Annotated in this window: 53 protein-coding genes, 1 tRNA gene, 2 rRNA genes, 1 pseudogene and 1 riboswitch (2 of these 58 only partly in view); of the genes and pseudogenes, 15 read left to right on the top strand and 42 right to left on the bottom strand. The window is 71.3% G+C overall.

All coding sequences use genetic code 11. The annotated features are described in order from the left end of the window. Positions 1-110, bottom strand: partial view of a DEAD/DEAH box helicase gene (locus tag A6035_RS07525; protein ID WP_235026819.1) — the 5' end (the start) only. The gene continues 1,612 nt to the left of window position 1, outside the view; the window shows 110 of its 1,722 coding nt (coding positions 1-110); it begins with the start codon at positions 108-110; the stop codon falls past the left edge of the window. 109 nt (positions 111-219) lie between these two features. Continuing rightward, positions 220-465, bottom strand: a complete 246-nt coding sequence (locus A6035_RS07520) for a DUF3039 domain-containing protein (RefSeq protein WP_007628744.1) — start codon at positions 463-465, stop codon at positions 220-222. A 58-nt stretch (positions 466-523) separates the two neighbouring features. Between A6035_RS07520 and A6035_RS07515 the strand changes: the two genes are divergently transcribed. From A6035_RS07515 to A6035_RS07500, 4 genes are all read left to right on the top strand, one after another. Next, positions 524-1,117 carry a DUF3099 domain-containing protein gene (locus A6035_RS07515; protein WP_108847268.1) on the top strand — a complete coding sequence of 198 codons (594 nt, stop codon included), beginning with the start codon at positions 524-526 and terminating at the stop codon, positions 1,115-1,117. Then, positions 1,114-2,709, top strand: coding sequence for a DUF7782 domain-containing protein (locus A6035_RS07510; RefSeq protein WP_108847267.1), 1,596 nt, complete (start codon positions 1,114-1,116; stop codon positions 2,707-2,709). Before A6035_RS07515 ends, A6035_RS07510 begins: the two co-directional genes overlap by 4 nt. Then, positions 2,706-3,143, top strand: a complete 438-nt coding sequence (gene dtd / locus A6035_RS07505) for a D-aminoacyl-tRNA deacylase (protein WP_108847266.1) — start codon at positions 2,706-2,708, stop codon at positions 3,141-3,143. The genes A6035_RS07510 and dtd overlap by 4 nt, the downstream gene beginning before the upstream one ends. A 184-nt stretch (positions 3,144-3,327) precedes the next feature. Beyond that, positions 3,328-4,296 carry a sigma-70 family RNA polymerase sigma factor gene (locus A6035_RS07500; RefSeq protein ID WP_108847265.1) on the top strand — a complete coding sequence of 323 codons (969 nt, stop codon included), beginning with the start codon at positions 3,328-3,330 and terminating at the stop codon, positions 4,294-4,296. A 112-nt stretch (positions 4,297-4,408) separates the two neighbouring features. Here A6035_RS07500 and A6035_RS07495 read toward each other — a convergent pair whose 3' ends face one another. Further along, positions 4,409-7,177, bottom strand: coding sequence for a bifunctional acetate--CoA ligase family protein/GNAT family N-acetyltransferase (locus A6035_RS07495; protein ID WP_108847264.1), 2,769 nt, complete (start codon positions 7,175-7,177; stop codon positions 4,409-4,411). Positions 7,178-7,223: 46 nt separating this feature from the next. Then, entirely contained in the window at positions 7,224-8,456 is a 1,233-nt protein-coding gene (locus A6035_RS07490; RefSeq protein WP_108849140.1) for an acetoin utilization protein AcuC, read from the bottom strand. A 224-nt stretch (positions 8,457-8,680) separates the two neighbouring features. Here A6035_RS07490 and A6035_RS07485 point away from each other — a divergent pair, with 224 nt between their 5' ends. Then, positions 8,681-9,370, top strand: a complete 690-nt coding sequence (locus tag A6035_RS07485) for an iron-dependent transcriptional repressor DtxR (RefSeq protein ID WP_108847263.1) — start codon at positions 8,681-8,683, stop codon at positions 9,368-9,370. After that, complete coding sequence (gene galE / locus A6035_RS07480; protein ID WP_108847262.1) at positions 9,367-10,347, top strand: UDP-glucose 4-epimerase GalE; 981 nt, start codon at positions 9,367-9,369, stop codon at positions 10,345-10,347. Before A6035_RS07485 ends, galE begins: the two co-directional genes overlap by 4 nt. Before the next feature lie 8 nt (positions 10,348-10,355). Here the strand turns inward: galE and A6035_RS07475 are convergent, their stop codons facing one another. Then, a complete protein-coding gene (locus A6035_RS07475) occupies positions 10,356-11,594 on the bottom strand; it encodes a DUF4192 domain-containing protein (RefSeq protein WP_108849139.1) in 1,239 nt (412 codons plus the stop codon). A gap of 277 nt (positions 11,595-11,871) precedes the next feature. Here A6035_RS07475 and A6035_RS07470 point away from each other — a divergent pair, with 277 nt between their 5' ends. The 7 genes from A6035_RS07470 (at position 11,872) to A6035_RS07440 (ending at position 19,137) form a co-directional block, all read left to right on the top strand. Next, positions 11,872-12,822, top strand: coding sequence for a proteasome assembly chaperone family protein (locus A6035_RS07470; RefSeq protein WP_108847261.1), 951 nt, complete (start codon positions 11,872-11,874; stop codon positions 12,820-12,822). Positions 12,823-12,849: 27 nt separating this feature from the next. Then, positions 12,850-15,396 carry a DEAD/DEAH box helicase gene (locus A6035_RS07465; protein WP_108847260.1) on the top strand — a complete coding sequence of 849 codons (2,547 nt, stop codon included), beginning with the start codon at positions 12,850-12,852 and terminating at the stop codon, positions 15,394-15,396. 87 nt (positions 15,397-15,483) lie between these two features. Next, on the top strand, positions 15,484-15,942 hold the full coding sequence (locus A6035_RS07460; protein ID WP_108847259.1) for a DUF3817 domain-containing protein: 459 nt from the start codon (positions 15,484-15,486) through the stop codon (positions 15,940-15,942). Next, positions 15,939-16,565 carry a TetR/AcrR family transcriptional regulator gene (locus tag A6035_RS07455; RefSeq protein ID WP_108847258.1) on the top strand — a complete coding sequence of 209 codons (627 nt, stop codon included), beginning with the start codon at positions 15,939-15,941 and terminating at the stop codon, positions 16,563-16,565. The genes A6035_RS07460 and A6035_RS07455 overlap by 4 nt, the downstream gene beginning before the upstream one ends. Positions 16,566-16,645: 80 nt before the next feature. Continuing rightward, positions 16,646-17,461, top strand: coding sequence for an NUDIX hydrolase (locus A6035_RS07450; RefSeq protein WP_108847257.1), 816 nt, complete (start codon positions 16,646-16,648; stop codon positions 17,459-17,461). 88 nt (positions 17,462-17,549) lie between these two features. Continuing rightward, complete coding sequence (locus A6035_RS07445) at positions 17,550-18,551, top strand: TY-Chap domain-containing protein (RefSeq protein ID WP_108847256.1); 1,002 nt, start codon at positions 17,550-17,552, stop codon at positions 18,549-18,551. Positions 18,552-18,603: 52 nt separating this feature from the next. Next, entirely contained in the window at positions 18,604-19,137 is a 534-nt protein-coding gene (locus A6035_RS07440) for a hypothetical protein (protein ID WP_108847255.1), read from the top strand. Here the strand turns inward: A6035_RS07440 and A6035_RS07435 are convergent. Further along, positions 19,134-19,528 (bottom strand): annotated as a pseudogene (locus A6035_RS07435) (YchJ family protein). The gene A6035_RS07440 and the pseudogene A6035_RS07435 overlap by 4 nt on opposite strands. Positions 19,529-19,641: 113 nt before the next feature. On the opposite strand from A6035_RS07435, the gene A6035_RS07430 reads away from it, so the two are divergent. Next, positions 19,642-19,890 carry a hypothetical protein gene (locus A6035_RS07430; protein WP_200836397.1) on the top strand — a complete coding sequence of 83 codons (249 nt, stop codon included), beginning with the start codon at positions 19,642-19,644 and terminating at the stop codon, positions 19,888-19,890. 41 nt (positions 19,891-19,931) lie between these two features. After that, on the top strand, positions 19,932-21,476 hold the full coding sequence (locus tag A6035_RS07425; RefSeq protein WP_108847254.1) for a fatty acyl-CoA synthetase: 1,545 nt from the start codon (positions 19,932-19,934) through the stop codon (positions 21,474-21,476). A 16-nt stretch (positions 21,477-21,492) separates the two neighbouring features. On the opposite strand, the gene A6035_RS07420 is transcribed toward A6035_RS07425, so the two are convergent. The 36 genes from A6035_RS07420 to A6035_RS07245 form a co-directional block, all read right to left on the bottom strand. Further along, positions 21,493-22,341 (bottom strand): alpha/beta fold hydrolase, encoded by an 849-nt coding sequence (locus tag A6035_RS07420; protein ID WP_108847253.1) that lies wholly within the window; start codon positions 22,339-22,341, stop codon positions 21,493-21,495. Positions 22,342-22,366: 25 nt separating this feature from the next. After that, on the bottom strand, positions 22,367-23,191 hold the full coding sequence (locus A6035_RS07415; protein ID WP_108847252.1) for an 8-oxoguanine DNA glycosylase OGG fold protein: 825 nt from the start codon (positions 23,189-23,191) through the stop codon (positions 22,367-22,369). Positions 23,192-23,257: 66 nt separating this feature from the next. Beyond that, positions 23,258-26,134, bottom strand: a complete 2,877-nt coding sequence (gene gcvP / locus A6035_RS07410) for an aminomethyl-transferring glycine dehydrogenase (protein WP_108847251.1) — start codon at positions 26,132-26,134, stop codon at positions 23,258-23,260. 177 nt (positions 26,135-26,311) lie between these two features. Continuing rightward, positions 26,312-26,408, bottom strand: a riboswitch (glycine riboswitch). A 34-nt stretch (positions 26,409-26,442) separates the two neighbouring features. Next, a complete protein-coding gene (locus A6035_RS07405) occupies positions 26,443-27,084 on the bottom strand; it encodes a MerR family transcriptional regulator (protein ID WP_007629033.1) in 642 nt (213 codons plus the stop codon). Between the two features lie 237 nt (positions 27,085-27,321). Beyond that, positions 27,322-27,822 carry a bifunctional nuclease family protein gene (locus A6035_RS07400; protein WP_108849137.1) on the bottom strand — a complete coding sequence of 167 codons (501 nt, stop codon included), beginning with the start codon at positions 27,820-27,822 and terminating at the stop codon, positions 27,322-27,324. 79 nt (positions 27,823-27,901) lie between these two features. Continuing rightward, entirely contained in the window at positions 27,902-28,639 is a 738-nt protein-coding gene (ftsR, locus tag A6035_RS07395; protein ID WP_108847250.1) for a transcriptional regulator FtsR, read from the bottom strand. Further along, on the bottom strand, positions 28,636-29,055 hold the full coding sequence (gene odhI / locus A6035_RS07390) for an oxoglutarate dehydrogenase inhibitor Odhl (RefSeq protein ID WP_174521542.1): 420 nt from the start codon (positions 29,053-29,055) through the stop codon (positions 28,636-28,638). Before odhI ends, ftsR begins: the two co-directional genes overlap by 4 nt. A gap of 122 nt (positions 29,056-29,177) precedes the next feature. After that, positions 29,178-29,582, bottom strand: a complete 405-nt coding sequence (gene gcvH, locus A6035_RS07385) for a glycine cleavage system protein GcvH (RefSeq protein WP_007629037.1) — start codon at positions 29,580-29,582, stop codon at positions 29,178-29,180. 47 nt (positions 29,583-29,629) lie between these two features. Next, complete coding sequence (locus A6035_RS07380) at positions 29,630-30,394, bottom strand: CDP-alcohol phosphatidyltransferase family protein (protein ID WP_108847249.1); 765 nt, start codon at positions 30,392-30,394, stop codon at positions 29,630-29,632. Further along, on the bottom strand, positions 30,391-32,658 hold the full coding sequence (secA2, locus tag A6035_RS07375) for an accessory Sec system translocase SecA2 (RefSeq protein WP_235026726.1): 2,268 nt from the start codon (positions 32,656-32,658) through the stop codon (positions 30,391-30,393). The genes A6035_RS07380 and secA2 overlap by 4 nt, the downstream gene beginning before the upstream one ends. A 117-nt stretch (positions 32,659-32,775) precedes the next feature. Further along, positions 32,776-33,915 (bottom strand): hypothetical protein, encoded by a 1,140-nt coding sequence (locus A6035_RS07370; protein WP_108847247.1) that lies wholly within the window; start codon positions 33,913-33,915, stop codon positions 32,776-32,778. Between the two features lie 107 nt (positions 33,916-34,022). Beyond that, entirely contained in the window at positions 34,023-35,654 is a 1,632-nt protein-coding gene (locus tag A6035_RS07365) for a polyamine aminopropyltransferase (protein WP_108847246.1), read from the bottom strand. After that, positions 35,647-36,099 (bottom strand): DUF350 domain-containing protein, encoded by a 453-nt coding sequence (locus tag A6035_RS07360; protein WP_108847245.1) that lies wholly within the window; start codon positions 36,097-36,099, stop codon positions 35,647-35,649. Before A6035_RS07360 ends, A6035_RS07365 begins: the two co-directional genes overlap by 8 nt. 43 nt (positions 36,100-36,142) lie before the next feature. After that, complete coding sequence (locus tag A6035_RS07355) at positions 36,143-36,562, bottom strand: DUF4247 domain-containing protein (protein ID WP_108847244.1); 420 nt, start codon at positions 36,560-36,562, stop codon at positions 36,143-36,145. Then, entirely contained in the window at positions 36,559-37,131 is a 573-nt protein-coding gene (locus tag A6035_RS07350) for a DUF2617 family protein (RefSeq protein WP_159149468.1), read from the bottom strand. The genes A6035_RS07355 and A6035_RS07350 overlap by 4 nt, the downstream gene beginning before the upstream one ends. A gap of 2 nt (positions 37,132-37,133) precedes the next feature. Continuing rightward, entirely contained in the window at positions 37,134-37,760 is a 627-nt protein-coding gene (locus A6035_RS07345) for a DUF4178 domain-containing protein (RefSeq protein WP_108847242.1), read from the bottom strand. A gap of 176 nt (positions 37,761-37,936) precedes the next feature. Next, positions 37,937-38,010 (bottom strand) — tRNA-Pro (locus A6035_RS07340). Between the two features lie 73 nt (positions 38,011-38,083). Then, on the bottom strand, positions 38,084-39,550 hold the full coding sequence (der, locus tag A6035_RS07335) for a ribosome biogenesis GTPase Der (RefSeq protein WP_412523622.1): 1,467 nt from the start codon (positions 39,548-39,550) through the stop codon (positions 38,084-38,086). Continuing rightward, on the bottom strand, positions 39,547-40,299 hold the full coding sequence (cmk, locus tag A6035_RS07330) for a (d)CMP kinase (RefSeq protein ID WP_108847241.1): 753 nt from the start codon (positions 40,297-40,299) through the stop codon (positions 39,547-39,549). Before cmk ends, der begins: the two co-directional genes overlap by 4 nt. After that, positions 40,296-41,054, bottom strand: coding sequence for a pseudouridine synthase (locus A6035_RS07325; RefSeq protein WP_108847240.1), 759 nt, complete (start codon positions 41,052-41,054; stop codon positions 40,296-40,298). The genes cmk and A6035_RS07325 overlap by 4 nt, the downstream gene beginning before the upstream one ends. Positions 41,055-41,061: 7 nt before the next feature. Then, entirely contained in the window at positions 41,062-41,787 is a 726-nt protein-coding gene (gene scpB / locus A6035_RS07320) for an SMC-Scp complex subunit ScpB (RefSeq protein ID WP_108847239.1), read from the bottom strand. Next, positions 41,778-42,578 (bottom strand): segregation and condensation protein A, encoded by an 801-nt coding sequence (locus A6035_RS07315; protein ID WP_244192572.1) that lies wholly within the window; start codon positions 42,576-42,578, stop codon positions 41,778-41,780. The genes scpB and A6035_RS07315 overlap by 10 nt, the downstream gene beginning before the upstream one ends. A gap of 8 nt (positions 42,579-42,586) precedes the next feature. Further along, a complete protein-coding gene (locus tag A6035_RS07310) occupies positions 42,587-43,462 on the bottom strand; it encodes a ParA family protein (RefSeq protein ID WP_007629053.1) in 876 nt (291 codons plus the stop codon). Between the two features lie 92 nt (positions 43,463-43,554). Further along, positions 43,555-44,505 (bottom strand): tyrosine recombinase, encoded by a 951-nt coding sequence (locus A6035_RS07305; RefSeq protein ID WP_108847237.1) that lies wholly within the window; start codon positions 44,503-44,505, stop codon positions 43,555-43,557. Between the two features lie 17 nt (positions 44,506-44,522). Further along, on the bottom strand, positions 44,523-45,092 hold the full coding sequence (locus A6035_RS07300; protein WP_108847236.1) for an NUDIX domain-containing protein: 570 nt from the start codon (positions 45,090-45,092) through the stop codon (positions 44,523-44,525). A 6-nt stretch (positions 45,093-45,098) separates the two neighbouring features. Then, positions 45,099-46,928 carry a CTP synthase gene (locus A6035_RS07295; protein ID WP_108847235.1) on the bottom strand — a complete coding sequence of 610 codons (1,830 nt, stop codon included), beginning with the start codon at positions 46,926-46,928 and terminating at the stop codon, positions 45,099-45,101. A gap of 64 nt (positions 46,929-46,992) precedes the next feature. Next, a complete protein-coding gene (locus A6035_RS07290; RefSeq protein ID WP_108847234.1) occupies positions 46,993-47,910 on the bottom strand; it encodes a copper transporter in 918 nt (305 codons plus the stop codon). A 5-nt stretch (positions 47,911-47,915) separates the two neighbouring features. Then, a complete protein-coding gene (steA, locus tag A6035_RS07285; protein WP_108847233.1) occupies positions 47,916-49,088 on the bottom strand; it encodes a putative cytokinetic ring protein SteA in 1,173 nt (390 codons plus the stop codon). 59 nt (positions 49,089-49,147) lie between these two features. Beyond that, positions 49,148-50,908 carry a DNA repair protein RecN gene (recN, locus tag A6035_RS07280; RefSeq protein WP_108847232.1) on the bottom strand — a complete coding sequence of 587 codons (1,761 nt, stop codon included), beginning with the start codon at positions 50,906-50,908 and terminating at the stop codon, positions 49,148-49,150. 9 nt (positions 50,909-50,917) lie between these two features. Next, on the bottom strand, positions 50,918-51,847 hold the full coding sequence (locus A6035_RS07275; RefSeq protein WP_108847231.1) for an NAD kinase: 930 nt from the start codon (positions 51,845-51,847) through the stop codon (positions 50,918-50,920). Next, positions 51,844-52,665 carry a TlyA family RNA methyltransferase gene (locus A6035_RS07270; RefSeq protein WP_108847230.1) on the bottom strand — a complete coding sequence of 274 codons (822 nt, stop codon included), beginning with the start codon at positions 52,663-52,665 and terminating at the stop codon, positions 51,844-51,846. The genes A6035_RS07275 and A6035_RS07270 overlap by 4 nt, the downstream gene beginning before the upstream one ends. Then, positions 52,665-52,877 carry a hypothetical protein gene (locus A6035_RS07265; protein WP_108847229.1) on the bottom strand — a complete coding sequence of 71 codons (213 nt, stop codon included), beginning with the start codon at positions 52,875-52,877 and terminating at the stop codon, positions 52,665-52,667. Before A6035_RS07265 ends, A6035_RS07270 begins: the two co-directional genes overlap by 1 nt. A gap of 10 nt (positions 52,878-52,887) precedes the next feature. Continuing rightward, positions 52,888-53,886: an HAD-IIA family hydrolase gene (locus tag A6035_RS07260; RefSeq protein ID WP_108847228.1), complete on the bottom strand. Its 999-nt coding sequence runs from the start codon at positions 53,884-53,886 to the stop codon at positions 52,888-52,890. Between the two features lie 5 nt (positions 53,887-53,891). Further along, complete coding sequence (locus A6035_RS18495; protein WP_208635569.1) at positions 53,892-55,013, bottom strand: tetratricopeptide repeat protein; 1,122 nt, start codon at positions 55,011-55,013, stop codon at positions 53,892-53,894. Between the two features lie 109 nt (positions 55,014-55,122). Then, a 5S ribosomal RNA gene (gene rrf / locus A6035_RS07250) occupies positions 55,123-55,239 on the bottom strand. 106 nt (positions 55,240-55,345) lie between these two features. Then, a 23S ribosomal RNA gene (locus A6035_RS07245) occupies positions 55,346-57,671 on the bottom strand; it runs 773 nt beyond the window's last position.

Below are 57,671 nucleotides of genomic sequence, written 5' to 3'. Positions count from 1 at the left end.
ATGGCGTCGACGGTGCGGTCGGCGAGGAGCTCGGAGGCGACCCGCAGACCGAAGGTCGTCTTACCGGCGCCCGGCGTGGCCACGGCCAGGAAGTCCTTCGGCCGCGCCATGAGGTATTTTCGCAATGCGGTCCGCTGCCAGGCGCGCAGCGGCGCACCCCCGGCCGACGGAGTGGTCTGTTCTGCGGTCTTCTCGTCTGGGCCCGGGACCGCGCCGGGGTCACTCACCAGGCTTCAGGGTCTCGTAGACGCGCTTGCACTCCGGGCACACCGGCGAACCGGGCTTGGCGGAGCGGGTGACCGGGAAGACCTCACCACACAGGGCGATCACGTAGGTGCCCATGACCGCGCTCTCGGCGATCTTGCTCTTGTCCACGTAGTGGAAGAACTTGGGCGCGTCGTCCTGCGTCTCCTCGGTCGTCGTGACCTCGGGGCGCTCGAGTGTCTTGGTCCGGGTGGTGCTCACCCCCTCATGATGCCGCACCCGGGCGTCGCCGCGCCAACGCCGGAGTACCTTGGGCCGCATGGCACCCGACTTCCGCCGTCAGCGATCCGGCGAACGGGACGACACCTCGAGACCCGTGCTCATCACGGGCGCGCGGGAATCCTACCGGGACGAGCTCGCGGCCCGGAAGAAGCGCTACTTCGTGCTGATGAGCGTGCGGATCCCCGCGCTGCTCCTGGCCGCGGGGTCGCTCTCCCTCTGGAACAACCCGTGGATCGCGTTGGCGATCGTGGCGGGGTCCATCCCGATCCCGTGGATCGCGGTCATCGGGGCCAACGACCGGCCGCCCCTGCCCAAGGGACAGGCCCGGACGTACACGGCCGGGAGCCTTCCCTCGAACACCCCGTACGCGTTGCCGTCCAGCCTCACCGGCGCCGCGAACGGCACCCGCCCGGACGCCGAGACGGGGAGCGGCCGGGCGATCGGCCCGGCCGCGGGCCCCGGTGCGGCCGGCCACGGCGGCGACCCCCGCGACCGGACCGACGGCGGGCCCGGCTCGCCCCGGACCGACGGCGGCGACCCCCGCGGCCGGACCGACCGTGGGCCCGACTCCCCCGGCTCCGAGTCCCCCCGCAGCCACCCCACCCCTGACGAGAGCGACACCGACCAGTGACGAGTCCGACCCCGACCCTCGCCGATCTCGCACCCGCGCTCGCGGACGCCTTCCGCCGGCACGACTACACGGTCGCGGGCCTCGAGCGCGGGCTCGGGCCGGAGGCGGTCGCGGCGCTGGGCAGGTCGGACGCCGCGACGGTCCGCCGGCACGCGCGCTCGGCGGGTGCGGCCGGGCTCTTGCTGCGCCTGTTCGTGCTGGGTGATCCGCTGCCGACGTCCGCGGTGGCGGACGCGCTCCCCGGCGTCGAACCGCGCGCCGGCGTGGCCGCGGGCCTGTGGGAGCTGGTCGACGACGGTGCGGCACTACGCGCGGTCGTCGACCTGCGCCCGGTGGACACCGGCCACGGGACGCGGTGGGTGTTCGCGGACCCCGACGGGTCGATGGTGCGGACCGTCACCCGGCCGGACCATGTGCTGGGGGTCGGCCAGGCCACGCTCTCGCTGCTGCGGGTCACGCCCACCTCGCCGGCGGGGTCGGTCCTGGACGTGGGCACCGGGTGCGGCATCCAGATGGTCCACGCGTTGGGCACCGCCGAGTCCGCCACCGGGACCGACATCACGCCGCGGTGCCTCGACCTGGCCGCCGCGACCCTGGCGATCAACGACCTGAGGGCCGAGCTCCTGCGCGGCTCGTGGTTCGAGCCGGTGGCGGGCCGTCGGTTCGACCGGATCGTCGCCAATCCCCCGTTCGTGGTGGGACCGCCGGAGACCGGGCATCCGTACCGGGAGTCGGGGCTCGCACTCGACGGTGCGAGTCGAACGGTGGTCGCCGGCGCCCCCGAGCATCTGGGGGACGGCGGGACGGCCGTCATGTTGGCGTCCTGGGTGGAGCGCGAGGACACCGATTGGCGGAGCCGGGTGGCGTCGTGGGTGCCGTCCGAGGGCGTAGACGCCTGGATCCTCCGCCGCGACGTCTCCGAGCCGGGACTGTACGTGTGGACGTGGCTCACGGACGAGGGCATGGATCCGCGGGACGAGTCCACGTGGCGTGCGGCGGACCGCTGGCTGGACCACTTCGAGGCCGAGGACGTCGCCGGGGTCGGTTTCGGCTACGTGTACCTGCGCCGCGTCGAGGGCCCGTCGTCGGTGTTGTGCGAGGACCTCACCCATCCGTTCGGCGACGGCCTCGGGGACGAGGCGGAGGCGTACTTCGCCCGTACCGCGTGGTTGCGCGAGGCCGCCGGGCGCCACGGCGGCCAGGACCGTGCCCTGGACGCGACCGTGTTCACGGTCTCCCCCGACGTCCATCAGCACGTCTCGGAGTCCCTCGCGCCGACCGGCCCGGAGGAGGCGGGCGCGCCGGGCGCGTCGACCGTGGTGGTGGAGCGCGTGACCGGCGCCCGGTGGCGCCACGAGATCGACCCCCTCACCGCGGCGGTGCTGAGGGGCGCCCGGACGGGCGCGCTGCCGCTGGAGGACCTGGTGGTGCTCGCCGCGGCCGGCGCGGGTGAGGATCCGGACGAGTTGGCCGCGCCCGTCCGACGGGTGGTCGCGGATCTGTTCATGCACGGGTTCGTCGTGCCGGTCGGTGTGCCGGGGCTCCTGCCGCCGGGGGCCGGCGCCGCCGCGCCCGGGGGTCCGCGCGGGTGAGGGCGGTCATCTCGCGGGTCACCGAGGCGTCGGTGACGGTCGACGACGAGGTCGTCGGGGAACTGTCGGCGCCCGGGTTACTGGTGTTGCTGGGGGTCTCGATCGACGACGACGAGGCGGTCGTCGCGACGATGGTCCGCAAGATCTCGGAACTCCGGATCCTGCGGGAGGAGCGCAGTGTCTCGGAGGTGGGCGCCCCCGTGTTGGTCGTCAGTCAGTTCACGCTGATGGGCTCGACCGCCAAGGGGAGGCGACCGTCGTGGTCGAGGGCGGCTCCCGGGCACAGGGCCGAACCCGTGGTCGAGGCCGTGGTGGCCGGTCTGCGCGAGCGGGGGCTCGAGGTGTCCACGGGCGTGTTCGGCGCGATGATGCGGGTCCACTCCGTCAACGACGGCCCGTTCACGGTGATGGTGGAGACCCCGGGCTCGGCCTGAGGACGTCGGCGCGTCATGGTGACAGCCTTTACGGCACGGTCCGTGACCGAAATCATCGGTCGGGGAACATTACCGGCACCCCCGTCGTTGTAGGTGTACGTGACCGTGACCCGGGCACGCGCCTGATCCGTCCACCAGCAACCGAACGCCGGCCTCGTCACAAGGCCAGGCAGGAGGAGGAGACATGACGTCAGCCATCACCCGATCGGACCGTCGGACGGAGGCGGATCCGGAAGGCCAGAGCCCGAGCGCTGACCTGGTCCGTGTCTACCTCAACGGGATCGGGAAGACGGCTCTGTTGAACGCCGAGGACGAGGTGGAGCTGTCCAAGCGGATCGAGGCCGGTCTCTACGCCAAGCACCTGTTGGAGACCAAGAAGCGTCTCGGCCCGGTGAAGAAGGCGGATCTCAAGACGATCGTCGCCGAGGGCGAGGCCGCCCGCGCCCACCTCCTCGAGGCCAACCTGCGTCTGGTGGTCTCGCTGGCCAAGCGCTACACGGGCCGGGGGATGCCGCTGCTGGACCTCATCCAAGAGGGCAACCTGGGCCTGATCCGTGCGATGGAGAAGTTCGACTACGCCAAGGGCTTCAAGTTCTCGACCTACGCCACGTGGTGGATCCGCCAGGCCATCACGCGCGGCATGGCCGACCAGTCGCGCACGATCCGTCTCCCCGTCCACCTGGTCGAGCAGGTCAACAAGCTCGCGCGCATCAAGCGTGAACTGCACCAGCAGCTGGGCCGCGAGGCCACGCTCGAGGAACTGGCCGACGAGTCGGGGATCCCCGCGCACAAGATCGAGGAGCTCCTCGACCACTCGCGCGACCCGGTGAGCCTGGACATGCCGGTCGGCGCGGACGAGGAGGCCCCGCTCGGCGATTTCATCGAGGACGCCGAGGCCACCAGCGCCGAGAACACGGTGGTGTCCAACGTCATGCACTCGGACGTGCGCGCCGTGCTGGCCACTCTCGAGGAGCGTGAGCAGCAGGTCATCACCCTGCGGTTCGGGCTCGACGACGGGCAGCCCCGCACCCTCGACCAGATCGGCAAGCGCTTCGGCCTGTCCCGTGAGCGCGTCCGCCAGATCGAGCGTGAGGTCATGGCCAAGCTCCGTGAGGGCCGCCGCGCAGACAAGCTGCGGTCCTACGCGATCTGATCCCCTCCGACCCCGGTCACACACCGCCGGCCCCGCCCACCGAGGGCGGGGCCGGCGTTCGTCTGCGGCGGGGCCTCGTGATCGTCGCAGCGGGCACCGGTCCCCGCCGCCGTCAACGGAGCCGGCGGGGCCCCTCGTTCCCGCTGAAGCGGGGCGGCGGACCGAGCCGGACGGTGGCGTAGAGCACGGCGAGCCCGTCGGGGGCCGCCAGGCCGGGGTCGATCGCCAGGCGGCGCAGTTCGGGGACGTCCTCCACCAGACACGACACCCGCCCCATGAGCTCGACCAGGGCGTCGCGGTCGACCGGCGCGTCCCCCGCGTAGCCGTCGAGGATCGCCGCCGCCCGCGGCCTGCCGAGGAGCGTCGACGCCTCGGAGGGCGAGATGGGCAGGGTGCTGAACGCCCGGTCGGCGAGCAGGTCCGAGAGCATCCCGGACAGGCCGAACGAGATCAGCGAGCCGAAGATCGGATGGTCCGCGACGCGTATGGTCACCGCGACCCCCTTCGTGGCCATCTTCTGCACGTGCAGCGACCGCGAGCCGGTCGTGGACTGGAGCAACGCGAAGGCGTGTCGCACCGCGGCGGAGTCCGCCAGGTCCAGACGAACCCCCGACTGGTCGCTGCGGGTGCGCCAGCGGTCACTCATCGCCTTGACCGCGACCGGGTAGCCCAGCTCGTCGGCCGCCATCACGGCCTGATCGACGTCGGTGACGACGCGGTAGTCGACGATGTCGATCCCGTAACACTCGAGCAGGGCCCGGACCTGGCCCTGCGTGAGCTCGAACGACTCGGTCCCGGCGTGGACCTGGGACAGCGAGTCCACGAGCTCACGGGCCCGCGCGCGATCGATGTCCGGATACTCGGCGGGCTCCTCGGCGGGCCGGTCGAGCCACTCGGCGTACCGCCGGGCCCGCACGAGCGCCGACACCGCGCGCTCCGGATAGGGGTAGGACGGGATCGAACCGCGGGCGGCCACACCGGACTCGTCCGTGACGGTCAGCCCCTCGGGCAGCCCCTCGCCGGCGAGGAAGGTACTCACGACCGGCTTGGCGCTCTCCGCCGCCGCCGCGCGGATCGCCTCGGCATAGGAGTCCGGATCCGTGGCGACCGGCGGGACGAACACCGTGAGGACGGAGTCGACCTCGTCTCGCGCGAGCGCGTCCGCGATGGCCTCACGGAACTGCTCGGGCGACGCCTCGGCGCCCAGGTCCACGGCGTGGGAGACGGTGAACCCCTGCTGACGGGCGGAGTCCCCGCCGAGCCGGCCGACCGCCGAGGAGTTGCCCACGACGCCCAGCCGGCCGCCGGTGGGCAGCGGCTGGTACGCGAGCAGGGTGGCGGTGTCGAACATGTCGGTGATGGAGTCCACCTGGATGAGCCCGGAGTCGCGGAACAGTCCTCCGATCGCGTTCGCGGTGAGGCCCTCCACGCCCGACTCCAGGTCGTCCACGGCCCGGCGCACCACCACGACCGGCTTGTTGCGGGCCACGCGCCGCGCGATCCGCGAGAACTTGCGGGCGTTACCGAAGCTCTCCAGGTAGAGCAGGACCACCTCGGTCGAGGTGTCCGTGTCCCAGTACTGCAGCAGGTCGTTACCGGAGACGTCCGCGCGGTTGCCGGCGGAGACGAACGTGGACAGTCCGAGCCCGCGCCGCGCCGCGGCGGCGAGGATGGCGATGCCGAGCGCACCGGACTGGCAGAAGAACCCGGCCCGGCCCGGGCCGGGGACGACCTCGGCCAGCGTGGCGTTGAGCTGGACGTCGGCGGAGGTGTTGATCACGCCGAGCGCGTTGGGGCCGACGACGCGCATCCCGTGCGCCCTGGCCTCACTGACCAGTCGCCTCTCGGAGACGACTCCCGCGCTGCCCATGTCGGAGAACCCGGCGGAGATGACGACGAGCGTCGACACGCCCTTGGACAGGCAGTCGTCGAGGACCTCGGACATCGAGGCGGCGGGTACGGCGACGACGGCGAGGTCGACGGGGTCCGGAATGTGCCGGACGCTCGCGTACGCACGGACCGACTGCACCGAGGTGGCGTCCGAGTTGACGGGGTAGACGGGGCCGGCGAACCCGTTGCCGATGAGGTTGCGCATGACGGTGTGGCCGATCTTGCCCACCTGGTCGGACGCGCCGATCACGGCGACAGATCCCGGGTTCAGCACGCGCGCCAGGCTCCGGGCCTCCGCTGCGGCCTCCCGCGAGTTCCGGACGTTGGTCAGCGCCTCGGTCGGATCGATGGCGAACTCGAGGTGCAGCGTGGAGCCGTCGAAGGACCGCGAGATCTCGTACCCCGCCCGGCGGAACACCTGGATCATCGACCGGTTCTCGGAGAGCACCTCCGCCTCGAAGTGGTCGATCCCGCACTCGGCCGCCGCGCCGGCCAGGTGCTCGAGGAAGATCGACCCCAGCCCCCGGCCCTGGTGCTGGTCGGAGATCGTGAAGGCGACCTCGGCGAACGTGGAGTCCGGCAGCCGTTCGTAGATCGCCAAACCGATGATCTCCGCGCCCAACTCGGCGACGAACGCCATCCGGTCGCGGTAGTCGACGTGGGTCATCCGGCGCAGCTCCCGCTCGCTCAGGACGTCCCGGGACCCGAAGTAGCGCAGGTAGCGGGTGCGTTCGGACAGGCTGGTGTGAAAGCGGGAGATCTTCTCGGCGTCGTTGGGCAGGATCGGGCGGACCCGCACCGCCCGGCCGTCCGAGCCGAGGACGTCCGCGGCCCACTCGTGCGGGTAGCCCTCGGGGTACTCGTCGACCGAGGTGTCGGTCGAGGCGTGCTCGGGCGGATCGACCGCAGGGGCCGGATCGCCCGGACGCCCGGTGGGTTCCGGTGTCTCGCTCGCTGTGGGGCCGGTCGAGGGGTCGCCGGGTTGCGCCATGGGGTCCTCCAATGAGAGGTCGTGCCGGACGGGGCTCGAGGGGCGGTCAGTCCCGGGGGTCGTCGGGATCGAGCCCCAGCAGGGGGTAGACCGTGCGACGGGTGTCGAGGATCGACTGGTCCAGCCGGGCCAGCGAGCGGTCCATCTCGACCCCGCGGTCGGCGCCCGCCGGCTCCCAGCGCGTGAAGGCCGGCTCCTCGCCGTCGCCCATCACCCTCGGGACCCGATCGGGGACGGTGAGCCGGCCGGCCGCGGACCGCCACCCCTCCGGGATCGCCGTGCCCGGGTCGACCGGCACCCCGAGGACCGCCGCGATGAGGTGGGTCCACGAGCGCGGGACCACCCGCACCAGCTCGTAGCCACCGCCGCCGACCGCGATGAGGCGTCCCTCGCACAGTTCGTCGGCCAGGGCGATGACGTCGAGATAGGACCGGCGGTGACCGTCGACGGTCAACGACAGATCGGCGAGGGGGTCCTCGCGGTGCGAGTCGCACCCCGCCTGCAGGACGATGATCTGCGGCTCGAACGCGCGCAGAACGCCCGGGACCACGGCGTGGAAGCCGCGGAGCCAGAGGTCGTCGGTGACCGCGGGCAGGAACGCCAGGTTGACGGAGGTGCCCTCCGCGCGGCCCACGCCGGCCTCGGACGCCCAGCCCGTCGACGGCCACAGGGTCGCGGGGTGCTGGTGCAGTGAGACCGTGAGCACGCGGGGGTCCTCGTAGAAGGCGGTCTGGACGCCGTCGCCGTGGTGGACGTCGATGTCGACGTAGGCGATGCGGTCGAACCCGTTGTCCAGCAGCCAGCTGATCGCCACGGCGGCGTCGTTGTACACGCAGAATCCGGCGGCGGCCGCGGGCATCGCGTGATGCATGCCGCCCGCGACGGAGACAGCGCGCGTCGCGGCGCCGCCGGTCACCGCGCGGGCGGCCGCGAGAGTGCCACCGGCGACCGCCGCGCTCGCCTCATGCATCGCCGGGAACGTCGGGTTGTCGGCCGTACCCAGCCCGTGGCTCATCCCCACGTGCTCCCCCGGCGGCAGGTCACCGGCCGCCTTCACGGCGTCGATGTAGCGCGAGGTGTGCACCCGCAGCAGTTCGTCGTCCCGGGCCGTCCCGGGATCGATCAGCTCCACCCCCTGCAGCACGCCGAGTTCGGTGGCCAGCGACATGGTCAGATCGAGGCGCTTCGGACTCATGGGGTGATCGGCGGAGTGTCGGTACTCGAGCAGCGACGGGCTCCACACCACCTTCGCCTCGACGCCGTCCGCGATCCCGGCCATGGCCACCGCCCTCCTGTCGGACCGGGTCTCTCCCGGCCCCGCGCACCCCGCCAGATCCGTGGGGTACATCACCTCACGAATCTACGCGGCGACGACGGGGGCGGCCGATGAACGTCGGCTCCCCACCCCGGTCGGTGGCCCGGCGGTAGTCTCGGTGTGAGAACCCGGTCGGTGTCGTCACCCACCGGGAGGTCGATACGAATCCGGACGTGGAGGACTGCAGCGTGAAGGACCTGGTGGACACCACCGAGATGTACCTCCGCACCATCTACGAGCTCGAGGAGGAGGGCGTGATCCCGCTGCGGGCGCGGATCGCGGAGCGCCTCGAGCAGAGCGGGCCGACCGTGAGCCAGACGGTGGCCCGGATGGAGCGCGACGGGCTGGTGCTCGTCGCACCCGACCGGCACCTCCAGCTCACCGCCACCGGGCGTGAGCTCGCGGTGGACGTGATGCGCAAGCACCGCCTGGCCGAGCGGCTCCTGGTGGACGTGATCGGGCTCGAGCTCGAGAAGGTCCACGCCGAGGCGTGCCGGTGGGAGCACGTCATGAGCGACGACGTCGAACGGCGCCTCATCGAGGTGCTCGACGACCCCCGGACGTCGCCCTACGGCAATCCGATCCCGGGGCTGGACCGCATCGGCTACGCCGAGTCGGCTCTCGACCACGGCGACCACATCCGGCTCTCCGCGCTGCCCACCGACACACCGCACACCGTGCGCATCCGGGCGATCGGCGAGAACGTGCAGATCGACACGGACCTGATCTCGGAGTTCCGCGCGGCCGGCGTGGAACCGCTCAAGACGGTCACCGCGACCCGTCGCGGTCACCTCGTCGAACTCGACTCCGGGGACGGCCGCACGGTCGAGCTCGACGGCGACCACGCCCACGCCATCCAGGTCGAGATCCTGTCGTGAAGCTCCTGGTCACCGGCGGGGCCGGGTACGTCGGTGGCGTGTGCGCCACCGTCCTGATCGAGCGCGGGCACGAGGTGGTGATCCTCGACGACCTGTCCACCGGCAACCGGGACGGCGTCCCCGAGGGGGCGACCTTCCTCGAGGGCGACGTCGCCGCGCGCGCAGCCGAGGTCCTCGACTCGTCCTTCGACGGCGTGCTGCACTTCGCCGCGCGCTCGCTGGTCGGCGAGTCCGTCGAGAAGCCCGAGGAGTACTGGCAGGGCAACGTGGTCACGTCCCTGGCCCTGCTGGACGGCATGCGAGCGGCCGGGGTCGGGAACCTCGTGTTCTCCTCGACCGCGGCCACCTACGGCGAGCCCGAGCAGGTGCCCATCACCGAGGACATGCCCACCCGGCCGACCAACACCTACGGGGCCACCAAGCTGGCGATCGACCACGCCATCACCTCGTACGCGGTCGCACACGGACTCGCCGCGACCAGCCTGCGCTACTTCAACGTCGCCGGCGCCTACCACGGCGCGGGTGAGAACCGGGTCGTGGAGACCCACCTCATCCCGCTGGTGCTCCAGGTCGCACTGGGCCACCGGGACCACATCAAGGTCTTCGGCGACGACTGGCCCACCCCCGACGGCACCTGCATCCGCGACTACATCCACGTCGCGGATCTCGCGGACGCCCACCTGCTGGCCCTGCAGTCCAACGCGCCGGGGGTCCACCGTGTGCTCAATCTCGGCAGCGGCGAGGGCTTCTCCGTCCGCGAGGTGATCGACGTGTGCCGCGAGGTCACCGGGCACCCGATCCCGGATGTCGTCTCCCCCAGGCGCGCCGGTGACCCCGCGGTCCTCGTGGCCTCGAGCACCCGGGCGATCGCCGAGCTCGGTTGGAATCCCACCCGGACGGACCTGCGCACGGTGGTCGAGGACGCCTGGGCGTTCACCGGAGCGCTCGGCGACCGGGCCCACTCGGCCCCCCGCTGACGGGCGGCTCAGGCGGTCGCCGCCACCCTCCTGAGCCGCTCCGGCGACATCCCGTGGTGCAGTCCCTGCAGCAGTAGCCGGGCCAGGTTGTTCCCCGGATCGGCGTCGACGGCGGCCGACAACGCCGACCACGCGTGCACCCCGCTGCCCGCGAAGTACGACGCCGCACCCAACAGCAGCAACGCCACCGAGCGTTCGCGCGCCGGCCGACGACGCGCGACCGCCCACCACACCAGCCGCCGACCGTCGCGATCGCCCAGCCCCCGCATCGCGAGACGCCGGTAGATCTCGTCACGGACCGCGATCACCAGCAGGTCCCGCCCGATGTCGGCCAGCTCGTCGTCGTCGACCTCCTCCCCCACCCCGAGCCGACGCGCGGCGTCGTCATGGCGCTCCACCGCCTCCGCGACCGCGCGCGCCCGCTCCGCGCGTTGGTCGCGTCCCCGTGCGGGCGCGCCGCCCCGGCCGTGCGCATCCGCCTCTCCCGCACCGCCCACGTCGCCGTCACCCGGGTGGCCCTCGTCGCACGCGTCGGGGTCACGGACGAGATACAGGCGGTCGATCTCCTCCCTCGAGCCGGCCCGGACGCGGCCGTCGTACGCGTGCACCGCGGCGATCTGCGTCGTGTCCGGATCGATCTGCACGCCCCGGGCCATCCCGAACAGATCCACCCACGGCGCCCCCTCGGCGAACCCACCGACCCCGTAGGCCGCCTCCACCCCCGTGCCCGCCTCGCCCAGCCAGTACTCGAACGCCGACGCGGCGTCCTCCGCCCGCAGCCCCGCCAGATACCCGTCCGCGCAGTCCTCGTGGACCACCACCAGGTGCACCGAGTCGATGCCCTCCCGCGCGCAGAACCGCGCCAGCCCCCGCGCCGGATCGGGGTCGATCGCCGGACGGGCACGACCGATCGCGACGACTCCGGATCCGCACGCGTCGCCGGTGAGGTCGTCCAGCGGGTCGTCGTCGAACAGATCGTCGAGGTCGTCGAGGCCGTCGGGCTCGTCGAGGAGGTCGTCGTCCCCGGGGAACCCACGGCCGTCGTCCAGCAGGCCGTCGACGTCCATCCGCACCACCGGCCCCTGTCCACCGTCCGCGGTGCGACCGCACAGGATCACCACCGACCCCGGCCCCGGCGGGAAGCCGAGCATCGCAGGTATCGAGGCGATCAGCTCCTCCGGCGAGGTGATCACCACCGTCGCCCGCCCGTCCGTGCCGCCCTCGTCCTTCAGCTCGCCCGTCGTCATCGTTCGCCACCCGTTCGTCTCGCGCGTCCACGCCCCGTCGCGACGCGGTCCGCGGGTGCCGTGCACCGGACCCACCATCGGCCACCCCGGCGGCCGTCCCCCGCCCCGGAAGGCCGGACCGACGGCCGCCTGTGGAGGGAGCCGGGGCCTGTGGGGATCGGGCGGGAATCATCTCGAGCGTGGTGACGTTGTGACAGTGGTGAACCCCCCGTCCCGGATGGACGACCGGGCGAGCCCCGCCACCGACGGACGGGGTGTGGTGACGAGAGGAGTCGACATGGCCAGGCACAGCGATCTGTACCGACTGATCGAACCCGTTCCCGACCTGCGTTCCGAGGACGGCCGCGGGCCGGTCCTCGTGCACGGACTGGAGGGCTTCTCCGATGCCGGACAGGCGATCCAGGGCGTGTCCGAGCATCTCCGCGAGAGCCTGGACTCCCAGCTGATCGTCGAGTTCGACGTCGACGAGCTCGTGGACTACCGCTCGCGCCGCCCGCATCTCAAGTACTCGTTCGACCGCTTCGCGGACTACAACGAGCCGACCATCCAGATGCACGCGGTCAAGGCCTCCGACGGGACGTCCTTCCTGCTCCTGTCCGGACTCGAGCCGGATCTCAAGTGGGACGGCTTCACCGAGTCCGTGATCGACCTCGCCGGGTCCTTCGGGGTCCGGATGTCGATCGGACTGGGAGCGATGCCCCTCGGCGTCCCCCACACCCGGCCCACCAACTCGAGCGCCCACGCCAGCGACGTGGACCTCATCAAGGGGTTCTCCGCCTGGCCCGGCGAGTTCTCGGTGCCCGGCAACGTGACCTCCCTGCTCGAGCTGCGGATGGCCGAACACGGGATCCCCTCCGCGGGCTTCACCGTGCACGTGCCGCAGTACCTGTCGCAGACCGCCTACCCGGCGGCGGTGCTCCACCTGGTGGGCAGCATCGCGCGGATCGCGGACCTCGAGCTGCCGACCGCCGAACTGGAGAAGGCCGCCGAAGAGTTCACCGACCAGGTCAACGCGCAGATCGCGCAGAGCCCCGAGATCCTCACCGCCGTCGAGCTCATGGAGAAGCAGTACGACGAGTTCATGGAGACGCGACTCGGTTCCGACTCCCTCAACCCGGGCGGCAAGCCACTGCCGTCGGGCGACGAGATCGGTGCGGAGTTCGAGCGGTTCCTCGCCCAGCAGACGGGCGACGGCGGGCAGGGCGACGACCCGCAGCACAACGGGTGACGCCCGCCGGCGACTAGGCTCGGCCGGGTGCAGCTGCCCCAACTCCTCACCGATCTCGACGACGTCCCCGCCGACCTCCACGAGGAGGCGGTGTTCGACGCGTTCGTGGCCTGGGCCGCGGACCGGGGCCTGACGCTGTACCCGGCCCAGGAGGAGGCCGTCCTCGAGATGGCCGCCGGCAGCCACGTCGTGCTCGCCACCCCCACCGGGTCCGGCAAATCCCTGGTCGCCCTCGGCGCCCACTTCGCCGCGATGGCGCGCGGTCAGCGCAGTTACTACACCGCGCCCATCAAGGCGCTCGTCAGCGAGAAGTTCTTCGCGCTGTGCGAGGTGTTCGGTGCCGAGAACGTCGGCATGCTCACCGGCGACGCCGCCGTCAACGCCGACGCACCCATCGTCTGCGCGACCGCCGAGATCGTCGCCAACATCGCGCTGCGCGAGGGGGCGGGCGCCGAGATCGGCCAGGTGGTGATGGACGAGTTCCACTACTACTCGGAGCCCGACCGGGGCTGGGCGTGGCAGGTCCCGCTCATCGAACTGCCCGACACCCAGTTCCTGCTCATGTCCGCCACGCTCGGCGACGTGGACTGGCTGCAGGAGGACCTGCACCGGCGCACCGGTCGGCAGTGCGTGTACATCGGCGGCACCGAGCGCCCGGTCCCGCTCTCGTTCGAGTACGCCCTGTCCGGCGTTCACGAGTCGGTCGAGCTGCTGCTTCGCGACGGCAGGGCCCCCGTCTACATCGTCCACTTCACCCAGGCTGCTGCACTCGAGCAGGCCCAGGCGCTGACCTCGCTCGCCGTGGCCGACAAGGAGCGCAAGGCCGCCATCTCGGACGAGATCGGTGGTTTCCGGTTCACCACCAGCTTCGGCCGGACACTGCGCAAACTCCTGCTTCACGGTATCGGCGTCCACCACGCCGGGATGCTGCCCAAGTACCGGCGGTTGGTCGAGCGGCTGGCGCAGGACGGCCTGCTCACCGTCATCTGCGGGACCGACACCCTCGGCGTGGGCATCAACGTCCCCATCCGCACCGTCCTGTTCACCGGCCTGACCAAATTCGACGGCCGCCGACAGCGCGTGCTCAAGGCGCGCGAATTCCACCAGATCGCCGGGCGGGCCGGACGCGCCGGCTTCGACACCGAGGGATTCGTCGTGGTGCTCGCCCCCGAGCACGAGATCGAGAACGCCAAGGCCGCCGCGAAGGCCGCCGCGAACCCCAAGAAGAAGGCCAAGGCCGCCAAGAAGAAGCCCCCGGAGGGCTTCGTCAACTGGTCGCGGTCCACGTTCGACAAACTCGTCGGCGCCCGGCCCGAGCAGTTGACCAGCCGCTTCGAGGTGAGCAACTCGATGCTGCTCAACATCATCTCCCGGCCGGGCAGCTGTTACGGCCACATGCGGCACCTGTTGCTGTCCTCCCACGAGACCCGCGCGCGGGTGCGCCACCACGTCCTGCGCGCCATCGAGCTGTTCCGAGGGCTGGAGGCCGCCGGGATCGTCGAGCGCCTGGCCGAACCGGACGACGACGGGCGGCACGTGAGGCTGACGGTCGACCTCCAACGGGACTTCGCGCTCAACCAACCGCTGGCGCCGTTCGCTATCGCGGCGATGGAGGTCCTCGACCCCGACTCCCCGACGCCCGAGCTGGACCTGGTCTCCGTCATCGAGGCCGTGCTCGACGACCCGCGTCCGATCCTCTACGCCCAGCAGCGTGAGGCACGCGGCGAGGCGATCGCCGCGCTCAAGGCCGAGGGTGTCGAGTACTCCGAGCGCATGGAGCTGGTCGAGGACATCTCCTGGCCCAAGCCGCTGGACGACCTCCTCGCCGACGCCTACGACGCGTACCGGGCCGGGCACCCGTGGGTGGCCGGGATCGAGCCGTCCCCCAAGTCGGTGATCCGCGAGATGGTCGAGCGCGGGATGACCTTCTCCGACCTGGTCTCGGCGTACGGACTCGGCCGGTCCGAGGGCGCCGTCCTGCGCTACCTCACCGACGCCTACCGCGCGCTGCGCCAGACGGTCCCCGCCGACCGCCGGTCCGAGGAATTCGACGACCTCGTGGAGTGGCTGGGCGAACTGGTCCGGCAGGTCGACTCGAGCCTGCTCGACGAATGGGAACTGCTCACCGATCCCGACGTGTCCTCCGAGCGGGTCGCCGAGCTGGCCTTCGGCGAGACCGCGGGCGCCGCCCGCCCGGTCACGGCGAACTCGCGGGCGTTCCGGGTGATGGTGCGCAACGCGATGTTCCGCCGCGTCGAGCTGCTCGCCCGCGACGACATCGAACGGCTCGCCGAGCTGGACGCCGACGTGCCCGAGCACCCCGACTGGGACTCGGAGATCGACGCCTACTGGGATGAGTACGACGAGATCGGGACCGGACCCGCCGCGCGGGGCCCGGCGCTGTTCACCGTGAGCGAGTCGGGTTCCACGGTGGTGCCGGGGACGTGGCGGGTGCGCCAGGTGCTCGACGACCCCGAGGGCGATCACGGCTGGGCGATCGAGGGTGTGGTGGATCTCGCCGCCAGTGACGAGGCCGGCGAGGTCCGCTTCGCCTCGCTCGCACTCCACGGGTGAGTCGCCACCGACCGGTGGGCCGCCCACCGCGCCGGGGACCGTACGATGTCCGACGAACCCCCACCACCCGATGACTGGAGGCCTGCTGTGACCCCCCGCGTTCTCTACAAGCGACTCGCTCTGGCGGAGGTGGTCACCTGGACTCTCCTGATACTGGGGATGATCGGCAAATACGGCTTCGGGCAGGACTGGGCCACCTCGGTGGGCGGCGGCATCCACGGCTTCGTGTTCCTGTGCTACGTCGTGGCGACCCTGGCGGTGTGGACGGACAAGCGCTGGTCCGCCGGCACCGGAATCCTCGGTCTGGTCTCGGCGGTGATCCCGTACGCGACGGTCCCGTTCGAGCGGTCGGTCGAGCGCCGTGGCCTCCTCGAGGGCCCGTGGCGGCTCGGTCCGGGCGGCGAGAGGCCCGGCGGCCCGGCGGACCGCGTCCTCTCGTTCGCGCTGCGCTCCCCCGTCGTGGCACTGCTCGTCACCCTGATCGTGGTGGCGATCGTGTTCTCGCTGCTGGTCACCGCCGGCCCGCCCACCGAGTGGTTCTCGTGAGCCAGACCCGCGAGCCGGGCCGCCGCGAACTCAACAAGGCCGACAAACAGCGGCGCATCCACGCCGCCGCCCTCGAACTCTTCTCCCGGCACGGCTACTCGACCGTCACGACCCAGCAGGTGGCCGACCGCGCCGAGGTCGGGACGGGGACGCTCTTCCGCTACGCCCAGTCCAAGGGCGAACTCCTGTGCATGGTCGCCAACGAGGAATTCCGCGCGATGGTCGAGTCCGTTCCCGAGACCGGGGACCCGGTCGAGGACCTGGTCGTCCTGTGCGAGCCCCTGCTGGTGGCGCTCGACAGGCAGCCCGAGAACATCGCCGCCTACCACCGGGAGACGTTGTTCGGAGAGGCCGGCCCCCACCGGGCCGAAGCGCAACGCATCCTCGGCGAGCTGCGCGAGCTCATCGCCGCCGTGCTCGCGGGGTACGCGGGCGGCACCGTGCAACCCGCGGACATGGTCGGCGCCGCCCAGACCGTGTTCGACGTCCTCTACATGACCATCGTGCGGTGCGGCGTCGAGCGCTCTTCCGCCAGCGAGGGGCGCAGGGAACTCGAGGTGCACGTCCGGCGGGTCCTGTACGGCGTCCTCCCGGCGACGCGCGGGGCCGTGGACACGGTCTGACGACGACGCGACCCGGCAGCGGCAGTCCGCACGCCCACCCCGGTGGGCCACGTGGCGGCCCCGCGCGCGAGACTGACCTCATGACCGAGGTTGACCAGACCACCGCCCGCCCCGTCAAGGACGCCTCCACCGTGATGGTGATCCGCGACTCCGATTCCGGCCCGGAGGTATTCGTCGCGCGCCGCGTGAAGGGCATGGCCTTCGCCGGCGGGATGACCGTGTTCCCCGGGGGTGGCGTCGACGCCGCCGACGACGACCCCGACCTCGCCTGGACCGGCCCCGCCCCCGCGTGGTGGGCCGAGCGCCTCGGCTGCGACGAATCCCGCGCGCGGCGACTGGTCTGCGCCGCCGCCCGCGAGACCTTCGAGGAGTGCGGCGTCCTCCTCGCCGACCACCGGCACGGCGCGCCCGTCTCCGACGCGGGGCGCTACCACGCGGCGCGTACCGGACTCGAGGCCCACGAGTTGTCGTTCAGTGCCTTCCTGGCCCGCGAGGAGCTGTCCCTCGCCGCGGATCGTCTGCGCCCCTTCGACCACTGGATCACCCCGTCGGTCGAGCCCCGCCGCTACGACACCCGGTTCTTCCTCGCCGCGTTGCCCGTGGGGCAGGAACCCGACGACCAGACCACCGAGGTCGACCTCACCATGTGGGCGCGTCCGGTCGACCTGCTGGCCGACTTCCGGGCGGGTCACTCCATGCTCCTCCCTCCCACCTGGACCCAGCTGCGCCACCTGTCGGAGTTCCCGGACGTCGCCGCGGCCCTGACGGCGGAACGCACGATCTCACCGATCGAGCCTGAGATCATCGAGCACCGCGGCGGCATCCGGGTGGGCTTCGACGGGTCCGACGAGTACTGGGCGGACCACCAGGCGGGGCACGCGCGCGAGGACGCCTGACCGGGCACCGACGATCCGCGGCCCCCTGCGGGCCGGACACCACCCGAACCGCTGACGGGCGCGCTGCCTCGATGGTTGACTGCCAAGCATGCCGGCATTCGAGTTCGACGTGGACGCGTCGATCGCTGCCGGGTGGGACCGGTTCGCCTCCCGCCTGGCAGATCTCCTGCGCGATCTGATCCCCGGCGCCACCTTCGACCTGGCGGTGCCCGTCCTCGGCGCGCCCTCGCCCCTCACGCCGTTCATCCGCTTCACCGCGGTGGGGCAGCGGCGACTCGAGGCCGAGGTCTCAGGGGGCGGATCGGACGACGCCCCCGCCCCGCTGCGACCGGCGCAACTCGCACAACTGGCCGCGCTCGGCTGGCGAGCCGGGGACGCCGGAGCGACGGCGGCGCCGGCCCCCGGCCCCCAGGTCGCCCTGCCGACGGATCGGGCCACCGAACTCGCCCACCTCGTCGCCGGCACGCTCGAGCAGGTCTTCGGCATCCGACATCCGGTCTTCCTCCACGACGTGGCCGGAGTCGACGAACCGGACGCCCCGGGTACGGCGTTCGGCCCGGATCCCGCGGACGCGGCCGCGGCCCACCCCGGCGGTCCCACGGAACCGGACGCGAGCGGCGACGCGGACGACTTCCGCCCGCGACCCATCACCGACCCCGACCAGGCGACCAGGGCGGTGGGAGCGGCGCTCGCCGAGGTCTACCGCAGACGCATGCACCCCGACGAGCACGACGTGTTCACCGTTCCCGCGGGCTGTGTCCTGCTCTTCGTGCGCGCACACCGCTCCCTCCCCCTCATCGTGTTCCGCAGTCCGCTGGTGACCGGGGTGCAGGACGCCGCGGCGGCCGAGACCGAGGTGGCGATCCTCAACCGGGACTCACTGTGGTGCCGCTACGTGTTCGACGGCTCGACCATCACGGCCGAGTCGGAGTTCGTCGACAGGGTCTTCGTCCCCGTCAACTTCAAGATCCACCTGGCCGAGATCACCGCCGAACTCGACGACGTCTACCCCGATCTCGCGCGACGCGTCGCCGGCGGCAACTCCCGCGACCTGCGCGCCTCCGACGATCCCGGCGCCGGTGAGACGTAGGATCGGCACCGCCGGGAAGGGCCCGGTACCCGATCCCGCAACAGGAGTGCCGATGCGTCGCGCCGCCCTCGTCGCCGTGGTCACCGCCGCGACCATGCTGACCAGTGCCTGTTCGCTCTTCGGAGACGACGAACGACGCGGGGTGCCCGCCCCAGCCGCCGCACCGAGCGGGCCGCTGCCCACCTCCCAGCAGTTCGACCGGCCGTTCCCGGTGTCGGCCGAGAACTGGGACGCCACCGTCACCGTGTCGAACCTGCGATTCGTGCAGTCCTACTCGTACCCGGACCCAGTCCTCGTGGTGGACGTGCGCGCGGTCCAGTCCGCCGGCCAACCCGAGATCGGCCCCGAGGACCTCACCGCCTATGACCCGTCGGGCAGGCCGTTCGAGCGGATCACCGACCCCTCCGGCACGGTGCCCGACCCGCTCGTCCCGTCGGTGTTGACGACCCCCGGGCGGGAGATCAACGGCATGGTGGCGTGGACCGTCCCCCGTGGTGCCCGGGTAGGCCGCATCGAGCTGACGAGCCCGTCCACGATCGGATCGATCACGGTGACGCGACAGCCCGCCGATCCGACGCCGTCCTAGTCACCCGCCGGGCGCGCCCCCGCCGGGTCCGCGGCGACGTACGTCCACCGCCCTCCCCTGCGCTCGAACAGGGAACGCTCACGCATCACACCCCGGTCGCCGAGCTCGACGTGCCGGGCCTCGAACTCGACCATCCCGTCGTCGTCACCCTCACCCCCGGCGACCACCTCCAGGACGGTGAGTCCGGTCCACTCCACCCCCGACGCCTCCACGACCGCGGACGCGTCCGCGGATGCCACGTGCGCCAGAGGTGGTCCGTCCGCTCGAGCGCGAACGCCGTGTAGCGCGAGCGCATCAGCTCCTCCGCCGTTCGCGCGGGCACCCCGTCCTCCACGAGCGGGCCGCAACACGCCCCGAGATCGACCCCACTGCCACACGGGCACGCACTCATCCGTCTGCTCCGTTCCCCGATGATCCGCCCAGGCTACCGACGCGCGGGGCCACCCCTGCCGACCCCCGCGACGCGGACCCCGCCGCCCCCGCCGGACTATCGTGAGCGGTGACATGTCTGGACTAGCCTCCCTCCGCTCCCTCGCGCGGCGCCGCGCCGACCCCGACCTCGCCGCCCTGCGGGTACGGTCCTGCCGCGACCTGTGCAACTGGAACCGCACGCCCGTCGAGCGCCGCGGCGAGCCCCTGTTCGCGTGCCGGGGCTGCGGCTCCCAGTGGGTCCCCAGCGAGCAGTGGACGCCGCGCGAGGCCGACGGCGCCATCCCGCCGGCCGTCCTGGAGCTGATCCGCTCGGACGACTGACTTTCCGACCCGGCCGGCGCACGCCGCTATAGGGTCGGGCCATGACAGACTCCCCCTCGACCGCCGCCTCCGGCACCGTTGACGCCAGCCTGCGCCGATCGGCGTCCCGGTTCCCCGACCGCATCGCCCTGACCTTCGCGGACCGTCGCTGGACATACGCGGCTCTCGACGCCGCCGTCGACCGCGTCGCCGCCCTGCTCGCCGGACACGGTCTCGAGGACGGCGCCCGCATCGCGGCATACGGCGTCAACTCGGACGCCTACCTCATCGCCTTCCTCGCGACCTCGCGGGCGGGCTACATCCACGTCCCCGTGAACTACGCCCTCACGGGGGGCGAGCTCGAGTATCTGCTCACCGACTCGGGGGCCTCGCTCGTCCTGGTCGATCCCGCCCAGGCGCCCACTCTCGAGGCGATCCTGGACGACCTGTCCGCCCTGACGTCCCTCGCGCTGCAACCCTCCGCCGGCGAGGCACCCGACGGCACCGTGCTGGGCACGGCACTCGAGACCGGAGACGTCACGCCCGTCGACTCGCCCGCCTCCGGCGGCGACCTCGCCCAACTGCTCTACACCTCGGGCACCACCTCGCGACCCAAGGGCGCGATGATGACCCACTCCGCACTGGTCCACGAATACCTCAGCTGCATCCTGTCGCTCGATCTGGCCGCCGATGACGAGCCGCTGGTGACCATGCCGCTCTACCACTCCGCGGCGATGCACGTGTTCGCGATGCCGTACCTGTCGCTGGGCGCGACCGTGCACCTGATGGCCGCCCCGGACGCCCCCGAGATCCTGCGCCGCATCGAAGAGGACGGGATCGGCTCCCTGTTCCTCGCACCCACCGTCTGGGTCCCCCTCGCTTCCCACCCGGACCTCGAGCGTCGCGATCTGTCGAGCCTCCGCAAGGCCCAGTACGGCGCCTCGATCATGCCCGTGACCGTTCTGCAGCGCCTCCGGGCCAGGTACCCGGAGCTGGGGTTCTACAACTGTTTCGGCCAGTCCGAGATCGGCCCGCTCGCCTGTGTCCTGCGCCCCGAGGAGCACGACGACAGACCGGCCAGCGCGGGTCGACCGGTCTTCTTCGTCGAGGCCCGGGTGGTCGACGAATCGGGACTCGAAGTCGCCGACGGCGAGCGGGGCGAGGTAGTCTACCGCTCCCCGCAGCTGTGCACGGGCTACTGGAACAAGCCCGACGCCACCCGCGAGGCGTTCCGTGACGGGTGGTTCCACTCCGGGGACCTCGTCGTGCGAGACGCGGAGGGGTACATCGAGGTCGTCGACCGCATCAAGGACGTCATCAACACCGGCGGTGTCCTGGTGGCCTCCCGCGAGGTGGAGGACGCCGTGTACCAGGACGAGCGGGTCGCGGAGGTCGCGGTCATCGGCACGCGCGATCCGAAGTGGATCGAAGCGGTGACCGCCGTCGTGGTCCTCAAGGACGGCGCGGAGGCCTCCGAGGACGAGATCATCGCGGGCACGCGCGAGTACCTGGCGCCGTTCAAGGTGCCCAAGCGCGTCGTGTTCGTCGACGAGTTGCCCCGCAACCAGTCCGGCAAGTTGCTCAAGCGCGAACTCCGGCAGGAGTGAGCCGGGCGGGCGGCGGTCAGCCGAGCCGTTCCAGGACCTCGCGCGCGACCAGCTCGGGGTCCTCCTCGGGCAGCCAGTGGCCCCGGTCGGTGAGCGGGACGAACCGGTACTCCCCCGTCATCCGGGCCGCCGTCGCCTCGGCCCCGCTCCGCGCGATCGCCGGATCCTGACCGCCCCACAGATAGGTGGTGGGGACGGAGACGTCGGGCAGCTCGTACCGTCTCATCGCGCGGTACCAGTTGAGCGCGCCCGTCAGCGCGGGCCGGTCCCCGAGCACCTCGAGATGCCGACCCACGAGGTCGTCTGGGACCTGCCCGTCGAACATGGCGCGCAGGCGGCGGGCCCCGTCCTCGAGCAGCACTTCCTCGGCCTTGCCCTCCTGCCGGAATAGGCCGAAGTAGGCTGACCGCGCCTGCTGGTCGGGATCGGACGCGATCGCGTCGCCGAACGCCCCGAGATGCGGTACGGAGATGGCCGTGAGGCTCGCGACCCGGCTCGGGTGGTGGGCGGCGAGCCACCACGCGACGCACGCGCCCCAGTCGTGCCCGAGTACGTGTGCGCGCTCCAGTCCGAATCGGTCCATCACCGCGAGCGCGTCGTCGGCCAGGTGCTCGATGGCGTACGCCTCGACGCCGTCCGGCCGGGCACCGGGTGAGTACCCGCGTTGCATCGGGGCGAGCACCCGGACACCCTGCCGGGCGAGACTCTCCGCGACGCCCACCCACTCCCACGCCGATTCGGGGAAACCGTGCAGCGCCAGCACCGTGCGCGTCGGCTCCACGGCCGGTGCCCCGCCATCCCCCTCCCAGACGAGCACGTCGAGCGCGCCGACCGGGACGTCCACTGAGCCTGTGCGTGGTTCCATGCGCGGACCCTAACCGGTCCGGGGCTCACCGCGGGCGACTTCCCGGGGGCGTCCGGGTGGACGATCCGCGGGACGACACCCGGGCGCGCCGTTCGTTCCAGTCGTGGACCAGCCACATCTCCACCACCAGCGGATCGACCGCGGCCTCACGCGCCCACGTGGCGACCACGTCAAGGTAGCGCTGGTAGCGCCGGGGCGTCAGCCTGGCGGAGGACTCGATCTCGGTCCACCCGGCGTGCACGAGGGTCCCGATCCCCGCGGGGTCGACCGGCACGATGCTCTGCGCGGACCACGCCATGCCCAACGAGGACAGGTAGAGCGAGGCCAACGGGTACCCCAGGTCCGGGACACCGCGGCCGGCGCCCGCGGGCGCGCCGTGGCGCAGCAGGTTCATGGCCTCCACCGGCGCGTCGAGCCACTCCACGACCTCGTGCAGCACCAGGGGATAACCGTGGGGTGACACCGAACGCCACCCGGCACGGTCCCGGGCGGGGACGCGGAAGTCGGGTAGCCCCCGCCGCACGCCAGACCGCAGCGGGTGGGCGGACAGCCATGCCGCGCACATGTAGAGCGCGACCACGGATTCCTCCAGGCTGCCGCGGGCTCGGCGGCCCGCCGCCCACAGATCACTCCTGCGCAGGTACCCCGACCCGGACTGCACGATCCCGCCGTCGGGCCCGCCCGCGACGAGACGGAGGTCGATTCCCTTCTCCGCGAGCCGGAGGTTCCAACGGTCGAGGTCGATCTCCACGTACTCGTCCGCCACGAGCAGAGCGGGCGGCTGGGCGCGGCACCAGTCGAGACAGTCCGCGGGTAGTTCGGGCGCGAGGCGGGGTCCGGTCGTGGTCATGCCCGCACGGTGCCATACGGGTACGACACTCCCGGACCCCGAACGCGGCCCCGCCCCGGTGGTGGCTCAGTCCTGCGCGAACGCCTCGAGGGGCGGGCACGAGCAGACCAGGTTCCTGTCTCCGTACGCGCCGTCGATCCGGCGGACTGCGGGCCAGACCTTCGGCCGCCAGGCCGGTCCGAGGGGGTAGCCGGCGACACTTCGCGGGTACGCGTGGTCCCACTCGTCGGCGGAGACGCTCTCGGCCGTGTGGGGGGCCCCGCGCAGCGGGTTGTCCTCCACGGTCCACTCGCCGGCGGCGACGCGGTCGATCTCCGCGCGGATGGCCGCCATCGCCTCGCAGAACGCGTCGAGCTCGGCCAGGTCCTCGCTCTCCGTGGGCTCCACCATCAGGGTGTTGGGCACCGGGAAGCTCATGGTGGGCGCGTGGAACCCGTAGTCGGCCAGCCTCTTGGCCACGTCGTCGATCGAGATGCCGACCGAGTCGATGAGCGGGCGCAGGTCGAGGATGCACTCGTGCGCGACCCAGCCCCCCTCGCCGGAGTACAGGACCGGGAAGTGCTCGCCGATGCGTCGGGCCAGGTAGTTGGCGCTCGCGATTGCGGTCAGCGTGGCGCTGCGCAGGCCGTCGGCGCCCATCATCCGGATGTAGGCCCAGGTGATCGGCAGGATCGACGCGGAGCCGAACGCCGCCGCGGAGACCGCGCCGCCCGAGCCGAGCCCGCCCTCGTGGGGGTGCCCGGGCAGGAATTCGCGCAGGTGCTCGGCCACCGCGACCGGCCCGACGCCGGGTCCACCGCCGCCGTGCGGGATGCAGAACGTCTTGTGCAGGTTCAGGTGGCTCACGTCGCCACCGAACCGGCCCGGGCGCGCGACACCCACGAGCGCGTTGAGGTTCGCGCCGTCGATGTAGACCTGGCCGCCCGCGTCGTGGACGATCGCGCAGATGTCCTCGATGTCGTGCTCGTACACGCCGTGGGTCGACGGGTAGGTGATCATGATGGCCGCGAGCTCGGAGCCGTGCTTGTCGACCCTGGCCCGCAGATCGTCGATGTCCACGTCGCCGTTCTCGCGGCAGGCAACCACGACCACCTTCATGCCCGCCATCACGGCCGACGCGGCGTTCGTCCCGTGCGCCGAGGACGGGATGAGGCAGACCGTCCGGTCGTCGGCCCCGCGGGAGCGGTGGTACTCGCGGATGGCCAGCAGGCCCGCGTACTCGCCCTGGCTGCCGGCGTTGGGCTGGAGGCTGACGGCGGCGTAGCCGGTGATGTCGACCAGCCACTGCTCGACGTCCCCGATCAGCTCGCGGATCCCGGCGGTCTGGTCGGCCGGGGCGAACGGGTGGAGCCGGTTGAACTCCGGCCACGTGATCGGTTCCATCTCGGTGGTGGCGTTGAGCTTCATGGTGCAGGAGCCGAGCGGGATCATGGTCCGGTCCAGCGCCATGTCCTTGTCGGACAACGCCCTGAGGTACCGCAGCATGGCCGTCTCGGTGCGGTAGCGGACGAACGCCTCGTGCTGCAGGAACTCGCTCGTGCGGTCGCCGTGGGCCGGGTCGACCGTGATCTCGGCGGGGGCTCCGCTGGCACCGAACGCCTCCAGGACGATCCCCACGTGCTCGGCGGTGGTGGCCTCGTCACACGACACGGACACCGTGTCGTCGTCGACCTTCCACAGGTTCACGCCGCGCGCGGCGGCGGCGGTCAGCACCTCGTCGGCGCGGCCCGGCACGCGCGCCCGGACGGTGTCGAAGAACGCGTCGTGCAGCACCTCCACCCCGGCGGCACGGAGACCGTCGGCCAGCGCGGCCGCGTGGGCGTGGACGCGCCGGGCGATGGCCGTGAGCCCCTCCGCGCCGTGGTAGGAGGCGTACATCGCGGCGAGGACGGCGAGCAGGACCTGCGCGGTGCAGATGTTGGACGTGGCCTTCTCGCGACGGATGTGCTGCTCCCTCGTCTGCAGGGCCAGCCGGTAGGCGACACGTCCGTCCTCGTCCGTGGAGACGCCGACCAGCCGGCCGGGAAGGTTCCGCGCGTGCGCGGAGCGACACGCCAGGAATCCGGCGTGGGGTCCGCCGAAGCCCATCGGGACGCCGAACCGCTGGGTGGTGCCGAAGCACGCAGCCGCGCCCTTCTCCCCCGCCGGCGTGTGGAGCGTCGCGGCCAGCAGGTCGACGCCCGCGGCGACCATGACGCCGCGCTCGTGGCACTGCTCGATGAGCGGCGCCACGTCGGCGACGCGGCCGGAGGCGCCGGGGGTCTGCACCAGGGCGCCGAAGAACTCGCCCTCCGGGAGTCCGTCGTCGACGAGATTCGCGGTGACCAGCTCGATGCCGAGGGGCTCGGCGCGGGTGGCGAGAATCGCCGCTGTCTGGGGGAAGATGTCGGCGTCGACGGCGAAGCGGGGGCTCTTGGACGAGCGGTTGGCCCGTCGCAGCATCGTCATGGCCTCGGCCGCGGCGGTCCCCTCGTCGAGCATGGAGGCGTTGGCCATGTCCATGCCGGTCAGGTCCGAGACCATCGTCTGGAAGTTCAGCAGCGCCTCGAGACGCCCCTGGCTGATCTCCGGCTGGTACGGGGTATAGCCGGTGTACCAGGCCGGGCTCGCGATGATGTTGCGGATCAGCACCGGCGGCGTGAGGGTGTCGTAGTACCCCTGCCCGATCATGGACACCGCGACGCTGTTGCGGTCGGCCAGCGCCCGCAGCGCCGCGAGGGTATCGGCCTCCGACAGCGGCTCCGGGAGCGCGTCGATGCCGGCGGCCCGTCCGTCGGAGCCGACCTCGTCGAGGATGACCGAGGGGACGGCACGCTCGGCGAGCTCGTCCAGGGAGCCGACGCCGATGGTGTCAAGGATCCGCGCGAGTCCGTCGGCATCGGGGCCCAGATGGCGGGCGACGAACTCGCCTCCGGTCCGGGCGGTGTGGGGGGTCGTCGTCACAGGTGCTCCTCAGGTGGCGGGGCCGCCCGGACAGGCGGCCTGCGGGCCGGTGCTCCCTCTCCGCTCTGTCCCCTGCCGGACGGGTGCCGGCGCCTGAGAGATTCGCGGGGCCCTTTCGCCGGACCCCCGCTTTCCCCGTGGGCGGGTGGTCTGTTCCACCGCTCTCCAGAGGCGTTCGACGACCGCACGGTCCGGGTGCCTGAGAGATTCTCGGAGAGGAGTTGCTCCTTCGGCGCCCGCGGCAATGGCCGCGGAGCTCTCCCGTGGGACGCGTGAACGCACCGCCGAGTCTAGACGACGACGGCCGATCAGCCGGTACGGCGCGAGGCGCGGGCCCGGCGGCGCGCGGCGAGCTCGTCCTCCACGGGCGCGACGATGTCGTCCTCGGACACAGTCTCCGCGGGGAACTCGGAGATGGAGCCGGCGAGTTCGCGCATCGCGCCGCCGATCCCGATGCCGAACACCCCCTGGCCGCCCTGGAGCAGGTCGAAGACCTCCTCCTTGGACGTGCACTCGAAGACGGTCCGGCCGTCGGAGAACAGGGTGATGGTGGCCAGGTCCTCCACACCCCGCGACCGGATCTGATCGACGGCCTTGCGGATGTTCTGCAGGGAGATCCCGGTGTCCAGCAGCTGCTTGACGATCTTGAGGACCAGGATGTCCTTGAACGAGTAGAGGCGCTGGCTACCCGATCCGGCGGCGTTCCTGATCGACGGCACGACGAGGTCGGTGCGAGCCCAGTAGTCGAGCTGACGGTAGGTGATACCGGCGATCTGGCACGCGATGGGCACCCGGTACCCGCTGGTGCCGTCCGGGATCCCGTCGTCGGGGAACAGTCCGGGCTGCACCTCGTCGAAGGACGCCTGCGTCCCCTCGACGGCGTCACCGAAGAGGCTCGGCGTGTTCGGGACGGCGTCGGACGGCTCCGAGACCCGGGTGTGGTCGGCCACGATTGCTCCCTCAAGCTGCGGGTGCCGCCACGTTCGGGGCGGCACGGTACCGGGACGAGACCCGGATCCTGGACGCGTGAACACCATCGGTGTAGTTCACTGGGGGCAACGCTATGCCCGCCGCGGTCCACTATCAATAGGACACGCGGTAAACCTCAACCTCAAGTTGAACTTTAGGCTCGCCCGTCACCTGCGAGTTGGTGCAGCAGTGACTGGAGGGAACGCCGAAACCGCTGCTCAGGAGGTGGATCCGCCGGGATTCTCAGCCGGCCCGCCGCCTCCGAGGAAGTCATCCGGGCTCACCTGGTCCAGGAACTCACGGAAGGCCTCGACCTCCTCCTCGCCCTGCTCGACGAGCGAGATGCCGACCTCGTCGAGCACCTCGGGACTGACCAGGACGGGCGAGGCCGTGCGGAGCGCGACCGCGACCGCGTCGGACGGGCGCGCCGACACACGAGTGTCCGCGAACACCAGCTCCGCGAAGAACGTCCCCTCGGACACCCCGATGATCTCCACCTTCTCCAGAGGGTGGGAGAACGTCTCGAGGAGGGTTGCCACCAGGTCGTGGGTCAACGGCCTGCTCGGCTGGACCCCCTGCTGCTGGAGACTGATAGCCGCAGCTTCGGACGCGCCGATCCAGATCGGCACGTACCGCCCACCGTCCTTCTCGTGCAGGATCAATACGGGCGCGTACTCCGGCTCCTCGAAACGGATACCGACGACGTCGACCTCTCGCATGTTCTTCCCCATGTTCTCCGCCTCTCCCACGTCACCAGCGTAGCCGTGATCCGGTTCCTCGCGAGCGGACGCGGGGCCCTCAGGGCTCCAGTGCGTGCCTCACGGCCACAGTCACCAGGGTCGAGTGCAACGACACCGACAGCGCGGCGATCTCCCGCGCCAGCTCGGCGGCCCGATCGCGGGCGTCCGCGTCCCCCTGACGGGCGATCGGGCCGGCGATCTGGGTGATCAGCCCGGTCTGACGATCGGCCGCGGTCCGGAAGCCCCGCAGGTGACGCACATCCACCCCGTGCGCGGCGAGATCGTGCGCGGTGCGGGCGATGAGGACCGCCTCGGGATCGTAGAACCCACCGGCTCCCGCGACGATCAGGCCGGCGTCGACGAGAGCGTCCACGAGCCCGGCGTCGACGCCGGACTGTTCGATGACGTTCTCCCGGGTGAGACGCTTGACCGTGTCGCTGCGGAAGTCGTCCGGCGCCGACCCGGGCACGCCGTCGGCCCCGGGCCGCGGCCGCAGCGCCGTGGTCGACCCGTCGGCGATCGCCGCGTCGAGGGCGTCGAGCTCCTGGCGGATCACCTTCAGCGGCAGGTACCGGTCGCGCTGGGCGGTCAGGACATACCGCAGGCGCTCCCGGTCCTCGACGCTGAAGCGTCGGTAACCGCTCGCCGTGCGCTCAGGGGTGACCAGCCCCTCGTTCTCGAGGAACCGGACCTTCGACACCGTGAGGTCCGGGAACTCCGGACTCAGAAGTGCGATGACGCCTCCGATGGAGAGGAAATCCTCCTCTTTCGGAGCGCCCTGTCCGGCGGCGGTCACTGCCCGGGCGTACCAGTCAGGAACACGAGGCGGAACTTGCCGATCTGGACCTCGTCACCGTTGGACAGCGACGCGGAGTCGACGGGCTCACGGTTGACGTAGGTGCCGTTGAGCGAGCCCACGTCGACGACGGTGAAGGTCTCGCCCTCGCTGCGGAACTCGGCATGCCGACGGCTCACGGTCACGTCATCGAGGAAGATGTCGCTGTCCGGATGCCGACCGGCGGAGGTGGTGCTCTGGTCGAGAAGGAACCGCGAACCCGCGTTGGGGCCGCGCTTGACCACGAGCAGGGCCTGCCCCTCGGGGAGTCCCTCGACACCCGTCACCGCGGAATCGGACTGGGCCGACTGCTGATCGGACTCGTTGAGGAGTTCGGCACGGAACACGGAGGTGGTCTCGGCGGTCGCCTCGGGCATGTTCTTGTTCTCGGTCACGTTCGTCTCTCCTCGTCCGAGCCCGTAAGCGGGCTCACCGTACGGTGCAGTTGATTCTATGTCGGAGTCGTCGCCCGCGGGGCCCGGGGGCGTCGGCGATCCGCTCAGCTCTCCGTGATCTTCGCGTAGCCGTCGGAGTCCAGCGTCTGCTCGAGCTGGGCCTCCAGGTCCTCGACATCGGCGATCTCGAGAACGACGATCCACCCCTCCCCGTACGGATCGGAGTTGACCAGCTCGGGGGACGTCTCGAGCGCGGTGTTCACCTCGACGACCTTGCCGCTGAGCGGCGCGTACAGGTCGGAGACGCTCTTCGGCGACTCGACCTCGCCGAACGGCTCACCCGACTCCGTCTCGCCCCCGACGTCGGGCAGCTGGACGAACACGATGTCGCCGAGCTTCGACTGCGCGTACTCCGTGATGCCGATACGGACCCGCGTATCCGACACCCGCTCCACCCACTCGTGCTCATCGGTGTACCGGAGCTGGTCGGGGATGTTCTGATCGCTCACTGACGCGCCCTTCTCGAGTGGCTCACTACGAATTCCATCTGGCGACATTACACACCGTCGGACCGACCCACAGCAGCCGATCGTGCCCGGCGGAGGGGAACCGCGCGGACGATGTTCCGCGCCTGCCACAGGTAGATGCCACCACTCCAGACGTACAGACCGACACCCCAGTAGAGGCATGCCTCGCCGATGATCTGGAATACCTCGCCGCCCGGCGCGCCCGCGTGGCCGGCCAGCAGCAGCGGGAACGACCAGAACAGCGCGAACGTCGCCGCCTTGCCGAGGTAGGTGACCTCCGGGTCGAGGCCGCGCCGACGGTAGACGGGCAGGGTGGCCACCAGCAGCAGGTCGCGCGCGACGAGGACGACGACGATCGACGCGGGTATGAAACCCGCCAGCGCGAACGCCACCGGAACCGCCGCCACGAGGATCCGGTCGGCGATGGGGTCGAGGCGTTCCCCCCACGTCGAGCGCATGTTCCACAGTCGCGCGATCTTGCCGTCCAGCCAGTCCGAGACGACCAGGACACCGAGGAGCCACAGTGCCAGCATCGCGTCGTCCCACACCAGGATGCTGACGATCAGCACGGGGATCAGTGCGATCCGACCCAGCGAGATCGCGTTGGGCAGGGTCCAGAAGCGGTCGCTCACCCGCGGGTCGCGCCGGGGACTCTCGGGTCCCAGGCCGGGCGGGACCGCCGCCGACAGATGCCCGCCCCGGGGTGGCGGGATGCGGGCGCCCAGGACCCGACCCTCGCCGGTCCGCCACTCCCTCAGGTCGGTCTCGCGCCTCCCCTCGCGTGCCGCACTCATCGGAACGTCGACATCATCCCGGAGAAGACGCTCCCGCCGGCAGCCATCGGGTTGTCGTGCACCATGTACGTCCAGGTCGACGTGGGGCGAGCCATCGAATTGGCCTCCAGATCCACTCCGGTGGCGGTGAACTCGATCTCCGCGAACGTGGCCTCCGACTCACGGACCGCGTCGGCCGCGAGATCGCGGAAATGGTCGATGGCGATGCGGTGGAACTCGTCGAGCGGGTTCTCGCGGCCGAGGGCGCGGAGGTGGATCGACTCGCGGACGTCGTTCATGTTCTCCAGGTGGCGCGCCCAGCCCCGGTCGAGGTGCCACAGCATGATCTCGCGGCACCCCTGGACCACCGCGTCCCGTCCGTGCGCCTTCACCAGTTGCGCACTCCGCTCGGGATCATGTGCGGTGAGCTCCTCGAAGGCCTTCTCCGTGAGGAGCAGTGCGCCCCTGCGCTCGGCGAGGATGTCGCGCTGCTCGGCGAGGAGCCGGCTGTAGCGCCAGGTGTTGGCGTGGATCTCCAGCATCTGACCCTCGGTGACCCGCTGGGCGTGGTCGACGGCGTCCCGACCGCGGTTGCCCTTGAGCAGCCCGGTGATCCGGTCGTGGGCGGTAGGGATCTTCTCCGGCTCGAGTGCCGATGTCACCACCGGATCGTCCATCGCCGCGAAGAAGACCGAACTGCCCGGATCGCCCTGACGCCCGGCCCGGCCCCGCAGCTGGTTGTCCAGCCGCTCGGTGCGGTGCCGGCCCGTGCCCACGACGTGGAGGCCTCCGAGCGCGACGACCTCGTCGCGCCGGGCCTCGTCGGATCCGCCGAGCCGGATGTCAGTCCCGCGGCCGGCCATCTGCGTGGAGACGGTGACGTGCCCGACGTCGCCCGCCTCCGCGATGATGGTCGCCTCCTCCTCGTCGTTCTTGGCGTTGAGGACCGAGCACCGGACGCCCTTCTCCGCGAGCCGGGCGGTCAGCGCCTCGGACTCGGCCACGTCGTGGGTGCCGACCAGCACCGGTTGCCCGGTGGCGTGGACGGCGGCGATGTGCTCGACCAGCGCGCGGTTCTTGCTGTCGTTGTCGATGTAGGTGCGGTCGGCTTCGTCGACACGGATGTTCGGCGTGTTCGGCTCGATCTGGGACACCCCGAGGGAGTAGAACTCGCGCAGCTGCGCACCGGCGGCTAACGCGGTGCCGGTCATGCCGCACACCTTGTCGTATCGACCGATGAACGCCTGGACCGTGAGGCTGTCCAGGATCTGTCCCGCCTCGGAGACCGCGACGCCCTCCTTGGCCTCCACCGCGGCCTGGAGCCCGTCCGGCCACCGCTGGAGTTCGGCCACGCGGCCACGGGAGGCGTTGACGAGCTGGACCCGACCCTCGCGGACGATGTAGTCGACGTCCCTGCGCAACAGGAAGCACGCGTGCAGGGCGACGTTGACCTGGACCAGGGTGGTGCCGACGTGCTCGGCGTCGTAGAGATCCTCGATCCCGAGTTCGGTCTCGATGGCCTCCGCCCCGTCGTCGGTGAGGAAGATGTTGCGACGCTCTGAGTCCGTCTCGTAGTGGCGGCCGGGTCGCAGCTTCCGCACGGCCGCCAGGACCTCCCCCGTCGGGGCCTCACCGGACGTGGATCCCGCGAGCACGAGCGGGACCAGCGCCTCGTCGACCAGGACGGAGTCCGCTTCGTCCACGAGTGCGACGTCGGTGGTCGGCGAGATGAGGTCGGCGGGATCGGTCACGAGCTGTTCGCGCAGGACGTCGAACCCGATCTCGGATACCGAGCCGTAGGTGACGTCGCACGCGTAGGCCGCGCGGCGCTCGTCTCGCGTCGACGACTCCGTGACGTGGCCGACCGACAGTCCCAGCAGCTCGAGCATCGGTCCCATCCACCGGGCGTCGCGAGCCGCGAGGTAGTCGTTGACCGAGATGACGTGGACGGTGTGTCCCTGCAGTGCGTAGCCCGCCGCCGCCACGGCGCCGGACAGCGTCTTGCCCTCACCCGTGGCCATCTCCACGACGTCGCCGGCGAACATCCGGAGAGCGCCCTGGAGCTGCACGTCGAACGGGCGCAAGCCGACGGCCCGGTCGGCCGCCTCCCTCGCCAGCGCGAGGAACCGCGCGAGATCCTCCGGCGCGTCACCGAAGAGGCGCAGGCCGTGGGCGGCGTCCGCGAATTCGCCGGCGTCCAGTCCCGCCGCCCAGTCGTCGAACCCGTGCGAGGACTCGACCGCGCTCTGGGCGCGCGACGTGTCGCGTCCCTGGGTGGAGCCCATCAGCTTCCAGAAGCGGTTGGCCAGTCCCACGCGTGGAGTCCTTCCCGGTCACGAACAGTTGCCCCCACCGTACGCAGGGCCCGGCACCGTCGGGGCCGCGCCCCGCCGGTCGCCGCGTCAGCGATCCGGGTCGATCTGGCCCCGTAGTCGGCGCATGGCCTCGGTCGACAGCATCCGGTCCCCCGCGCGCGCCGCGAGGTGTTCGGCCGCGAGGTCGGCGGGCGTCGGGCGGTGGGCCGCGGTCGGGGGCCGGACGCCGTTGTCACGGGCGATGCCGGCGAGCCTCTCCGCCTCGGCCACCGCCGTCTCGGCGCGGGTCTCCACCGACTCGACGAGTTCGCGGAACGCGACCGCGCGCTCGACCACCTCGGCCCATACCCGATCGATGGAGGCGCCGAGCCCGGTCAGCGCGGTGAAGCCGTCACGCGCCGGCGGCACGCCCGCCGAGGCGGAGGCCTCGCGCAGTCGGCACAGATCACCCGTGAGTCCCACGACCTCGGTCTCGGCGTCGAACTGCAGGCGGATCTCCTCCACCGCACGCCCGCCCCGGCCGTATGCCCGTTGCAGCCGGTCGTAGAGCCCGCCCACCTCCATGAGCATCGCGGTGTACACCTCCGGTATCCGGCGCCGGTCCGCGCGGATCCGTGGCAGCGACGGCAGCGACGCGACCGCGTTCTGTACGCGCTGCGGCAGCACCACCCGGCCCATCTCCCGCTGGCCGTAGGCCGCGGCGACCGTGCCCAGCTCGCCGAGGGTCCGGGGTACCAGGGGCACCGGCGCCATGGTCGGCGTCGAGGCCAGCGCGTCGAAGAGCCGCCCGCGGTCGTCGGTGTCCAGATGCACGCCGCGCCGGCGGTCGGCCCGGATGTCCTTGACCCGGAAAGCCCACACCCCGGTTCCCCGGGTGAAAGCGGTGCGCATCACCAGGTACCTGCGATCGAGGTCGGCCAGGCGGGTACGGAGGGCCATCCGCAGCATCGACGGTGCGGGGCTGTCGATCGTCCTCCTCAGATCGTGCCGTTGCTCCTCGATGATGCGCACCTGGTGGAAGCCACCGACCGTGGGGAACGGGAGGTTGCGGTGGAGCCGGGCCAACACCACGTCGCAGATCCGCGGTTCGACGAGGCCACAGGCGACGAGCAGTGCCGACCGGTCGGACAGCTCGGCGACCGGTGGCCGGCCCTCGCCGCGACACATGCCGTCGACATCGGACACGATCCGGTCCCGTGCGGTCTGTGGCCCGCGCTCATCCGCCATGTGCCTCTCCTCGCCCGTGTCCGCCCTGTCGGCCCGCCTTCACCGGTGTACAACGGTCGGGCCGTGTCCCGTGTTCCCCCGTGGGCCGCGTGTCGGCACCGCGCCGGTCACCGTTCATAGCCCCGCCGGGCGTCGTCGAGGATCCGGGGCCGGTCGAGTGTGGAGGGCTCGAGCCGCATCGGCGCCACGTCGCGCCCGAACCGGCCGGCGGCCTCGAGGGTTCCGGGGTCGAGGAATCTCAGTCCGCCGACGTCGGGGCGGAGTCGGAGATCCGGGGCGTCACCGTCTGCCGAGGCCAGGACGAAGCCCCAGTCCCCGAACGTCGGGACGTGCACGTGATACGGCGTCGTCCCCCAACCGGCCGAGTCCACCGTCGCCACCGTGCGCCAGAACTGCCTCGGCGTGGAGAACGGACTCCCCGACTGGACGGCCATCAGACCGCCCTCACCCGTCACCCCGCGCACGAGGCCGTAGAACTCCTCGGAGTACAGGCGGGTCAGCGCGGCGTTGCGGGGGTCGGGCAGGTCCACGAGCACCGCCCCGAAACCGCCCGGCGGCACCGCGCCGTCGCCGCCCCGGCGCAGCCACGAGAAGGCGTCGTCCACCACGACCTCCACTCGCGGGTCGTCCAGGGAGCCCCGGTTGTCCTCGAGCAGCTCGGTGCGGGCGATCTCCAGGACGGCCGGATCGAGTTCCACCTGGACCACGCGCCGAACCCCGGGCACGGCCAGGAGATCCCTGGCCGCCAGCCCGTCACCGCCTCCGAGTACCAGCACCTCGCCGGGCCGGTTGGCCATGGCGGGCTGGACCAGCGCCTCGGTGTACCGGTACTCGTCGAGGCTCGAGTACTGGAGGGTGCCGTCGAGATACAGCCGTCGATCGGTTCTGCCGTTGTACCGCGCCCGCGTGACGACGATCTCCTGGTACGCGGACTGGGTGTGGGAGAGCACCGGGTCCGGGTAGAGCTTGGCCCGCGACCACTCGGTGACGCCGTCGAGAGCGACGAGCAGCGTGCCCAGCAGGGCCGCGACCACTACCAGTGACAGACCCGCGACGACGGTCTGCGTCCGGGTCAGCAGACCCCGCAGCGCGAGTGTGAGCAACACGGCCGCCGCGGCGACGTTGACCAGCCCCGTGACGGCGGCGGCCTGCTGCATCCCGAACGACGGCAGGAGCAGGAACGGCCACAGCAGTCCCCCGACGAGCGCACCCAGGTAGTCGGCGGCGTTGAGGTCGGCCAGCACCCGCCCGGCCTCGGCCGACCCGGTCCGCCGGCCGGTCTGCAACAGCGACATGAGCAGCGGAACCTCCGCGCCCACCAGCATGCCGATCGCGGCGGTGGCCACCACGAGCGTGAACAACGACGCCGCGTCCGACCCCAGGGTCGTGAAGGTCACGTAGAGGGCCGTCGCCGACACCCCGCCGACGAGCCCGAGTGTGGCCTCGACGGCGATGAAGCTCGACGCCGCGCGCTCGACGAACGGCTTGGCCAGCAACGCGCCGAGTCCGAGGGCCGCGACGTACCCGGCCACCACGAGACTCGTGGCGACGATCCCGCCGCCCTGGACCGTGGTCGCGAGCGTGAGGAGGGCGAGTTCGTAGATGAGCCCGCAGGCGGCGCACGCCGCGACGGAGGCCAGGACGACCGGGCGCCACCAGCGGCCGGCGCGCGGCGTCGATTGTCCGGCGGGGTCCGCCTCGGTCGGCACGGGGGCCGCCGTGCCGACCTCGTCAGGCAATGGCGGCCGCGTTCACGGCGGCGACGGCGAGAAGGGTGGCGGCGACGGCGAACGTGGCCGTGCTGAACCGCGGCGCGCTGACGAGGTCCCGGAACCTGCCGGGGACCAGTATCTCCAGGATCACGAGGGTGACGGCCTGGAAGAGCACCCCGAGCAGCCCGTAGACGGCGACGTCGATCAGCCCCAGCACGAGGGAGTCCGAGGCGTTGGTCATCACGGTGACGACGATGATCGCGAGGGAGATCGCCGAGGCGGCGAACAGCGCCGCCGCGTTGGGGCGGTGGTCGACGAAGACGTGGTGGCGCAGGCTGCCGGGCGTCAGCAGGTCGAGCATGACGAAACCGAGCGCCAGGACCAGCGCGCCGACGCCGAAGTAGGCCAGCGACACCCCGATCCCGTCCAGGAGTTCGGGTACGTGGTCGGCGGGTCCGGCGGCGATGGTCACCGTGTCTCCTCGTGGTTCGGTTAGTGGATGGGCGTCTCGTGGGTCACTTCGCGCCGACCCCACCGGAGCTCCCCCCGGCGGAGCGGGCCGGGCTGCCGGGCCCGAAGGCCCCGCCGAGGAAGATGAAGCCTCCGGAACGGAGCGTGCGGGAGTTCTCGTCGAGTTGGACGCGGCAGGCCAGATCGCCGGACCGACCGATGACGATCATGTCGTCCCCGTACCTCAGATACCGGGTGTCCTCGTTCAACTGGTCGGCGTCCGGCCGTTCGTGGCCGCTGATGTCCCTGGCCGTGGCGTCCCGGTCACCCCGGCACTCGTAGGTCTGGGAGGCGCCGGCGATCGGGGTGTAGTTCTCGCGCACGTAGCGCACGGCGTTCTGGCCGGCCCCCACCAGCACGAGGCCCAGCAGAACCGCACACACTCCGGCGACGAGCGCGATGATCCATCCGCGATAACGCTTCACGAGGCCGCCTCCGCCGCCACGCCGAGCCCGGCGACGTGCAACCGGGACGTGGTGGCGACGACGTCACCACCGCCGTCTCCCGCGGAGTCGTCACCCGCCGGGTAGAGGTGCCAGGTGTCCCACGACCAGCCCGTGTCGTCCGGCGTGGGGGCCACCACCGTGAGCGCCCCTTCGGACCCCGGGAACCGTCCCGCGAGCACGGTCGTATCGTCCGCCGCGAGCGCGGTCAGACGATCCACCAGCGCCCCGAAGGCGACTGCGGAGAGCGACTCGGTAGCCCCGCGCAGGTGGTGGACGCCCCACGGGCCGGGGCAGGACACCTCGGCCGGCAACGGTGCACCCCCGGCGGTCGTCGCGCGGCAGGACACCTCCTCGGTCATCGCGTCGCGCCCGTCGATCACGAGCGTCACCGCGTGCGACGCGCCGAGGATGGACAGGCGTAGAGCGATGTCGTGCACCGGGTGCTCGAGAACGGTCGAGACGAGGGCGTCCCGCTCGGGCGTCACGCCGACCCGGTAGCCGAGCGCAGCGGCCGCCACGTCGCTCGGTTCCGCGACGAGGTCACGCACGGTCACCGCCTGTAGTCCGGGTCGCCGGCCGCGGGGGGCGCCGGGTAGACGGTCAGCTCGCCCCGGGACATCGGGCGGCCGGACGAGACCTCCCAGCCCGCCCCGTCCCAGTCCTCGAACGACAGCAGCGAACTGCCGTCCCCGGTACGCATGTCCTGGTACCGCATCCGGCCGCGCTCGGGCAGACCGGTGGTCCCCTCACACGAGTACTCCGCCTCGCCCGACTCCTCGAGCCGATGGACACGATCGTCGACGATCACCTCGGCTCCGGGGCCGACGCCGAGGCCTTTTCGGGTGGTCCACCAGGTCAGCTCGAGGGTCCCCTCGTCCTCCTCGACACCGAGCCACTGCGCACCGTCCCCGCCCTCGAGGAGGTGCTCCCACCAGACGTACGGGCCCTGACGCAGGGTGATCGATCCGCGGACCACGTAGTCGATACCGCCGTAGGCGACGATCGCGCCGGGGCCGAGCTCACGCGGCCCGAAGCCGTGGACCGGCTGGTCGGCGGCGAGCGGGTCGCGGCGGGGCGCGGCCGCGGCGGGCTTCTTCCCGCCCCGGGCCTTGACGATGATCCCGATGATCGCGATCACCGCGACCACCAGCCCCACTATGACGAGTAGCTCTCCCACCGCGCACCCACTCCTGGATCGATGACTGACGGTCGACCCGGGCCGCCGCTTCGTGACCAGGAAAGGCTAACCCACCCGGGCCGACGGGAGGGGTCCGGTGCCGCGAGACGGGTGCGGTGCCCCGAAATTGACTCAGGGCCGGCTCCCCTCTCGGGAAACCGGCCCTGATCCTCGTGTCGGGCTGACAGGATTTGAACCTGCGACCCCTTGACCCCCAGTCAAGTGCGCTACCAAGCTGCGCCACAGCCCGTCACCGTCTCCGCGGCTCGCGCGGCGACTGGATCAGACTAGCGCACCCACTCGGCGGAGCTGAAATCGGCAGGTCACTTGCGCTGTCGGCGCTCCTTGACGCGGACGTTGACCCGCACCGGGGAGCCGTCGAAGCCGAAGGTCTCGCGTAGGCGACGCTCGAGGAAGCGGCGGTAGCCGGCCTCGAGGAAGCCCGTGGAGAAGAACACGAACGTCGGCGGCCGGGTGGTGGCCTGGGTGCAGAACCGGATGCGGGGCAGGCGTCCGCCGCGCATGGGCGGCGGGGTCGCGGCCACGACCTCGCTCATCCAGGTGTTGAGCGGTCCGGTCGGGATCCGCTTGTCCCACGAGTCGAGCGCGGTTTCCATCGCCGGCACCAGCTTCGCCAGCGCGCGGCCCGTCCTGGCGGAGATGTTGACCCGGTGCGCCCAGGAGAGCACGCGGGACAGCTCGCGGTCGATCTCCTTGTCCAGGTCGTAGCGGCGGTCCTCGTCGACGAGGTCCCACTTGTTGAACGCGATCACCAGCGCGCGCCCGGCGTCGGCGACCATGGAGATCACCCGCAGGTCCTGCTCCGTGATGGGCTCGGAGGCGTCGAGGAGCAGCACCACGACCTCGGCCGCCTCGATCGCCCCGCGGGTGCGGAGCGAGGCGTAGTACTCGTGTCCGTAGGCCTGGTTGACCTTGCGCCGCAGCCCGGCCGTGTCGACGAACCGCCACGTGCGGCCCCCGAGCTCGACCAGCGAGTCGACGGGGTCGACGGTGGTGCCGGCGACGTTGTCGACCACGGCGCGGTCCTCGCCCGTGAGCTTGTTGAGCAGGCTCGACTTGCCCACGTTGGGCTTGCCCACCAGGGCCACGCGGCGCGGCACGTCTGCCGCCTCGCGCATCCTCGCCTTGGAGGGCAGCTGCCTCAGGATCTCGTCGAGCAGATCGGCGGTGCCGCGCCCGTGTGCTGCGGAGATGGCGTAGGGCTGGTCGAGGCCGAGGCCCCAGAACTCGGCGGCGTCGAGCTCGGCCTTGTCGCTGTCGACCTTGTTGACGGCGAGGATCACCGGGGTGTCGGCGCGGCGCAGGCTGCGGGCCACCGTCTCGTCGGCCGCGGTGATCCCCACGGTGCCGTCACAGACCAGCACGATGAGGTCGGCGGTGCCCATGGCGATCTCGGCCTGCTGGGCGATCGAGCGGTGCATGCCCTTGGCGTCCTGCTCCCAGCCGCCGGTGTCCTGGACCATGAAGGTCCGGCCGTTCCACAGCGCCTCGTAGGAGACGCGGTCTCGCGTCACGCCCGGGACGTCCTCGACCACGGCCTCGCGGCGGCCGATGATCCGGTTGACCAGGGTGGACTTGCCGACGTTGGGGCGGCCGACGATCGCGACGGTCGGGAGGATCTCCACCCCCTCGGTCACCGCCCCGATCTCGTCGGCGAACTCGGCGGCGACCGCGTCCCAGTCGGTGTCGTCGTTCCAGCCGTCCTCGACGGTCTCCTCACCGGGACCGGTCGGCAGGTCGAAGTCGGTGGTGTCCTCATTGCTCGTCACTGTGCGTTCCCTTCTGCGGTGGCGCCGTGCGACGCGTGGGTCCCCTCGGCGAGCGCGACCAGTCGGTCGAGCACCTCGTCGAGGGTGAGGTCGGAGGTGTCGATGACCACCGCGTCGGCGGCCGGCCGCAACGGGCTCGCGGCGCGCGTGGAGTCCTTGCGGTCGCGCTCGATGACGGCGGCGAGCACCTCGTCGTAGTCGGCCGCACGTCCGGCGGCCAGGTCCTGGTCCGTACGGCGGCGCGCGCGGACCTCCGGGCTGGCGGTGAGGTAGATCTTCACCTCGGCGTCCGGCAGGACGACGGTGCCGATGTCGCGGCCCTCGAGGACGACCGTGCCGCCGTCGGACGCCAGGCGCCGCTGGAGCCGGACGAGGTTCTCGCGCACCTCCGGCACGGCGGAGACCGCCGAGACGTCGGCGGTGACGCGGGCGGTGCGGATCTCCTCGCTCACGTCCTCGCCGCCGAGCAGGACGCACTCGGCGCCTGCGTCGGTGCCGATCTCCAGGGGGAGATCCGCGGTCGCGGCGATGACGGCGGCGGAGTCCTCGGGGTCGATCCCGGCGCGCAGGACCTGCAGGGTGGCGACCCGGTACATGGCGCCGGTGTCGAGGTAGGCGCCGCCGAGCCGGCGGGCCAGCGTCCGGGCGAGCGTGGATTTACCGGTACCGGCCGGCCCGTCGATGGCGATCCGGCGACGCGGTGCGGGCACGGGCTCCGTCGCGGCGGCGGAGGTGGGGACGGCGCTCACAGGCCCACCGCCTCGTACAGGTCGGAGACCTCTTTGCGGTTGAGCTTGCGGAAGGTCCCCGCGCGCTGGTCGCCGAGCGCGACCGAGCCGAAGCGGGTCCGGACGAGTGACTCGACGGGGTGGCCGACCTCGGCGAGCAGCCGACGGACGATGTGCTTGCGCCCCTCGTGGAGCACGACCTTGACCAGCGACCGGCCCTCGTGGACGTCGAGGAGCGAGAACTGGTCGACCTTCGCCGGCCCGTCCTCGAGTTCGACGCCCTCTCGCAGCTGCTTGCCGATCCCCTTGCCGACCACGCCGGCGACGGTCGCCATGTACGTCTTGGACACCTCGTACGACGGGTGCATGAGGCGGTGCGCCAGTTCGCCGTCGTTGGTCACCAGGAGCAGGCCCTCGGTGTCGGCGTCGAGACGGCCGACGTGGAACAGGCGTTGCCCGGCGTCGACACGGTCGGCCACGAGGTCGCCCACGCAGGGCCGGCCCATCTCGTCGGACATGGTCGTGTGGTAGCCGCGGGGCTTGTTGAGCGCGAGGTGCACCAAGGCGTCGTCGAGCACGATGCGGGTGCCGTCGACGCGGATCACGGCGGTGGCGGGGTCGACCTTGACGCCCATCTCGCGCACGATCCTGCCGTCGACCTCGACCCGCCCACGGGCGATGAGTTCTTCGGAGGCCCGGCGGGAGGCGACCCCGGCCTGGGCCAGGATCTTCTGCAGGCGGACCGGTGCGCCGTCTCGGCCAGCGGATTCAGTCATGGGTGAGTCACATCTCTTCGTCGTCGTCTCGGGGGGTGGGTTCGGGCGCCGCCGCGCGGCGCCGCCCCAGGGGGATCCGCGGATCCTCCGCGGGGTCGTCGCTCATCTCGTCGACCAGGTCGACATCCGGTAGCAGCGGGGCAATGTCCGGCAGCTCGTCGAGCGACGCGAGCCCCAATCTTTCCAGAAATAGCTCCGTCGTCCTATACAGCATGCCCCCGGTGTCGGCGTCGGTGCCGCATTCGACCGCCAGTCCGCGCGCCACGAGGGTCCGCATGACGCCGTCGACGTTGACGCCGCGGACCGCCGCGATGCGGGAGCGGGTGACCGGCTGGCGGTAGGCGATCACCGCGAGGGTCTCCAAGGCGGCGCGCGTCAGACGCGAGCTCGAGCCGTCCGTGAGGAGCCGCTCGACGTACGGTGCCAGCTCGCGACGCGTGTAGAGCCGCCAGCCGTCGCCGGTGCGCCGCAGGTCGATCCCGCTGCCCGCCGCGGTGAGCTCCTCGCGCCACGCCCGCAACTCCGCCTCGACTTCCGCGACCGTGAACCCGGCGGCCGCCGCCAGCGCGTTCTCCGCCGTCGGCTGGTCCACCACGAGCAACAGGGCCTCGAGCCGCGCCCGCAGGGGCGGGACGTCCGTTCCGGGGCCACCGGGCTCGTCGTCGCCCCCCGGTCCCACAGCGCCCACCCGACCCACGTCGCCGGGAGCGCCCGCGTCACCACTCACGTCCACTCGTCCCTTCCCCTCGTCACCTCGTCGGCCTCACCGCCGGTCCAGCTCACCGACAACTCCCCCAGCGCCTCGTCCTGCGAGAGCGCGACCGCGCGCGCCCGGTACAACTCCAACAGGGCGAGGAACCTGGCGACGACGACGAGGGATTCGTCACATCCCGAGACCAGTTCGCGGAAGTCCACCCACCGACCCTCGCCGTGGAACCGCAGCAGCTCGAGGACGCGGGCGGCCTGCTCGGGGACCGAGACCACCGGGGCGTGAACGTGGCCCACCCCCACCTCCTCCACCGGCCGCGGCCGGAACGCCACCGCGGCGATCGTGGCGAACTGCTCCGGATCCACCCCGAGCTCGACCTCGGGCAGCAGTCCGAGGAACTCCTCGTCCGGCCCGGCGGTCCGCGGATACGAGTGCCGCGCGGTCCGGTCGAGCTCGGCGAACAGCTCCGCCACCCGTCTGAACGCCCGAAACTGCAACAATCGGGCGAACAGCAGGTCACGGGCCTGCAGGAGCGCCAGGTCCTCGGGGTCCTGCACCTCCCCCGACGGCACCAGCCGCGCGGTCTTGAGGTCCAACAGCGTCGCCGCCACCACGAGGAACTCGGTGACCTCCTCCAGCCCCGCCTCCTCGCCCAGCCGGCGCGTGTGGGCGATGAACTCGTCGGTCACGGCGTGGAGCGCGACCTCGGTGACGTCCAGCCGGCGCGAGTCGATGAGACCCAGCAGCAGGTCGAACGGGCCCGCGAAATTCGTGAGGTGGACGGTGAACGCCCGCGGGTCCGCGTCCTGCGTCACCGGCTCGCTCACCTGCCGCGTTGGATGACCTCGCGCGCCAGGGCACGGTAGGCCTGGGCACCCGCGGACCTCGGCGCCCACGTGGTGATCGGTTCACCGGCGACGGTGGTCTCCGGGAAGCGGACCGTGCGGGTCACGAGCGTGTCGAAGACCTTGTCGCCGAACACCTCGACCACCCGGCCGAGGACGTCGCGGGCGTGGACCGTGCGCCGGTCGAACATCGTGATGAGGATGCCGGTCAGGTGCAGCCGGGGGTTGATCCGGTCGCGGACCTTGTCGATCGTGTCCGTGAGCAGCGCGAGCCCGCGCAGGGAGAAGTACTCGCACTCCATGGGGATGAGCACCCCGTCCGAGCAGGCGAGGGCGTTCACGGTGAGCAGGCCCAGCGACGGCTGGCAGTCGATCAGCACGTAGTCGTAGCGGTCGAGCACCGGGTACAGCGCCCGGCCCAGGGCCTGCTCGCGCCCCACCTCGTTGACCAGCTGGATCTCCGCGGCCGACAGGTCGATGTTCGCGGGGATGAGGTCCACGCCCTCGACGCGAGTGCGGACCAGGACCTCCTCCGTGGACACGGAGTTGTCCACGAGCAGGTTGTAGACGGTCAGGTCGAGTTGGTGGTGCGGGATGCCCAGGCCGGCCGACAGCGCGCCCTGCGGGTCGAGGTCCACCACGAGCACGCGACGCCCGTACTCGGCCAGCGCGGCGGCGAGATTGATGGTGCTGGTGGTCTTCCCGACGCCGCCCTTCTGGTTGCACATCGACACGACCACGGCGGGCCCGTGCGAGGTCAGGGGCTCGGGCTCGGGGATCGCGGAGAAGCCCTCACCGGCGGCCGGATCGTCCGCCCCCAGCAGCTCCGCGCGCGAGAACAACGCGGGATCCATCGCCCCAGTGTCCTGCGCCACCCGCGTCTCCTCTCGTCACCGTCTCACCCGGACCCGCCTGTCTCGCGGCCCGCGCCGTACCCACGGTCACGTTACCGTGCGCGGGGGTGGCACTCGGCCCAGACCTCGCGGAGCGTGTCGACCGTGACGAGGGTGTACACCTGCGTGGTGGTGACCGAGGCGTGTCCCAGCAGCTCCTGCACCACACGGATGTCCGCTCCGCCGTCGAGCAGGTGGGTGGCGAACGAGTGTCGGAACGAGTGCGGGGACACCTCCTGCGCCACGCCCGCGCGTGCCGCGGCCGCCGACACCACGTTCCACAGCGTCTGCCGCGAGATCCGGCCGCCGCGCGTGTTGAGGAACAGCGCGGGGCCGCCTCGCTTCGCCAGGGCCGGCCGGGCGCGCGTGAGGTAGGCGCCCACCGCCTCGCACGCCGGGCGCCCCACGGGGACGAGGCGTTCCTTGCCGCCCTTGCCGCGCAGGATCACCGTCCCGCCCTCGGGGTGGTCCAGGCCGTCGAGGTCGTCGACGTCCAGGCCGATCAGCTCGGCGGCCCGGGCCCCGGTCGCGTAGAGCAGTTCGAGCATCGCCCGATCGCGCAGCCTGCCCGGGTCGGTGTCGACGCCCGTGTCGCCCGCCGCCTCGATGACGGCGATCATCCGGTCGACGGGCAGCGCTTTGGGCAGCCGGCGCGGCGGGCGCGGCGGGGTGACGGCCGCGGCCACGTCGGCCTCGGTCACGCCGTCGCGGGTGGCGAACCGGTGCAGGCCGCGGACCGCCGCGAGGGTCCGCGCGACCGAGCTCGGGGCCAGCGCGGCGCGGCCCTCGTCCGGGTCGCCGGCGGCCAACCGGACGCGGAAGTCCTCGACGTGCGCCTCGGTGACCGCGGTGAGGTCGTCGACGCCCACCGCCGCGAGGTGGCGGCGGTACCTGTCCAGGTCGCGGCGGTAGGCGGCGAGGGTGTGCGCCGACGCGCCCTTCTCGACGGCGAGGTGGTCCAGGTACTCGCGGATCCGGGCGGTCGCCCCGCCCCCGGGGGTCATCGACGACGCCCGCCGCGTCAGGACCGGTCGATCACCGCGCGGGCCGCGAGGATGCCGGCCACCGCGAGGCCGTTGACGATCCGTCCGTCGAGGACGGAGTCGACGGCCTCCGCGAACGGGATGCGGGCGACCTCCATGTCCGCCTCCTCGTGCTCCGCCTCCGGGCGGCCGACCTCACGCAGCCCCGTGGCCAGGTACACGTGCACGCGCTCGGTACAGAATCCCGGCGAGGGGATCATCTCGATGACCGGCCGCCAGTGCTCGGCCTCGAGCCCGGTCTCCTCGACGAGCTCGCGGCGCGCGGTCCCCAGGGGGTCCTCACCCTCGACGTCGCACAGGCCGGCGGGCAGCTCCCAGAGTCGCTCCCCCACCGCGTGGCGATACTGCCGCACCAGCGTGATGCGCTGCTCGTCGTCCAGCGCCACCACCGCGACGGCGTCGTCGTGGCCGCAGACCTCCCGCTCGGCGGTGCCCCCGCCCGGCATGGTCAGGGTGTCCACACGGAGGCGCACCACCCGACCGTCGAAGATCTCCCGGCTGGAGACGGTCCGGTAGTCGTGGGACCCGGGGGCACCGCTGTCGGTCATCTGCGCTCAGCTCCCGTCCGCGGAGGCGCCGGAGACCGACTCGGCGTCGACCTCGTCGGCGCGCACCGTCGAGGTCTTGGCGTCCGGGGCGTCGACGACGCCGGGAGTCTGCTCCCCCGCCTGACCGGCGCGCCACGGCTCGACGGGCAGCCGCATCTCGTTCTCGTAGTCCAGGGCCGCCTTGATGAAGGCCACGAACAGCGGGTGCGGCCGGGTCGGACGCGACTTGTACTCCGGGTGCGCCTGGGTGGCCACGAAGAACGGGTGCTGCTCGCGCGGGTACTCGACGAACTCCACGAGGTGGCCGTCCGGGGAGGTGCCGGAGAACTGCAGACCGGACTCGGCGATCGTGTCGCGGTAGGCGTTGTTGACCTCGTAGCGGTGACGATGACGCTCGGTGATCTCGGTGGTCGCGTACGCCTCGGCCACGATCGACCCCTTGGTCAGCACGGCCGGGTACGACCCCAGGCGCATCGTCCCGCCGAGGTCGGCGTTTCCGGCGACCGCGTCGACCTGGTCGGCCATGGTCGAGATCACCGGGTGCACGCCGTCGGGCTCGAACTCGCTGGAGGAGGCGCCCTCGAGGCCGACCGAGCGGGCCGCCTCGATGACCGAGCACTGCAGCCCGAGGCACAGCCCGAGCAGCGGGATCTTGTTCTTGCGCGACCAGGAGATCGCACCGAGCTTGCCCTCGATGCCGCGGATGCCGAAGCCGCCCGGGATGAGCATGCCGTCGACACCGTGCAGCGCCTCGCGCGCGCCGGCCTCGGTCGTGCAGGCGTCAGACTCGACCCACCGGATGTTGACCCGGGCGTGGTGGGCGAAGCCGCCCGCCCGCAGGGCCTCGGTCACGGACAGGTAGGCGTCGGGCAGGTCGATGTACTTGCCGACGAGGGCGATCTCGACCTCCTCGCGCGGCTCGTGCACGCGCGTGAGCAGGTCTCCCCACACGGTCCAGTCGACGTCGCGGAACGGCAGGTTGAGGCGGCGGATGACGTGGGTGTCGAGGTGCTCGTTGAACAGCACCTTGGGGATGTCGTAGATGCTCGGCGCGTCCGGCGTGGACACGACGCCCTCGAGGTCGACGTCGCACATGAGCGCGATCTTGGCCTTGAGGCCGTCCGGCACGTTCCGGTCCGACCGCAGGATCAGCCCGTCGGGCACGATGCCGATCGAGCGCAGCGCGGCGACGGAGTGCTGGGTCGGCTTGGTCTTGAGCTCTCCCGAGGGCGCGAGGTACGGCACGAGGGAGACGTGGAGGAAGAAGATGTTCTCCCGGCCGACCTCGTGGCGGACCTGTCGGCAGGCCTCGAGGAAGGGCTGCGACTCGATGTCTCCGACGGTGCCGCCGACCTCGGTGATCACCACGTCGGGACGGCGACCCTGATCGTCGGGGTCGCCCATCGCGATGATGCGTTCCTTGATGGCGTCCGTGATGTGCGGGATCACCTGGACGGTGTCGCCGAGGTACTCGCCGCGCCGCTCCTTGGCGATGACCGCCGAGTAGACCTGGCCGGTGGTGACGTTGGCCTTGGCGTTGAGGTCGCGGTCGAGGAAGCGCTCGTAGTGGCCCAGGTCGAGGTCGGCCTCCGCGCCGTCCTCCGTGACGAACACCTCACCGTGCTGGAAGGGGTTCATCGTGCCCGGGTCGACGTTGATGTACGGGTCGAGCTTCTGCATGGTGACGCGGAGTCCGCGGGCGGTGAGCAGCTGCCCGAGGCTCGAGGCGGTCAGCCCCTTGCCCAGCGACGACGCCACGCCGCCGGTGACGAAGATGTGCTTGGTCGCGGACCGCGATGCGGCTCGATTCAGTGCCAAGGGGACTCCCGTGTCCATACGCCGGAATGGATGAATGCTGGTGCGGCTCCGGTGCACCCCACGGGGCTTCAGGCTATCACCGCTACGACGTCGGGGGGAGCGACGGCGCCGCGGCGGACGCATCCGGCGCGAGACCGTAGTGACCCTGCTCACGGGCGAGCTGCTCGGCCAGCGCCAACGCCGTGGCCAGGCGGCCGGCGTCCGTTCCCGCGTCGTCGACGGTCGAGACGTCCTCCTCGCCCGAGGACCGCAGGACACCCACCGCGTCGTGGCCGGCGCCGTCTCCGAGGCGGGCGGAGACCACGGTTCCCGCGCCCTCACGGTCGAGCGTGCGGGCCAGGGCGGCCACGCGGACCGCGGTCGACTCCTGCTCACGCGGGCCGGTGACGACGAGCGCCAGCTGACCGGGTCGGAGAGTGCCGGGTTCGAAGTCGATGACGTCCGCGTCCGCGAGGGTGGTGAGCACGGTCGCCCGGTCCGCGTCCCCCAGGTACGGCTCGGCGTCCTCGGCGCGCAGCAGCCCCGCGCGGCCGAGCGCGGTGCCGAGTTGGGTGCCCAGGTCGGCGTCGGCGGCCGGGGCGGTTCCGATCGGCAGGTTGGCCACGAGGGCCTGGAGCTCTGCGTCGGCGGCCGGGTCGACGGCCTTGGCGGTCAGGATCACGCGGCCGGCGTCGATGCCGCCCGCGGCGGCGATGGCGTCACCCGCCGCCGTGACGTCCTCCTCCGCCGCACCGGGTGCCACGACGATGAGGACCGGCCGGCCGTCGAGCCGACCGTCCAGGACGGTCGGCGTCAGGTCCCCGGCCAGGTCGTCCAGCCGCTCGACCGCCCTGCGCTCGGCGGCGAGGTCGGCCTGCGCCGCCTCGAGCCGCGCCGCCGTGGTCTCCTCACGGTCGACGACCGCGTCCCGGATCGACGTCGCGACGGACGTGGATCCGAGGACGACCCCCACCGCGAGGGCGAGGAAGACGGCCACCAGCGTCAGGACATGGCGGCGCATCGAGATCAATGGACGAGCCCCTGGACCCACAGCGCGAAGGAGTTCCAGGTCTCGATGGCCCAGAGCAGGAGGTCCTGAGCGGCGTCGCGGGCCACCACGACGGCGCCGACCGCGACCAGGGCGGCGAGCACGATCAGCGCGAGGCCGATCCCCGAGCCGCGGGAGCGGTAGAGGGTGGCGCAGGCGTGGGCGTGCACGAGCCGCGAGGAGACGGTCGTGTCGACCATCGTCGAGGACGGCGCGGAGGCCGGGCGGAAGGCGTTCTCCAGGCCCCGGTCGTCCCCGGTGACCACGATCATCTCCGCCCCGCCGTGGTAGGCCAGCAGCAGCGCCATGTCCCGCGCCGTCGCGGCGGCCGGGAACGTCGTGGCACCGACCCCGAGTTCGGTGATCTTCTCCAGCCCCTCGGCGCGGCCGTCGCGATCCGCCGGTACGACGAGGACGGCCCCGTCGGTGAGGACCTCGTCGGAGACCTCGGTGGGGGTGGCGACGACGACGTCGGCCGTCACCCGGGTCGAGCGCAGCAGCTCGGCGCCCCCGTCGACGCCCACGAGGAGCGGGCGGTACTCGCGGATGAACGGCTTGAGCTCGGCCAGCTGGGCACGCGAGGAGGCGTCCCCCGTGACCACCACGACGTGGCGGTCGGTGAAGTCGACGTCGATCTCTGGCAGTCCCTCACCGTCGAGCAGGAGTGGATGCTCGAGGCTGAGGAACTCGGTCGCGTTGGCCAGGTGCGCCAGCGCCGACTCGACGTAGTTCTTCTCGGCGCTGTCGACCTCGGCGAGCAGTGTCGCGGCGCCGACCTCGCGGCCACCGGCGAGTTCGTCCTCGGACTTGACGGAGTAGATGACTCCGTCGTCGATGCGGACCCGGGTCCCGTCGGCGACGTCGGCCAGGTCCGCGTCCTCGATGACGGGCACCGTCGACGCGGCCAGGGTGCGGAAGGCCGCCCGGGGCAGCATCTCCTCGCCCGGGGCGGGGACGTGCACCACGGCCGCCACCTCCGCTTCGACGAGTGCGCGGGCTGTCTCCACCGGTGCACGGTTGAGGTCGAGCACGGCGACGTCCTTGGCACCGAGTCTCTTCGGCACCGGAGTCCCCGGCTCGATCCTGCGCACGGTGCCCACGACACCGGCGAGGTCCTGGGAGCGACGATTGAGCAGACCCGACATCTTCATGGGCACGAGTATCACGCGTGTGATTCGAGTGACGAGGGAGGTCAACCCGGCGTGTCGCCTTAACGGTCGACCTGAGCTTGAGACTTTTCTTGCTGGGCCTTCTCCAGCAGCTCCCTCGCGTGGGCGAGCCCGGTGTCGGTGTCCTCGAGCCCCGCGAGCATCCGAGCCAGTTCGGTCACCCGGTCGGCGTCCGCGACCGCCGTGACCCCGGAGACGACGACTCCGGAGCTCCCGGAGTCGGCGTCCGCGGGATCGGCGTCCTTGTGCACGACCAGGTGGGTGTCCGCGTAGGCGGCGACCTGGGCGAGGTGGGTGACGGCGATGACCTGGTGCGTCCGCGCCAGGCGGGCCAGCCGCTTGCCGATACTCAGCGCGGCCCGGCCTCCCACGCCGGCGTCGACCTCGTCGAACACGAGGGTGCCCCCGCCCGAGCGTTCTGCCAGGACCACCTCGAGCGCGAGCATGACCCTCGACAGCTCGCCCCCGGACGCGCCCTTGCCGAGCGGCACCAGACCCGAGGGCCCGTCGATCGCCAGTTCGACGTCGTCGAGCCCGCTCTCGGTGGCTCCGTCGAGCCCGTCCCCCGACGGGGTGACGCGGACGGCGAGGCGGGCGCCGCCCATCGACAGCTCGGCGAGCTCGGCCGTCACCCGGGCGGCGAGGTCCTCCCCCGCCGCGCGCCGGACGGCGGTCAGCGCGGCGCCGCGGTCACACAGTTCCGCCGCGAGCCGCTCCACCGTGGCGCGCAGCTCGGCGACGGCGGTGTCGGAGGTGTCGACCTCCCCCAGTCGGGTCCGCGCTCTGGCGGCCCAGGCGATGACGTCGTCGACGTCCGTGCCGTACTTGCGGGTCAGTGCGCGCAGGTCGTGCCGTCTCTCCAGCGCCGAGTCGAGGTCGGCGGCGTCGACGGGCAGCTCGGCGAGGTACAGACCGAGTTCGGTGGCCGCGTCCCCGAGCGCGGCGACGGCCTGTCCGATGCTCGTGGCGATGGGCTCGAGCGCGGGGTCGCCGGCACCTGCCAGCCGCTGCCGCAGCAGGTCGAGCACCCCCACCATCGGCTCGGTGGTCTCGCCGTCGCCGGTGAGCGCCTCGTGGGCCTGCCCGGCCACCTCGCGCAGCTCCTCGGAATCGGTCAGGCGCCGGATGAGGGCGTCGAGCTCGGCCTCCTCGCCCGGCTGCGGGTCGAGGGAGTCGATCTCTTCGAGCCCCATGCGGAGCAGGTCCGCCTCGCGGGCGAGCTCGCGAGCCCTACCGGTGCGCTCGGCCAGCGAGCGTTCGGCGTCGCGCCACCGCCTGTAGGTCTCGCGGTACGCCTCGAGCGCGGCGCGGGCCTCGTCGCCGCCGTGGGCGTCGACGGCGTCGCGCTGCCGGTCCGGGCGCAACAACCGGAGTTGGTCGTTCTGGCCGTGCACGGCGAGGACCGGCGCGCAGAACCGGGCGAGGGTGCCGGCGGGGACGGAGCGACCGCCGAGCCGCGCGCGGGAGCGTCCGTCCGCGCCGACCCGCCGGGCGGCGATCACGCTGCCGTCCTCGTCGAGGTCGACATCGGTGTCCTCGAGGAGGTCGTCGAGATGCCGGCGATCGGCGGGATCCATCGTGGCGGTGGCGGACAGGTCGAAGCGCCCCTCGACCACCGCCTTCTCCGCGCCCCGGCGCACACGGCCGGGGTCGGCGCGTCCTCCGGCCAGCAGTCTCAGACCGGTGACGACCATCGTCTTGCCCGCGCCCGTCTCTCCGGTGAGGACGGACAGTCCTGGCGAAAAGTCGGCGACGGCCTCGTCGATGACGCCGAGGCCGCTGATCCGGAGTTCCGTGAGCACGCACCCACCCTAGGTGAGCGGCCGGACACCCGATCGTCCGCGCCACCCGGTGACCGGCAGTTCGAACTTGGTGACCAGGCGGTCGGTGAACGGCGAGTCGTCGAGCCGCACCCACTTGACCGGGCGGCGACCGCGGACCACCTCGACGCGGCTTCCGGGCGGTGCGTCGACCAGGCGCCGCCCGTCGAGCACGACGACGGCGGGACCCGAGCGGACCCCGGTCTCCACCGCGACCCGGGAGGTGGGCGCCACGACCATGGGCCGGGCGAAGAGCGCGTGGGCGTTGTTCGGCACCACGAGGATGGCGTCGAGTTCGGGCCACACGATGGGGCCCCCGGCGGAGAACGCGTAAGCGGTGGATCCCGTGGGGGTGGACACCAGCATGCCGTCGCAGCCGTAGTCACTGACGGGGCGGCCGTCGATCTCGACGGAGGCCTCGAGCACGCCCTGCCGTGCCACCTTCTCGATGCTGACCTCGTTGAGCGCCCAGTCCCGGGCGAGCCGGGTGTCGCCGTTGAGGACGGTCGCCTCGACCGTCATCCTCTCCACGACCCGGTAGTCGCGCGCGGCGATCTGCTCCACGGCGCCGCTCAGTGAGGAGACCTCGGATTCGGCGAGGAAGCCGATGTGTCCGAGGTTGACCCCCAGGACGGGCACGTCCGCCGAGTGGGCGTACTGGCAGGCGCGCAGGAACGTCCCGTCCCCGCCCAGAACCAGGACGAGTTCGCAGCCCTCGGCGGCGGCCGGGGTGTCGGGGACGCACTCGACTCCCCCGCCCGTGGCGACCCGGTCCCGGGTGTCCTCGAGCATCCGGACGGCGATGCCCCGCTCCGCGCAGGCGTCGACCACCTGGGCGACCGTCGCGACGATGTCCGGTCGTGCGATGTTGGGTTCGAGCAGGATGCGCCGGGGCTGCTCGGGTTCGGGGATGTCGTTCATCGTGGGCCCTCCTCGACTGCCGTGCGGATCGCGTGTCGCGCCTCGTCGGTGAGGTCCGTCGGCGCTCCCGATGCGGACCTGCGCAGGTGCAGGAAGTACTCGACGTTGCCGGAGGGCCCGGGCAGCGGACTGGCCACACATCCCAGAGGCTCGAGCCCCAGGCCCGCGGCCGCGTACGCGACACCGGTGACGGCGTCGATCCGCAGCTCGGGGTCGCGGACGACGCCGCCCTGACCGACGCGGTCACGCCCCACCTCGAACTGGGGCTTGACCATCGGGAGGAGGTGCCCGCCCGGTCGTGCGCACCTAGCGAGCGCGGGCAGCACGAGCGGCAGGGAGATGAACGACAGGTCGGACACCACGAGGTCGACCTCGCCGCCGATGTCCTCCGGCGTCAGGGACCGGACGTTGGTCTTGTCGTGGACGCCGACGCGCTCGTCGCTACGCAGTCGCCAGACCAGTTGTCCGTATCCCACGTCGACGGCTTCGACGCGGGCGGCGCCGCGGGTCAGCAGGACGTCGGTGAAGCCCCCGGTGGAGGCCCCGGCGTCAAGACAGCGCGCCCCGTCGACGGTGACGTCGGCGAAAGTGTCGAGGGCGCCGACCAACTTGTGGGCGCCGCGGGACGCCCATTCCGGCTCGTCGGAGGCGGTGAGCGCGATCGAAGCGGTGGGTTCGACCTGCGTGGCGGGCTTCGTGGCGGCCACCCCGTTGACGATGACGCGTCCGGAGTCGATGAGGTCCCGCGCCCGTTCGCGACTGTCGCACATCTTGCGGCGTACCAGCTCGGCGTCGAGCCGCATGCGTCTTGCCGCCATCAGCGTCGGTCGTCCAGCGCCGTGAGTGCCTGAGCGAGCAGCTCGTGGGCGGCGTCGAGCGCGGCGACCTGGTCGTCGCGGACCGCCCCGCCGTCGGCGTCGGTCCCCGGCGCGCCGACGGAGTCGCCGAGCAGGTCGTCGAACGCCGAGCGGAGCTCGTCGATGTCGGGCCCGGTGGGCCCGGGACGTGGATGGGGTCCGGGGGTGGTCACGGCCTACACGCTAGCCGACGACGAGTCCCGCATCCGCGAGCCGGGATCGCAGGCCGTCTCCGCCCGCGGACACCTGCGACACGTCGTGACGCCACGCCAGTGCGATCACGGCGCGGGCCAGATCCAACCCGTGCAGATGGTCCGCGACACCGGACAGGTGCAGGATCCCGTCCTCGACGGTGCCGCCGAGCTCGGGGGCATGCGGGATCCGGCACGCGCCGGCGGGCTCGGCGAGCGCCGACAGGTCGGGCGCGAGATGGGTGGGGCGCCGGTGCGGATCGGCCGACAGCAGGTGGGTCTGGTCGTGGACGCCGGTGAGGACCATCAGCGCGGGCATCCCAGCGGCGACGGCCCCCTCGATGTCCGTGTCGAGTCGGTCGCCTATCACCAGTGGGCGGGTGGAGCCCACGCGGTCCGCGGCGGCACGCAGCACCCCTGCGGCGGGCTTTCCGGCGACGACGGGCTCGCGGTCCGTGGCGGCGCGCAGGGCGGCGACGAGGGATCCGTTCCCGGGCAGCAGTCCGCGCTCCGTCGGCAGAGTCGTGTCGACGTTGGAGGCGATCCAGGGCACGCCGCGGCGGATCGCGAGGCAGCCCTCGGCGAGGTCGGCCCAGGTCAGCTCTCGCGACAGGCCCTGCAGCACGGCGTCGGGCCGGTCGTCCGCGGAGAGGACGACGTCATAGCCGCCCTCGCGGGCGAGTCGCCGGAAGCTGTCGTGACCCACGACCAGAACCCTGGAGCCCGGGGCGACGTGCTCGCCCAGCATGACCACCGCGGCCTGTGCGCTGGTCATGACCTCGTCGGGGCGGGTGGTGAACCCGAGCTCACGGAGGTGGGCGGCGGTGTCCTCAGGTGACCGGCTGGCGTTGTTGGTCACGTACACCACGGGCAGGCCGGCCCGCTCGAGTGCGTCGGCGGCGCCGGGGATCGGCTCTGTTCCGCGGATGAGTGTGCCGTCGAGGTCCACGAGGAGCGCATCGTGGGCCTCGGCCAGGGTGGTGACGCTCACCGCGATCAGTCCTCCAGTTCGGCCAGACGAGACGCGGCGCCGGTGACGTCCTCGGGGTCGGCGGAGAGCGCATGGCGGAACCACTCCGCCGCCTCGTCCCTGCGGTCGGAGGCGAGGAGGACCTCCGCGTAGGCGTAGTCGAGCCGGGCGGCGGACTCTCCGCGGGCGTCGGCATCGACGCCCGCATCCTGGAGGGTCACGAGGGCGGCGTCGAGCTGCCCCATGTCGACACGGGCTCCGGCCTCGACGATGCGCAGTTCGACCAGCTCGTCGGCATCGAGCATCCGCGACTCGTCGCCGCGGGCGAGTTCGATGGCGCGTTGCGGGCGCTCGAGCCCGCGCTCGCAGTCGGCCATCATCGCAAGCAGGCCGGGACCGCCGGAGATCCGTCGGGCGGCGCGGAGCTCGCTGAGCGCCTCGGACCACTCGCCGGCACGGTAGGCCAGGACGCCGAGCGTCTCGCGGACGACGCCGATGCGGCCGGCGCGGTTCTTGGCGGCGCGCCCGTGCGCCAGGGCGAGCTGCGGGTCGTCGTCGACGAGGTGCATCGCGGCGACGAGGTGCCTGGCGACGGTCTCGGCGTTGGACTTGTCGAGGCTCCGCAGATCTCGGCGCACGTCGGCGTCGAGGTCCGCGGCCTCGATGTCGTCGGGAACGGCGGGCTCATCGGCGCGGGCGGCCTGCCGCGCTTCCTGACCGGGGCGGCCTTCGCTCCTGGGGGCGCCGACCGGACGGTACCCGCGTGCGGATCCTCCGCGTGGGCCCCCGCCCCGCCGGTCTCCGCTCGAGCCGCCGCTCCGGCGATCATCGCCGGAAGCGCCGGTGCGTCGGTCGCCGCCGGCCCGGCCGCCGGCGGGAGCCCGACGGGGGCCGCCAGCGCGGGGGGCGCCGTCCCCTCGACGCGGGTCGCGGTCGGCAGGCGAGCGCTGACCGGCACCGCGCCGTTCGCCGGAGTGGGTGCGGTCGGGGCGGGGGGTGTCGGAACCGTCGTACCGCTTCCCGCGGCGTTCGCCGTAGGAGCTGTTGTCGCGACGCTGGTCTTGTGGGGCCCGGTCGCCCCGGCGGGGTACGTCGCGGTCGCCGCGTCGGGGCGAGCGGTCTGCGTTCTCGGACCGGGGTTCGTTCACGTCGTTCACCTTACGTGCGCCGGGTCGACCGGCATGGAGTGGGTAGAAGGGGTACAAATGCGAACAGCGGGAGGAACTGTGAAGTCCCTCCCGCTGATCATGAAGTTGTGTTCGGCGGTGTCCTACTCTCCCACACCCTCGCGAGTGCAGTACCATCGGCGCTGGCAGGCTTAGCTTCCGGGTTCGGAATGGGACCGGGCGTTTCCCTGCCGCTATGGCCGCCGTAACTCTGCGAAACAAGGCCCACATCGTTTCCGACTGTTGTCGGTGTGATGCGGGTGTGTTGTTTCAGATACTGCACAGTGGACGCGTTCATTCTTGAAAAGCTGTTTGTGTGTAAGTCCTCGGCCGATTAGTACCGGTCACCTGCACGCATTGCTGCGCTTCCAGTTCCGGCCTATCAACCCCATGGTCTGTGGGGGGCCTTAACCACGCGAAGGTGGTGAGAAACCTCATCTTGGAACAGGCTTCCCGCTTAGATGCTTTCAGCGGTTATCCCTTCCGAACGTAGCTAACCAGCGATGCTCCTGGTGGAACAACTGGCACACCAGAGGTTCGTCCGTCCCGGTCCTCTCGTACTAGGGACAGCCTTCCGCAAGTTTCTTACGCGCGCGGCGGATAGAGACCGAACTGTCTCACGACGTTCTAAACCCAGCTCGCGTGCCGCTTTAATGGGCGAACAGCCCAACCCTTGGGACCTACTCCAGCCCCAGGATGCGACGAGCCGACATCGAGGTGCCAAACCATCCCGTCGATATGGACTCTTGGGGAAGATCAGCCTGTTATCCCCGGGGTACCTTTTATCCGTTGAGCGACACCGCTTCCACATGCCGGTGCCGGATCACTAGTCCCGACTTTCGTCCCTGCTCGACGTGTCAGTCTCACAGTCAAGCTCCCTTGTGCACTTGCACTCAACACCTGATTGCCATCCAGGCTGAGGGAACCTTTGGGCGCCTCCGTTACTCTTTGGGAGGCAACCGCCCCAGTTAAACTACCCACCAGGCACTGTCCCTAACCCAGATCATGGGCCGAGGTTAGACGTCCAATACGATCAGAGTGGTATTTCAACAACGACTCCACACACACTGGCGTGCATGCTTCACAGTCTCCCACCTATCCTACACAAACCGAATCGAACGCCAATACCAAGCTATAGTAAAGGTCCCGGGGTCTTTTCGTCCTGCCGCGCGTAACGAGCATCTTTACTCGTAATGCAATTTCGCCGAGTCTGTGGTCGAGACAGCAGAGAAGTCGTTACGCCATTCGTGCAGGTCGGAACTTACCCGACAAGGAATTTCGCTACCTTAGGATGGTTATAGTTACCACCGCCGTTTACTGGGGCTTAAATTCTCAGCTTCGCCTTGCGGCTAACCGGTCCTCTTAACCTTCCAGCACCGGGCAGGCGTCAGTCCGTATACATCGACTTACGTCTTCGCACGGACCTGTGTTTTTAGTAAACAGTCGCTTCTCTCTGGTCTCTGCGACCACCCCCAGCTCCCACCGCAAAAGGTGTTCACCGAGCGTGGTCCCCCTTCTCCCGAAGTTACGGGGGCATTTTGCCGAGTTCCTTAACCACAGTTCTCTCGATCGCCTTGGTATTCTCTACCTGACCACCTGTGTTGGTTTGGGGTACGGGCCGTGTATGAACTCACTAGAGGCTTTTCTCGGCAGCATAGGATCACTGAATTCCCCACAACGGGTACGCATCAAGTCTCAGCCTTGTATGTGACACGGATTTGCCTATGTCACGGCCTACACTCTTACACCAGTACAACCACTGACTGGCCCAGCTACCTTCCTGCGTCACCCCATCGCTTGGCTACTACCAGATCAGGTCCCGCGCATCCCCACCACGCGGTCCGAAGACCGTCTAGGTGGCTTTGGGCGGTTAGTCTCACTGATTCACCATGGGCGCGCATACACGGGTACGGGAATATCAACCCGTTGTCCATCGACTACGCCTGTCGGCCTCGCCTTAGGTCCCGACTCACCCTGGGCAGATTAGCTTGACCCAGGAACCCTTGGTCATCCGGCGGACGAGTTTCTCACTCGTCATTCGCTACTCATGCCTGCATTCTCACTCGTGTGGCCTCCACACCTGGATCACTCCGGCGCTTCTATGGCCACACGACGCTCCCCTACCCACCCACACACCTGCCCGGAGGAGGTTCAACGTGTGAGTGCCGCGGCTTCGGCGGTGTACTTGAGCCCCGCTACATTGTCGGCGCAGGACCACTTGACCAGTGAGCTATTACGCACTCTTTCAAGGGTGGCTGCTTCTAAGCCAACCTCCTGGCTGTCTCAGCGATCCCACATCCTTTTCCACTTAGTACACGCTTAGGGGCCTTAGCCGGCGATCTGGGCTGTTTCCCTCTCGACTATGAAGCTTATCCCCCACAGTCTCACTGCCGCACTCTCACACCTCGGCATTCGGAGTTTGGCTGACGTCAGTAACCTTGTAGGGCCCATCGGCCATCCAGTAGCTCTACCTCCGAGGTGAAACATGCGACGCTGCACCTAAATGCATTTCGGGGAGAACCAGCTATCACGGAGTTTGATTGGCCTTTCACCCCTACCCACAACTCATCCCCTCAGTTTTCAACCTAAGTGGGTTCGCGCCTCCACGACGTCTTACCGTCGCTTCACACTGGCCATGGG

Origin of the sequence: Dietzia lutea, assembly GCF_003096075.1 — a bacterium.
In the GTDB taxonomy this organism is placed as follows: Bacteria; Actinomycetota; Actinomycetes; order Mycobacteriales; family Mycobacteriaceae; genus Dietzia; species Dietzia lutea.
This window is presented reverse-complemented; position numbering and strand designations above follow the sequence as displayed.

What these genes read in the sequence shown, in the direction of transcription:
- A6035_RS07515 (WP_108847268.1), top strand. Translation starts at nt 524, where the DNA reads ATGGCACCCGACTTCCGCCGTCAGCGATCCGGCGAACGGGACGACACC.
- A6035_RS07500 (WP_108847265.1), top strand. Translation starts at nt 3,328, where the DNA reads ATGACGTCAGCCATCACCCGATCGGACCGTCGGACGGAGGCGGATCCG.
- A6035_RS07495 (WP_108847264.1), bottom strand. Translation starts at nt 7,177, where the DNA reads ATGGCGCAACCCGGCGACCCCTCGACCGGCCCCACAGCGAGCGAGACA.
- A6035_RS07490 (WP_108849140.1), bottom strand. Translation starts at nt 8,456, where the DNA reads ATGGCCGGGATCGCGGACGGCGTCGAGGCGAAGGTGGTGTGGAGCCCG.
- A6035_RS07475 (WP_108849139.1), bottom strand. Translation starts at nt 11,594, where the DNA reads ATGACGACGGGCGAGCTGAAGGACGAGGGCGGCACGGACGGGCGGGCG.
- A6035_RS07470 (WP_108847261.1), top strand. Translation starts at nt 11,872, where the DNA reads ATGGCCAGGCACAGCGATCTGTACCGACTGATCGAACCCGTTCCCGAC.
- A6035_RS07450 (WP_108847257.1), top strand. Translation starts at nt 16,646, where the DNA reads ATGACCGAGGTTGACCAGACCACCGCCCGCCCCGTCAAGGACGCCTCC.
- A6035_RS07445 (WP_108847256.1), top strand. Translation starts at nt 17,550, where the DNA reads ATGCCGGCATTCGAGTTCGACGTGGACGCGTCGATCGCTGCCGGGTGG.
- A6035_RS07440 (WP_108847255.1), top strand. Translation starts at nt 18,604, where the DNA reads ATGCGTCGCGCCGCCCTCGTCGCCGTGGTCACCGCCGCGACCATGCTG.
- A6035_RS07430 (WP_200836397.1), top strand. Translation starts at nt 19,642, where the DNA reads ATGTCTGGACTAGCCTCCCTCCGCTCCCTCGCGCGGCGCCGCGCCGAC.
- A6035_RS07425 (WP_108847254.1), top strand. Translation starts at nt 19,932, where the DNA reads ATGACAGACTCCCCCTCGACCGCCGCCTCCGGCACCGTTGACGCCAGC.
- A6035_RS07420 (WP_108847253.1), bottom strand. Translation starts at nt 22,341, where the DNA reads ATGGAACCACGCACAGGCTCAGTGGACGTCCCGGTCGGCGCGCTCGAC.
- A6035_RS07415 (WP_108847252.1), bottom strand. Translation starts at nt 23,191, where the DNA reads ATGACCACGACCGGACCCCGCCTCGCGCCCGAACTACCCGCGGACTGT.
- A6035_RS07400 (WP_108849137.1), bottom strand. Translation starts at nt 27,822, where the DNA reads ATGCGAGAGGTCGACGTCGTCGGTATCCGTTTCGAGGAGCCGGAGTAC.
- odhI (WP_174521542.1), bottom strand. Translation starts at nt 29,055, where the DNA reads ATGCCCGAGGCGACCGCCGAGACCACCTCCGTGTTCCGTGCCGAACTC.
- A6035_RS07380 (WP_108847249.1), bottom strand. Translation starts at nt 30,394, where the DNA reads ATGAGTGCGGCACGCGAGGGGAGGCGCGAGACCGACCTGAGGGAGTGG.
- secA2 (WP_235026726.1), bottom strand. Translation starts at nt 32,658, where the DNA reads ATGGGCTCCACCCAGGGACGCGACACGTCGCGCGCCCAGAGCGCGGTC.
- A6035_RS07370 (WP_108847247.1), bottom strand. Translation starts at nt 33,915, where the DNA reads ATGGCGGATGAGCGCGGGCCACAGACCGCACGGGACCGGATCGTGTCC.
- A6035_RS07325 (WP_108847240.1), bottom strand. Translation starts at nt 41,054, where the DNA reads ATGACTGAATCCGCTGGCCGAGACGGCGCACCGGTCCGCCTGCAGAAG.
- A6035_RS07310 (WP_007629053.1), bottom strand. Translation starts at nt 43,462, where the DNA reads ATGGATCCCGCGTTGTTCTCGCGCGCGGAGCTGCTGGGGGCGGACGAT.
- A6035_RS07305 (WP_108847237.1), bottom strand. Translation starts at nt 44,505, where the DNA reads ATGACCCCCGGGGGCGGGGCGACCGCCCGGATCCGCGAGTACCTGGAC.
- A6035_RS07300 (WP_108847236.1), bottom strand. Translation starts at nt 45,092, where the DNA reads ATGACCGACAGCGGTGCCCCCGGGTCCCACGACTACCGGACCGTCTCC.
- A6035_RS07295 (WP_108847235.1), bottom strand. Translation starts at nt 46,928, where the DNA reads ATGGACACGGGAGTCCCCTTGGCACTGAATCGAGCCGCATCGCGGTCC.
- A6035_RS07290 (WP_108847234.1), bottom strand. Translation starts at nt 47,910, where the DNA reads ATGCGCCGCCATGTCCTGACGCTGGTGGCCGTCTTCCTCGCCCTCGCG.
- steA (WP_108847233.1), bottom strand. Translation starts at nt 49,088, where the DNA reads ATGAAGATGTCGGGTCTGCTCAATCGTCGCTCCCAGGACCTCGCCGGT.
- A6035_RS07275 (WP_108847231.1), bottom strand. Translation starts at nt 51,847, where the DNA reads ATGAACGACATCCCCGAACCCGAGCAGCCCCGGCGCATCCTGCTCGAA.
- A6035_RS07270 (WP_108847230.1), bottom strand. Translation starts at nt 52,665, where the DNA reads ATGGCGGCAAGACGCATGCGGCTCGACGCCGAGCTGGTACGCCGCAAG.